Genomic DNA, 42,187 nt, shown 5'->3' on the forward strand with positions numbered 1-42,187 from the left:
CATTGTCAATATGTTTAGTTAGTTTTAGCCTGTAATCTTCCTTTTTTTCAGAATTAGAGTTACCCCCTATATACCCCTATAATTTACACATTTTTTTTATTAATTTGCTTAACTAAACGACATTGAAATAAATTCTCACATTTTATCCCAAAGATGATCCGCAATATTTCAATTGTATTTCCAACATATTTCCATCGTATATTAATCGTGTTTCTTTCTCTCATCAAAATACTTAAATTTTGAACTCTCCTCCGGAAACAAGAACTTAATCGCTTCCGAAGCCTCTATTGGTCTGTCTGTGGCTAAGATATCGACTCCATTTTCCACAAATTCCGTATAGATATGATCTCCTCTTGAGATAGCACTTCGATCCAAATTACCCAAAACTCCAAGAATGGTAAAAACGCCTCGCTCATGCAAAGTCTCGTTAAATGCTTTTGGCCTTTCTGATGTACCCGTAAAGGCAATCCAACGGTCTACAGGAATCCCTGAATTCTCAAATCTCTCTAACTCTCCCTCGTTTCGGATCGTGACCGAAAGCATCAAGTCTGCATGAAGGGCATGAACCTTCTTGGCTGCCTCCACGCTGTAAGTAATCACCGCAGCATATGGCTCAGCTTGGTGGCTCTTTATGGCATCCACAACAAGTTCAAAAGGGACCTCACGCTTGATATCAACAGTGAAAAGCACCTTCCCTTTTCCCCAAGCCAAAACTTCATCAAGCGTTGGAATTATGAAATCAGTAAGATTACCATCATTGTCCTTCAGCCTAAGGTTTCTGATTTCTTCAAAAGTCATATCAATTACCTTTCCTGATCCATTAGTCGTCCTGTCCACAGTATTATCATGCATTAAGACCATCACGGAATCTTTGGTCAATGCCACATCAAACTCAAGGATAGCGGGGGTGTGACTGATTACATTTTCAAAAGTCTCGATGGCATTCTCTGGAAAACCTGGATAAGGACCTCCCCTGTGAGCAGATACCATGGGAATCCTATCTGTTGTCCAGGAGTAAAAGAGCTTTGCTTCCTCAAAGTTCCCGATCTCAATATAAAACCTACTCGATGCTTCTGCATGATTTTCATTTGTACTAGATTTTCCTGTACAAGCACTTAGTAAAAAACCTATTACAGCCGCCTTTATCAAATTCATTCTAAACCTTTTCTTCATTTTTATCTTTCTTGAACCAAAAACTACTAGCTCGTGCTTGAAATAACGCTTCCATATCCTTCAACTCAAGATTCAATGCTTGGGTAGATATAAGGATTTCCACCAAAGAAATCCCTAAGGAAATCAAAAGTGCTAACATGCTACCAATAAACACATAATTGGCTGCGGGTTGAGCTGCTATAAAGATCAGGTACATACATATCACACATAGCAAAAAGCTCAACACCCCACAAAGCTGCATGTACTTGATCATACTCAAGCGCCTTTTGAGGTTGTGAATTTGCTCAATGATGATCTTTTCATCAGGGTTTTCGAGGTATTTTTTGTGAAGCCCCCGAATCAGACTAGCAACGGCCAAAAATCGATTTGTAAATGCCAACATCATCAACGTAATGGCTGAAAACAATAGAGCAGGTGTAGAAAGTTGAAGTTCCATCTGGATTTGATATTTGAATGTACAAGTTGGGGAATTTGAAGTAAAAAAGAAAACCGACACTTTCATGTCGGTTTTCTTTAATTTATTAATTCATGAGTTAAGCAACTGGACCTAATACTACAAGCTTCTCTAGGGTTGGGCTTTCACTCCCTCCTTTAGGCTCTATAGTGATAGCAAAGGCTCCTGCTGCTGCTACTGCTTGCATCTGTTGCAGGCTAAACTTCTGTCCTGCATTCACCAGACCTATTCCTACTGGCCCATCGTCTCCGATCGCCCACAGCTGATAGTCTGAGTTCTCATCCAATTCATTCAATGTATTGACAGAGATGAAAACACTTTCTGCATTTTGATCCCACCATACATCTACCTGCGCGTCTTTTTGCATCTCAAACCCATCGCCTTTCATAGGCACACGCTGGAAGTTTCCAGCCAATAAGGTTTCTAATTGCTCATCCGCTTGTTCATAATTCACTTTGTACTGATCCAGTTCTTCTGCTAGCACTGCTCTTTCTTCTACCAATGCCATAAGACGCTGATCTGTATCAAAATACCTGTTTGCAAAATAAATAGCTAAAACACTAGCCATTACTGCTACGATAGAAGCTGCTGCTGCATAAGTTTTCCAAGGAGTCATTTGCACCGTTTTTGGTACGATTGCTGTCTGTTCCTTTTGAATTACTTTAGTCTTTGGAAGTATGGAGTTATTGTTAACTTCCTCTTCCCAAGTTTGCATCACGCGATCTTTCATACCAGCTGATAGTGCTGGTGCTGAAATACTATCGAAGGCAAAAAGCGCATCTTCTAACTGCTCCAGCTCCTGTTTGATTTCAGGGTATGTCGCTGCCAGTTTGACCACTTCTTCCTGCTCCCGCTCACTCAACTCTCCTAGAAGGTAGAGTTCGAGCTTTCCTGACGATATGTACGCTCTAATATCCACTAAATTTTCTCTAAGTTCTTTTTTAACACATTTACAGCTGCTCGAATACGTGACTTCACCGTACCTAAAGGAATGCCATGCTCTTCTGAGATTTCAGAATGAGAATAACCTTTGAAATAAATACATTCAATCACAAACCTTTGCTCCTCGTTGAGTGCTGTCAAGAGCTCTTTGACACCAATCCCATCTACAAGTTCCAAGGTACCCGATTCGCTTTCAATACCATATACGTAGTCTTCAATGGTATTGGTCTTACTGCGGTTTGAGAATTCTTTAGACCTGGTTTTGTCAATGGCAGAGTTTCTACAAATATTTGCCATCCAAGTATAAAGCCTTCCCTTTGTTTCATCATAGCCGTCGATTTTTCTAGTGATCTTGATAAAAGCATCATGGAAAACTTCCTCTGCTATATCTCGATCAATGATTATCCTAGAAATCACGGCGAAAAGGGCTCTGGAATACTTTTCATATAAGTACTCCACGGTCTTTCGATCCTGCGCCCTCAGTCCTGCTACTAACTGTTCTTCTTCCAAAAGGTGATTTTTAAGGGGTTTGACATTCTTTAAAAAAGAAAGCACAAGGTAAACATGATGCCTTGTGCCTATAATATTAAGATTAATTATGCTGAATTACAAATGTATAACCTCACCGTAAGCGGCTGCAGCTGCTTCCATCACTGCCTCAGACATGGTCGGGTGAGGGTGTACGGTTTTGATTAGATCCATTCCCGTAGTTTCCAATTTCCTCACTGCAACGATCTCTGCAATCATTTCTGTGACATTGGCCCCTATCATATGCGCACCCAAAAGCTCACCATACTTGGCATCAAATACCAACTTCACAAAACCATCTTTTGCACCAGCTGCTGAAGCTTTTCCTGATGCCGAGAAAGGGAATTTCCCAACCTTCAGTTCATATCCTGCTTCTTTGGCTTGAGCCTCTGTATACCCTACAGAGGAAATTTCTGGGATACAATAAGTACAACCTGGAATATTATTATAATCTAGGGCTTCTGGATGATGCCCAGCGATTTTCTCTACACAGATGATCCCTTCTGCTGAAGCTACGTGTGCCAAAGCTGGCCCAGGCACGACATCACCTATGGCATAATACCCCGGCATATTGGTTTTGTAGTACTCATCTACCTTAATTTTACCTTTTTCTACTAGAATCCCTACATCTTCCAACCCTATGTTCTCGACATTGGAAACCACACCTACAGCTGAAAGTACTACATCACACTCTAGAGTAGATTCTGCACCCTTTTTGTCTTTCACGGTTACTTTACAGCCCTTCCCTTTGGTATCTACGGCCGTCACTTCAGTGCTGGTCATGATTTTCAGTCCAGCCTTTTTGTATATCTTCTCCAAAGTTTTGGATACTTCTTCATCTTCATTTGGGACGATTCTATCCATGAATTCCACGATAGTTACCTCCACTCCAATCGCACTGTACACATAAGCAAACTCAACCCCAATCGCTCCAGAACCCACTACCACCATTTTCGCTGGCTTTTTCTCTAAGGTCATCGCTTTTCTGTAACCAATGATTTTCTCATTATCAATATTCAACGCCGGCAACTCCCTTGCTCTACCTCCAGTTGCTATGATGATATGATCTGCTGCATAGACAGTTTTCTTACCGTCCTTATCTTCCACTTCCACTTTTTTACCAGGCTGTACCTTGCCCCATCCTAGCAATTGGTCAATCTTATTTTTTTTAAAAAGAAATTGGATACCTTTCGACATCCCCCCAGCTACATCTCTACTTCTTTTTACCATAGCTTCGAAATCCATCTCTGCATCAGAAACTTTGATTCCGTAATCTTTGGCATGATTGATATATTCAAAAACTTGTGCACTTTTGATCAATGCTTTGGTAGGAATACAACCCCAGTTCAAACAAATACCACCCAATTCCGCAGCTTCTACAACTGCTGTTTTCAAACCCAACTGAGACGCACGGATTGCCGCCACATACCCACCTGGGCCAGAACCCACTACTATTACATCATATTTCGTTGAAGACATATTTCTTTGATTTAATTTTCATTTAAGCTACGCAAAAATAAGGCTTTTGGGGAGAGAAAAAAATTAAGAACTCTGTAATATTATTGCACGCAAAGACACAGAGAAATTGTTCCTTATTTGTCATATCATATGTTTGATATGTTTTTGTAAGTTTAGGGTTAAAATTTTTCTATAAATCTAAATTCATGTTTTTATGAGTAAAAATGAAATTTCAAAATCAATTATCGATTCATGTTACTTAATCCACTCCAATTTAGGACCAGGCCTATTTGAGAATGTTTATGAAAACATATTGTTTTCGAACTTAAAAACAAAGGCTTAAAAGTTGAAAGACAGACTGCAATTAAGGTCAAATGGCGAGGTATGATTTTTGGAAATGGATTCAAAGCAGATTTGATTGTAGAAGACAAAACCTTAGTTTAATTAAAGTCTGTAGAATCACTTTCAAAAGTCCATTACAAGCAATTATTAACTTATCTAAAATTGACAAACATTAAACTAGGCCTCTTAATAAATTTTAAAAAAACCTAATCAGAGACGGTATTAAAAGAATGGTCAATGGTCTATAATTAGATTTCTAATGGCATTTAATCAATCATCTTTGCGGCTCTGCGTGCTAAATAAATTTTCATTATTTTTGGATCTTAATCAAAAACAAATTCAAAGAAAATAAACCATGGGATTACTAAGTGGGAAAACGGCTCTGATTACGGGAGCATCTAAAGGAATAGGAAGAGCAATCGCAATCAAATACGCACAAGAAGGTGCAAACGTAGCATTCACCTACCTTTCTAGCGTAGAGAAAGGCCAAGAATTGGAAAATGAACTGGCAGCATATGGTATCAAAGCAAAAGGATATCGTTCTGATGCATCGCAATTTGCTGCAGCAGAAGAACTGGTCAACGCTGTGGTTTCAGAATTTGGAGGACTTGATATATTAATAAACAATGCTGGAATCACCCGTGACAACTTACTCATGAGAATGACTGAAGAGGCTTGGGATGAGGTCATTAATGTGAACCTTAAATCTTGCTTCAACACTGTAAAAGCCGCCACTCGAACCATGATGAAAGCCAAGGCTGGAGCTATCATCAACATCACCTCTGTAGTAGGCATCAAAGGTAACGCTGGCCAAGCAAACTATGCAGCTTCCAAATCTGGGATAGTAGGTTTTACTAAATCAGTTGCTTTAGAACTAGGCTCTAGGAATATCAGATGCAATGCCGTAGCTCCTGGGTTTATTGAAACAGAAATGACTGCTGTATTGGATGAAAAAACTGTTCAAGGCTGGAGAGATGCAATCCCAATGAAGCGAGGTGGACAGCCTGATGAGGTAGCCAATGCTTGTGTATTCTTAGGCTCAGATATGAGTTCCTATATTTCAGGGCAGGTGCTTCAAGTAGATGGCGCCATGTTGACTTAATTGTAGTACTAAGTACAATGTGTTATAAAAAATAAACGGCCTCATCAAAATATTTTGATGAGGTTTTTTGTGAAGTGCACCTTACTCTTACCTCATAACATACTCTATCAATAAGTATTTTTTTTCTTGAAAAACAAAGCTTACTCTTTACTAAAAATATCCTGCATGGTTCTTGCACTTTTCTGATCATGAAAACCAGACCATTAACGATACTATTCACTTGTTGTGCATTACTCTTCTCGTGTAATGGCACTAAAATCGACAAATTCCTTGGTTCCTCTAGCCCCTACAAAGACTATGAATCTAGTCTTAGAAATGCTGGAATGGAAAACTATGCTATAGCTAAAGATTGGTTGGAAGCAGGGGAATCTGCGTTACGGGCACCTTCTAGTATAACCTTACCTTATCAAGAAGTTACCAGGTTTGATCAATCCAAACCTCAAGCTGTCTTCTTATCATATGAGGTGAATGAAGGTCAAGAAATTGAAATCTTTGTAGATCACATTTCTCAAGATAGCAGTAAGATTTTCATTGATGTTTTTGAAAAAAACAGTGAATCTTGGAAAAACATACATTTCGCAAAAGAAGATCATTCACTCACCTATCAGGTTTCAAAAACAAGTACACATGCAATAAGAGTACAGCCAGAACTTTTCAGGGGTGGAATAGTTCAAGTGCGTATTCGCTACAACGCTTCCTTGGACTTCCCAATAGAAGGAAAAAACCATAAATCTATTGGCAGTTTCTTTGGTGTAGATCGAGATGGTGGTGCGAGAAGGCATGAAGGTATAGACGTCTTCGCTCCCAAAGGAACTCCAGTGCTTGCTGTCACCGAAGGCCGTGTCTCCCGAGTTGGTACCAACAGGCTCGGTGGCAAAACGGTAAGCATGAGTTCAGGCTCATACTCTTATTACTATGCGCACCTTGACAGTCAGCTTGTCAATGTAGGAAAAAAAGTCAAACCAGGAGACACCTTGGGGCTTGTAGGGAATACGGGAAACGCAATCACCACGCCACCACACCTACACTTTGGCATCTACAAGTCTGGAAGAGGAGCTGTAGACCCCTTTCATTTTTTGGCTTCAGCTGTTGACTTCACACCACCAAACTTTGCTGACAGCAGCAACATTAGGAAATTTAACAAAATCATTGTCGAAAAGGCCAATCTAAGACAGGAACCAAGCACTCAATCCAACACCATAAGACAACTCCCTGTCAACACCATAATTGATATTCAAGCAGCTGTAGCGGACTGGTACAGGATAAAGCTCCCAAACGGTGAAACTGGATTCATTTATCAAAATCTTGTTTCCAACAACCTAACTCCTATTTCTAAAATTGACCTCAATGAAGATGTTTTGATACAAGCAGTTTATGAGGATTCACGACCCTTCAAGGCAAATTTATTGAATGAAGATGCAAGTATCATCGGTGAATTTGACAATCGAAAAATGATACAGACTGGTTCGGGGGACATGTTTTGGATCGTAAACTAGTGAAGTATTTCTCATTGCTTTAATGTAAAAGAATAAATAATTATTCTTGAATTCACAACCATTCATCAACATATTGAGTATATTGCAATGATATCAATTTAATATCATTACAATATGGAGAAAATAACTAAACCCCTTTCTGGCTATCTCATGATCATGGTAGCGTTTGCAATGATCACAGTAACTGTGTATGCTGTTGCAAATAAAATTGTACCGTTAGCCGTTGTATCTACTATTTTATTTATTGGAATTACGCCTGGCTTTTTCACACTTCAACCTAACAAAGCCATGGTTTTGGTTTTATTTGGAGCTTATAAAGGAACTGTAAAAGCTAATGGCTTTTTCTGGGTAAACCCTTTTATGACAAAAGAAAAAATCTCATTGCGTGTCAGAAACTTTGAAAATAAACCTCTCAAGGTAAATGATAAAATTGGTAATCCTGTAATGGTGGGTACCATTGTAGTCTGGCAAGTGGAAGATACCTTCAAAGCAACTTTTGAAGTTAATGACTATGAAAACTTTGTCCACTTACAGACTGATGCAGCTGTAAGAAAAATGGCTGGAAAATACCCATACGATGATTTTGAAGCAGAAAACGCTGAAATCACACTTCGCTCTGGGGTAGAAGAAGTCAATCATTCTTTGGAAGAAGAAATAGCAGAAAGACTGAATCATGCTGGCATCAAAGTAATCGAAGCAAGGATTTCTCACTTGGCATATGCTTCCGAGATCGCATCAGCCATGCTACAGCGTCAGCAAGCTACAGCGATAGTGGCCGCTAGAAGAAAAATCGTAGACGGTGCAGTGGGTATGGTGGAGATGGCTCTAGAAGACTTGAAAATCAAAGGTATCATAGAGTTTGAAGAAGATAGAAAAGCAGCGATGGTAAGTAATTTGATGGTGGTCTTGTGTTCAGACCGTGCTGCAAGTCCAGTATTGAATGTAGGCACACTGAACCAATAAACAATGGTTATCAAAGAAAGATAAGATTTAAATGGCTAAAAAACCCTTTGCCCTAAGACTAGATGAAAAGATGATGCAGGCTGTGGAAAAATGGGCAGAAGACGAATTCCGCAGTACCAATGGCCAAATAGAATGGATCATTCATGAGGCCTTGAAAAAGGCTAGAAGGATTCAAAGTAAAAATGGTCAAGACAGTAAGTCTTGACCTTTTCTATTAATCTTCATTCTCCGGATTGTACAATAGCCTATTGTTTTCAAAATCATAAAGTGTAAGTGCCCTCATCTCATAGTAAGCATACCAATAATCTCTTAATGACTGAATATATGCTCTTCTATTACTATCTTTTTCTTGCTGAGCGATATTCAGATCGGTGATCGTTACATTCCCATTTTGATACCTACCCAATGATATTTCGTATCTTTTCTCTGCCACTTGGTCCGACACTTTGGTGATCTCCATCCTGTCTTTAAGCATTTCAAAATTCTTGACTTTGGTGTAGATCAATTGCTCAAAATCAATTACTTCCTGATCTATTTCATATTCAATAAGCTTTTTTGCTGCTTTTGCTTGTCCCATTCTAGCTTTGTTTCTTCCCCAATCCAATACTGGAATATAAAACCCAAGATTCACCAAGGTTTGTCGATTTGGATCAGTATAAAGATCTCTCCAATCTAAGCCAGCATTATTAAGTCCATAAGAAGCATTGATAGTCATATCGAATCTCTGTCCTCTTGCTCTTGCGATTTCTGCATCTCCCTCTATTCTTCTTCTTTCGAACCCTAGCGCTGCAGCCCTATTTTGATATGCTCTTTCTAAGGCCTCATCCACTGGCACTTTGAAATCAGGAATTTCCTTAGGTATTACAAGTGCAAGATTGGTGGCCTCATTAAGACCAACAAAAGACTTTAAGCGAAGAGATCGCTCCTCCATATCAAGTCTGGCCTGTGCAAGCTGCTGCTTTGCTTGTAGTACTTGAAGCTCCACCTGAAGCAATTTATCTTCATAGGTCATCCCGATATTGTACCTACCTTGTTCTATTTTAAAAATATCTTCAGTATTTTTCAAGTTTAGTGATGAAATCTCCAAATTCACCTGAGCCTCTAAGTAATCAAAAAACAAACTGGTCACAGTCCTACTGACCCCCTCCATTGCTTCTACAAATTCTCTTTTACTTTCTTCGTACCTTAATGGTTCAATCATCTTATCCCATTTCAATCGGTTAAAATTGAAAATCGGTTGACTTAGCCTTACATTGACAGGTACACCTGTCCATTGTGTTCTAGGGACACCCTGCGGCGCTAAGAAGTTATCAAACCTATTAGTCGATGAATTGACAGAAATAATCCCCCCCGTAGCCGCTATTTCCTGCTGAACACCAAGCTCAACATCCATCAAATTCTGTCTGATCTGACGAGGAATAAAAGTACCATCTGGTTGCTCTACATTATTGAAGGCTTGTGTAAAGCCAGGTATTGTCCCCCCTAGCCTCAATTGAGGGTTATAGTTTGACCTAAAAAGCCTATACTGCCAGTACCTATTTTCTCGCTGAGTCTCTACCCTTAGTGCTGCGGGAGATTGTGCTTTTGCCCTATTCACAACTTGATCAAGTGAATATTCTACCTGCTGTTGGGCGTTACTTATGTGACCAGTAAGAGACAATCCTACTATAAAAAGGCAAAGAGATAATTTTCTATTCATATCGTAAAGAAGTTATTGGATCCTGACTAGCAGCTTTCTGAGCTGGAGCAATTCCGAAAATCAAACCCACTGTAGCCGCTACTCCAAAAGATAAAATGATAGATGACAAGGAAACAACTGTAGGGAAATCCCCAAACACTGATACCAAATAAGCTAACACTACTCCCAAAATGACACCTATCAATCCCCCAGACACACTAATCATCACTGATTCGAAAAGGAACTGATTGACAATATCGGATTTTTTTGCTCCCAACGAAAGCCTTAGGCCAATTTCTTTTATTCTTTCCATTACAGAGGCCAGCATGATATTCATAATGCCTATCCCTCCCACTAGAAGTGAGATACCCGCTATGGCTCCAAGTACAATATTGAATATATTTTGAGTACGCTGCTGCTGCTTAAGCAAAAGTTCTGGAATTGTAATTTCAAAATCTACAACACCATTGTGACTTCTTGCTAATAGCTTTGAAATCACCTCTGCTGTTGGTTTCAGTGACTCACTTTCCTTTACCTGTACAACGAGTTTGTCTATCTGGTGATAGTTAGCATTCCTTTGGTTGCCAGAACCTTCTTCTAGGTCATAGCTAGTTACCAAATCTCTATTTTTAAACCTTATCAACATGCTTTGGATTGGTACATACACATCCATGTTGAAATCCCTAATTCCGAGTTTAGAAATACTCTGCTCTGAGACCAAGCGCTCTTCCATGACACCTATGATTTCAAGCCATTGATTCCCACTTTTGATCCGTTTACCTATAGGGTTTTCTTTAGGGAAAAACCTTCTTTGCACAGCCTTCCCTATGATACATACAGGATCGCCATTTATTTGATTTGACTTACTGAAATGCTTACCGTCTTCCAATCTAAAATCTAGTACTTCAAAATAAGAAGGCTTGATCCCTACTAGCTTGGCCGACCGTCTAACTCCACCATACACCATGTGCGTTTCGAGGACAATCTCGGGACTAAGTTGCTGAATTCCATGAATTGTCTCTTCGATAGATTCTACATCAAGCAATCTTAACCCCGGCGAAAATCTCTTCCGCTCACTTTCAAGATCACTTTGCTCATCCACGCTTTCTTCCACTTGCTCAATGATTGGCTCTATCACAATATTATTCACCCCCACCAATTTAATCTGCTCCATGATCTCTTGCTGGGCACCATTCCCGATTGCCAGCATGGCTATAACTGCTGCTACACCAAAAATAATCCCTAGGGCTGTAAGAAATGATCTCAACCTATTTGCAACCACAGCTTCCAAAGCAATGGAAAAATTGGCCAACAACCTTTCATCTATCACAGGTTTTTTCACGGTCTCTCCCTCCTTCTCTCTCCTCTAGGTCTATTCGGTCTTTCATTTCCTGATTCTTCCTCTAGAACATCTGGCTCAGCAATCTGCCTGCGCTTTCCTTCCAGCTCCGGCAGCAATTTGACTGGAGAATCTTTGGCCCATGAAGGGGTAGATAGATATACCCGATCTCCTGTTTTTATTCCGGCTTCGATGACGATATCATTCATGTTTGAAGTCCCAAGAAGAACTTCTTGCTTGGTACCATTTTTCAAGAAAACATAATTTATACTGTCATTTTGGACATTTATCGCTTCCAATGGAACATAACTCACGTCTTCCAATCGATCTACTACAATATTATTACTCGTAGTCATGGCTGGCCTTAAGGTATTATCGCTCTCATTGACCTCTATCACTACTTCGAATACCTTAGCATCAGAATTTGGACGTTGCTGACCGATATTGGCTACTCTTGTGACTTTGCCTGTCAACTTTTTGTCAGGAAAAGCATCTAATCCTATCTCCACTTCCTGACCTGCTTTTATTTTTCGAATATCTACTTCATTGATGTAGGTCACACTTCTCATTCTAGAAAGATCCGGCAAAGTTGCAACTACAGGATTCCAAGCACTCACTTGAGATCCAGCCTTGACCTTACCTCCTCGCATAGCCTGATAGATTACCATACCATTTTGAGGGGCTGTCACTGTAAATTTCTCCAAGACTTCCCTCATCTGTACCAGCTCATTCTCATTTTCCCTTACTCGAGCAGCCACTTCTACCATCCTTGCTCTCTCCTGAAGTCTTTTCACCCTGTAGCGATCTTTTGCTTGCTCTAGATCTCTCTCGGCCTTTTCTAAATTATATTCATTTTGCTTGATGATCGCAGGTGGCTCATACTGTGATTGCTCAAGAACCAATTGCCGTTCTTGAACACCATATTCTAGATTTGTAATATTGTCACGCTCTTGCCTCAAGACCAAAGATGTATCTAATTGAATCTGCTCATATTGGGCTTTGCTCTGCTCAAGATCCAGTCTCTTATCCTCAATTCTCCCAAAAAGCTCTGACTTATCAAGCTCTGCAATAAAATCTCCTTGTCTTACTACTGTCCCTTCATCAACCATACTTTCTATAGTGATATTATTCACTCTGAATCTCCTCGCCTCCACAGGACCCAAGACCTCCACAGAGTTCAATGCTTCCAATTCGCCTGAACTGGTGATCTCAACTTTAAAGCTTCCATGCTTCACATCTGCCATAATATCGAACGTCTCCCCCACAGAACTTGACAAAAACCGCCATAGAAAGATCAAAACAATCAAAGCTATACCAAAACTGATATATAATTTTCTATTTTTCATTCTAAAATTTTTAGTAATTGACAATTACAAAATTAATATTTCGAAAATCCAAAGTTTACCCAATGAGCATTTTATACTACCATTAACATAAAACTTAATAAGGCATCAACATTGATTTAAACTTTTAGATATTATTGCAAAAAAGGATCAACCGAAACTGCATCAAACCTAAATCTTATTTCTTTGATGAAGCTTATACCAAAACGATTGAATATCAATACCTGAGCCACAAAAACAAAACTAAATTTCGCTTCTTAAGAATAGTATACAAACTCAATTTTGACAATAACAATCAAATCTTATCAGCCATTGACACATCTTTGAGTATCTTGCAAAAAATAAAAATGAACAATATCAAAATTGCATAAATGAAGTCAATCATCAGCTTCGTCATCCGATATATTCCTAGAAAATACCTGCAGTTGGTATCTCACTTTTTTTTGAGAGTGCTGGCCATTTTTTACCAAGGAAATAAAGTCACTTGCAACGTGTGTGGAAGTCATTTTAGAAAGTTTCTACCTTATGGAAGAAAAGCAAGAGAAAATGCCCTCTGCCCAAATTGTCTTGCCCTTGAAAGACACAGGCTGATGTGGCTTTTTTTACAAAAAGAAACCCAGTTCTTCAACAAGCCTCTCAAGGTACTTCACATAGCACCAGAGCTTTGCTTTATTGACAGCATGAATAAATTACCCAATTTGGAATACATCACTGGTGATATAGAATCTCCTCTAGCCAAAGTAAAAATGGATGTTCACCAAATCCCATTTGAGGCAAACACCTTCGATGTGGTATTTTGTAATCATGTCATGGAGCATGTAGAAGACGATATTTTAGCCTGCCAAGAAATCAATCGTGTACTAAAAAACACAGGCTGGGGAATCATCCAATCACCAGTATACGATCTACCTTCAACTATCGAAGACAAATCTATCACTGATCCAGCTATGCGTGAAAAACTTTTCGGACAGAGAGACCATGTTCGAAAATATGGCAATGATTACGCAAGCAGACTGAGTCAATCTGGTCTAAAAGTAAGTGAGAATCACTTCGTAAAATCTCTAAGCAAGGAAGTTGTTTCTAAATATGCCTTACCAAAAGATGAAGTAATCTTCTTCTGCGAAAAAGGATAAATTAACCTTTCGTTTTCTTCACAAACCATTCGCATAGCAAACCTAATCCATAGGCACTGAGCTGACCAAATGAAGTAATTACAGCCAAAAAACCGACAAATAAAGATTGATTAGCCACAGTAGCACTGATCAAAATAGCCACCAGCCAAAGTATCAAAATAATATTATTGATACTTGCTAGCCAAAACAAAGGCAATAGCACATTGAAAACTATAGTAACGATCCAAAAAACAAGAAAAAACAAAGGCAATAGGTGTACCATCTTCACCGCATCAGGGTGATATCTGCTTATATTTATTCTATTCCTACCAAAAGAAAAACTTTGCTTGAAAAATGAAGTAAGGGTACTTTTTCTGTTATGATAGACAAAAGCCTCTTCGACCAACTCAAGCTTATAGCCCAACTTTTTCAATCGAATACTCAATTCTATATCCTCTCCCTTATTTGGATCAATAAATCCACCAGATGCCATGAAAGCATTTTTTGTCAAGCCCATGTTATACCCTCTTGCTTGGTATTTTGCAGGATCCTTTAATTTGCCCCTTATCCCGCCAGTGGTCAAAAATGAAGTCATACTGTAATTCATGGCTTTTTGCAACATCGAGAACTCGCTGGATGCTGCATCAGGACCTCCAAATGCATCAAGGCTTCTACTTTCAATAGCTAGTTTTAGAGCTTTGAAATAGCCCGTTGGTATAATGCAGTCGGAGTCGAACATTACAAAAAAATCTCCTGCTGCCTTTTCCATACCAAAGTTTCTTGCAAAGCCCTGACCTCGGTTCTCTATGAAGAAATACTTTAGGTTCAACCTGTCTGAATATGCTCTCACAATTAGCTCACACCTTACAGAAGAACCATCTTCTACAATAATAACCTCAAAGGGCATTAGTTCTTGAATCACCAAGCTCTCTAATAAAGCATCAATTTCTTCAGGCCTGTTATATACTGGTATGATTACACTGAATTGCATCAATCTTCTAGGTTCACTTGATCACTGATATTGTAATCTGCTTTTCGTGAATTGTTGGAAGTCATCATCTCCGATATGAATCCAGTCAAAAACAACTGAACACCTACGATCAAAGCCACTAAGGCCAAGAAAAACAGAGGCTGATCTGTAATTTCCCTTACTTTGCTTCCTTGGTAGAGACCATATACTTTTTGAAAAATAAGCCAAATCGTAATCAAAAAACCAGACATAAACGAAACTGTACCTAGCGTCCCGAAGAAGTGCATAGGTTTTTTCTTGTATCGATTCACAAATGACACTGAGATCAAATCTAAGAATCCATTGAGAAACCTTTCGAGTCCAAACTTAGTCACCCCATATTTTCGAGCCCTGTGTTCGACTACTTTTTCACCGATCTTAGTATATCCATTCCACTTTGCTATTAGTGGAATGTAACGATGCATCTCTCCATAGATATGAATATTTTTGACCACTTTGAGTTTATAAGCTTTCAATCCACAGTTGAAGTCGTGCAATTTAATTCCGGATATCCACCTGGTTACGCCATTGAAAAACTTGGAAGGTATAGTCTTAGAGATAGGATCATAGCGCTTTTTCTTCCAGCCTGACACCACATCGTAACCCTCCTCCACAATCATGTGATATAGTTCCGGGATCTCATCTGGGCTATCTTGGAGATCTGCATCCATGGTAATCACTACTTCACCAGAAGCTTTGCTGAATGCCATATCTAGTGCTGCTGATTTACCATAATTCCGAGTGAAATTCACTCCTTTTATAGCTGGATTCAAGGAAGCTAGCCGCTGAATCTCCGACCAAGAACCATCAGTACTTCCATCATTGACAAAGATTATTTCATAAGAAAAGCCGTGGTCATTGACGACCCGGCTGATCCAATTACTCAATTCTGGTAAAGACTCCTGCTCATTGAAAACAGGGACAACAATGGAAATTTGAGTCATTTTTTTTGATTAATAATCTAAAGATTTATCTCTCTTCTTCAATATAGCACCAAGAATCAAAGCTATTATTGCATAGCCTATAAGCATAAATAGCTGACCTTTCAGCATACCCAAAGGTGTGAAGCCATCTGCAACAGACTTTCTCATCTCATCAATCTGATCACTAGTCATGGCATCTGCCACACCAAAACTTTCCATCATAGCCATACTTTTTTCTAATGTTGCATCAGCCATCACTCCTGGCAAAGCTGGATCTACCACAAAATACAAAATCATCATGCCTGCAACACTTATCAACGCACCAACTACTAAGGTAACGAATGAAAAATTGAAAGCTGCACCAAACTCCATATAACCCCCGATTGATTTTCGGTATTGAATACCGAAATAAATCACTAAACCTAGAGAAACTACAAGAGAAACAACTTGAAATAGCGTGCTTACCAGCTGCTCTGCACCCAGAAAATAAAAGACAAAAGTTAAGATTATAGATACAATACCAAGTATCAATCCTGCATTGACACCTGCTTTAAACGGTGTTTGTTTTGGTTCCATATTTATGTTAGTTTAAATTTCTTCTCAAAATAATGGAAATTATGATCGTAAAAAATAGTCCAAACACAATTTTCCAAATAAAATCGTTCAAAGTTATATTCACAACTGTAAGTTCACTGATACTTTGATAAGTTCTATCAAATACTTCTTGCCCATATTGTTCTATGGTAAAATCTTTTTTATCAGCTGTAATCAGCAGTTTATTCTCTTTGATAATCTCAAAAAGTGAAGGGGCTAGATATAACCCTACTGTGATGCCAACAAAAGAAACCAAAGCATTGGTGAAATACACTACAAAGCCGACTGTCATGCCTTCAGCAAAACTCAGGTGATTGTCATTGAACTTCCATCTGATGAAATACAGCGCCGCCCCAACAAATAAGGGCACAGTCACAAAACTAAATAACTGACTCGATAAGGTAGGATCCTGCTCAAGAAACAAACCAATACCAAAGAATGCTAAAATAGAAAACGCTGCGCCTAGTAGCCCTATTTGAATCGCGTATGAGAAGTATTTAGACATTATAGTTTGATCAGTTCACCTTGATTGATTACATACTTTACTTTTCCTTCCAGGGTAGTGTTCATCCATGGATGATTTGCTGACAAAGAAAGATTCGAATTCCCATCATACTCCCATGATGCTTTAGGATCAAAAATAGTAAACTTGGCAGACTTACTATCATGAGTTCTTAAAACAGCATTTGCACCATTTGTTACCTTCGAGATAAGCAATGGCCAAGGCATTTCTTCAGATAGCTTCACCAATGCAGGCAAAAAAGTCTGAAGACCTATCATACCTGAAGATGCCAAATCAAACTCCATGTGCTTTGCATCAAAATCTTGAGGCTGATGATTGGACACCAAGGCATCGATAGTACCATCCTTCAGACCAGCTAGCAGCGCAACCCTATCTTCATCACTTCTAAATGGCGGATCAACTTTCAGCTGCGTATCAAAACCTTGAAGATCTTCATCTGTAAATAACAATTGGTACACAGACACATCACAAGTCACATTCAATCCCTCTTGTTTAGCTTTCCTGATTTCCTCCACAGCACCAGCTGTACTGATCGTCTGGAAATGCAAGTTGCCACCAGCATACCTTAGGATATCTATATTTCTTTTGATCGCAACTTCCTCCGCGAGATTTGGGATTCCTTTCATGCCTATTCGAGTGGACACCACTCCCTCGTGCATCTGACCAAACACAGCCAATAAGGGTTCATAACTGTGATCAAAGAGTACTCCATCAAACTTTTGAAGGTATTGGAGTACTTTCATGAATCTGTCTGGATTACTCAAAGGCTTCAAGCCATCTCCAAAAATATACCCTCCATGAGCATTCAAATCCAAAATATCTGTAAAATCCTCCCCTTTGTTGTCTTTGGTAACCGAAACTTGGAATAATGCTTCCGTAAACCACTCACTAGTCCTTTGCTTCAAGGATAAAAGATCACTTTTGAATTGTAATGCTGGTTTGGTATTGGGCATCAGCACAGCTTTGGCAAAACCAGCATGTTTCAGTAACTCCCCTAGACTTTCTAGTGTCTCTTTGTACTCCTCTCCTGGTTCTCCTGCAAGACACCTCAAATCCACCCAACCCTCTGAAGCAAATAAACCTTGGCAGTCAATGGTTTCAGTAATATTCACATAAGAGCCAGCATCATACTCCCTTAAGCCATCACTATCAACAACATAATCCTTCAATTCATGAACGGTATCAGAATCAATAAACCTAAGCGATTTTAGCAGAATAGACATAGAAAATTGAGTTTGTGCAAAACTGCAATTTTATTCCCTAAATATGAAATTACAGCTAAACTAGCTTGAAAAAAATATGTACATGCACTGTTGCCAGCTCCAAAGTAAGATTGCTTTCATTGGCAAGCCTGATAGCTATTTTGGCGTGAATATGATTTCCTAAAGCTAATGTATTTGAACACCCTTCCGTGGAAGTCAATTAACTCTTAACTAAGGCTTGGTGAAAAAGTCTCATAAAACATAGTGAAACTTTAACCTTACATCCTATGGCCACCAACGCTTCTTCCTTCCATGATTTTAAAGAATAGGATATGAGCCATCTTGTGGGCATGCGCTTTAGCAAATTCAGCTACTTCACCTTCGAAATGTTCTTGCAAAGTGGTCTCCCATAGAGAAAGCCAATGCTCAAAATGGTTTTGATCAATCTCACTTCCCGTATGTCGATCTACCTCCTTGTGCACTGGCACTGGATTGAACTTTCCTGCACCTGGCCCAGAGTGCAATAAAACCATCTCCCAAAAATCTGTCAATCTTTCCAGATGCATTTCCCAATCCTCCACAATCCCATTAAATATTGGCCCTAACAACTCATCTCTTCTTACTTTTTCATAAAAAGACCTAACCAATATTGACACTTCTTTTCTACCCTCTATTTCCTTCATTATTCTTCACTTTTCAATATCTTCTTCAACACCTTCAAATCCCCATCTATGCCCTCAGGAATCGGTAAACCTAAGAGATATGCAATCAAGGGATAGACATGAATATTTTGAAAAGATTCTATGCTCAACCCCTCCTTGATGTTTTCTCCCGCTGCATAGAATATGGCATGCATCTCTTTATACGCTGGACTGTAGCCGTGCTCGCCAAATACTTCTGTTCTCAGCGTCCCTGACTTCTGCTGATACTTGACCATGTCAGGTGTGGTGGCCAAATAAAACCCAAAATCAGGCAGGATAAGCAAATCCCCAAGTCGATCTGCATAAGATGTTATATTCTTGTAGTATCGCTTGTCCTTTACTTTCACCACTTGAAAAGGTTCTGAAGAATCAGACAGCTTTAGAAAAACATCCTCTAATTCCAGTGGATTATTTAAGTAAAGATGTGCCAGAGCCCCATTGTTAACTACCCTTGCGTCTATATCTTTGGTGAGGTGATCTAGGTTGATCAAATTCTCTTTAGGCACATCGACCATCCCATGATCAGACACTACAAAAAGATTTACGTCGAGGTCGAGACTTTTCACTCCTTCAAATAATACCCCTAGTTCATGATCTAGCTTTTCAATTCTTCTTTTTAGCTGCTCATCATTATTAGGCCCATAAGCGTGTCCTACATCATCTATATCTGAAAAATACAAGGTGATTAACCTGGGCCTTTCCTCTTCAGGTAGCTCAAGCCATGTGAGGGCTTGCGTAACTCGAGTCAGATTAGAGACTGCAGCGTCATAGTTTCTATAGTAGGAAGGCCTCACTCCTTGAACATCTGCTTCAGAGCCGACAAAGAAAAAACTCGCAGCTTTGAGGCCCTGCTCTTCAGCCAATACCCAAAGTGGCTTCCCTCCATACCAATAGCCATCTTCTACAATATTTCTATTGCGAATACTATAGACTTGATCCTTTTTCGAATCATAAAATGCATTATTGATTAAGCCATGGTTTTCTGGCTTCATCCCAGTTGCAATGCTGTAGTGATTCGGGAAGGTTTTGGTCGGAAATGAGGGGATCATAGACTTGGCAGCTGTGCCTTCAGCTATCATTCCTAATAGATTCTTTGGCTGAAATCGCGCTGTATAATCATACCGATATCCATCCAAAGAAATCAAAATCACATATGAATCACCTGACTGTGCAAGACTTTGCTGTAGCATGCCAAAAATACAACTCACAACTATCAACCCCTTTATAATATTCATTTTCTCATTTTTCCATTTGATCACGGCAAAGGTAAGTCAAGCCAGCATAGTACCCAATACCACAGAAAAAATAATATCAACAGCTGATTTTTTTGACATTTTCGAACAACTTGATATTATAGCTATATTTGCACCACCAACCCAAATATGAATTGGATATGAAAAAAACAATTTTAGCATTGGCCACTACAGCGACTATACTGTATGCATGTGAGCCAAGTGAACAAAAAACAGATGCTATGAACCCTTTCTTTGAGGCTTACGATACGCCTTTCGAAGTCCCACCGTTTGACAAAATCAAGAATGAGCATTTTGCTCCTGCGATCCGAGAAGGCATCAAGCAGCATCAGGCGGAAATCGATCAAATCGTCAACAACACGGAAGAACCGACATTTGAAAACACGATAGAAGCTATGGAGTATGCAGGTGAGCTACTCAGCAAAGCCTCAAGTGTATTTTACAACTTGAACTCAGCAAACACCAATGATGAGATTCAAGCGATTGCTAAAGAACTAGCTCCAGAACTTTCGGCGCATGGCGACAACATTTCTTTGAATGCTGATCTTTTTAACAGAGTAAAAGCAGTATGGGACAGCAAAGAATCTCTTAACCTTAACCCTGAGCAAGAAAAGCTTTTGGAAAAAACTTACAAGTCTTTTGTAAGAAATGGAGCTAACCTAAGTGAGGCTGACAAAGAAAAGCTGAGAGAAATCAACACCAAACTATCATCGCTCACGCTTCAATTTGGTCAAAACTTACTTGCTGAAACCAATGCATTCAAGCTTGTGGTAGACAAAGAAGAAGACCTTGAAGGATTGCCTAAAGGACTGATAGAAAGTGCAGCAGATGATGCAAATGCTGCTGGTGAAGAAGGCGAATGGGTTTTCACACTTCAGAACCCTAGCATCATGCCATTTCTGCAATATGCAGAAAATAGAGAATTGAGAAAGAAAATCTGGGAAGCATACAAAAATAGAGCAGACCAAGGCAATGAATACGACAACAAAGCAGGCTTGATCGAGACTGCTAACCTGAGAAGACAGAAAGCGCAGCTACTTGGCTACAATACCCACGCAGATTATGTCTTGGAAGAGTCTATGGCAAAAAATGCCGACAATGTGTATACACTACTGAATCAGCTTTGGGCTCCTGCCCTAGCAAAAGCAAAAGTAGAAAGGGATGAAATGCAAGCTTTGGTGAAAGCTGAAGGTGAAGACTTTCAAATAGAACCATGGGACTGGAGATTCTATGAAGAAAAATTGCGCCAGCAAAAATTTGATCTTGACGAACAGGAGATCAAGCCTTATTTTTCATTGGCGAAAGTTCAAGACGGTGTTTTCATGGTAGTCAAAAACCTATGGGGACTTACTTTTGAAGAAATCGCAGATATTCCTACCTACCATCCAGATGCCAAAGCCTATGAAGTCAAAGAGGCTGACGGAAGCCATGTAGGAGTTTTATACATGGATTTTCACCCAAGAACATCCAAAAGAGGTGGAGCATGGATGACTTCATACAGAGCTCAAAAGACAGAAAACGGAGAAAGAAAAGCCCCTATAATCTCTATTGTGTGTAACTTCTCAAGACCTACTGCAAACGCACCAGCTTTATTGACTTTTGACGAAGTGACTACCTTCTTCCATGAGTTTGGACATGCCCTTCATGGCTTGCTTTCAAATGTACAATACAGAAGCTTGGCAGGAACTTCAGTTCCTAGGGACTTTGTAGAGCTACCATCACAAGTTATGGAAAACTGGGCTACAGAGCCAAGCGTAATGAAAGAATATGCTTTTCATTATGAAACTGGCGAAGTGATCTCTGATGAATTGATTGCTAAACTTACTAAAAGCGGTACTTTCGGACAGGGCTTTGCAACAACAGAATACCTTGCAGCTTCACTCATGGACTTGGATTACCACACCCAGTCAGAGGACATTACTATAGATGCTGAGAAATTTGAGAAAGCCTCTATGGAGAAAATTGGTTTGATAGATGAAATCATCCCAAGGTACAGAAGTCCGTACTTCCAGCATATTTTCGCAGGTGGCTACTCTTCTGGATACTATAGCTACATATGGTCCGGCGTACTTGACACAGATGCTTTCCAAGCTTTCAAAGAAACCGAGCTTTTCAACCAAGAAAAAGCACATGCCTTCAGAAAAGAAATCTTAGAAAAAGGAGGTACTGACGAGCCAATGAAAATGTATGTGAATTTCAGAGGTGCAGAACCAAAAATAGATGCACTTCTGAAAAAGAGAGGCTTGGATCAAGTTTCTGTGAACAGAAGCAAGTAAGAAATACTCACATAACTCATTCAATAAACTTCGGGGTCTTGTGGCTTTAACTGTTTAAGGTCACAATTCCTCGAAGTTTTTTTGACTAACTTTTATCCGCTTCAATATTTTAGGCTAAAACTTCAGCAGACTTTGGGGTAGAGCCATTCAATCCTCCACTTTTTTCTCAAAAATCAACAAACGCTTCACTTTATATTTCTTCAAAGAAGTGAATCAAAACAATTTCCAATTCACTCCATTGAATATACACTCTGCGACCTTTGGATAAAAACTTGGCTCACTTCGTTGTAAAATCAAACCGCATCATCAAACACATCCATTCGGATACTTGTCAATAAAGTAATCCCAAGTCCCGCAACGGCGATTAGCACAAATGAAGCTTTTAGACTCGAAACCTCTGCGATAAACCCAATCAAAGGAGGGCCTACCAAAAACCCGAAAAATGAAATGGTAGAGACCATCGCCAAAGCTACACCTGCTGAATACTGCTTTGACCGACCTGCAATACTATAAGAAACTGGAATAATCGCCGCTACACCTAATCCAACCAGCAAAAAACCAAGAACTGCTGGTACTGCGCTAGGAAAAACGACAGACAAGATCAATCCCGAAAAAATCAATACACCACTTCCTCTCAGAATCATTAATCTTCCAAATCGGTTGTTCAACCTGTCAGCAACAAACCTTCCTGAAGCCATTGCCCCCATAAAGGCCACATATCCCAAAGAGGCCAGGTTGGCATCGATAGTAACTACTTTTTTGAAATAAACACCGCTCCAATCAAACATACACCCTTCTGATAACATGCCCAAAAATGCAATACCTCCAATCCTCAAAAGTAAATTGTCAGGTTTCTTCAGTACTAAACCTCCACTTCCTTTTGCCCCTTGCTCCTTGACCAGAAACCGTGGGGAAACGATTATAATCAACAATACAATACCTGCTATAAAGAGATAGTGAATCCTAGGCAATACATCTAAGTAAATCATGATCCCACCCACTCCAGCTCCTGCAAATCCAGCGAGACTCCATAGCCCATGAAAAGACGCCAAAATACTCCTACCATACATATCCTCTATGGCCAATGCCTGGGTATTCAATGATATGTTCATCAAATTACCAATCATCCCAAAAGTCACTATCACAGGAACAAGCATCCAAAGGCTAAAGCTAAAACCAATCAAAGGTAAAAACATCATATACCCCAAGCCGCTAATCATAATCACTAGCTTACTTCCAAACTTATGAACTAGCCACCCGGCTAAGGGAAGGGCTATGAGTGAGCCTATGGGTAAACCCAAAAGTAAAGTCCCCAATTGAGATTCAGAAAGCTCAAACTTTGCCTGAATATCAGGAATTCTAGATGCCCAAGAAGCAAAGCAAATACCTGCCAAAAAAAATAAACTTCCGAGAGCCGCTCTCCTTTTTTGCAATAGTGTCATAGGAATCAATAGGTGAAATCAGACCGCAAGTTACACCTATTTCCACCTAGCCAAAAGCCAAAAATCACAATTTGAAAGCTGAAAAAATTTCAATCGATTGAACTCAAGAAATAGGCAATTATTTTTTTGACACCATAAACAATTCTTTGACTTCAGCAGTTTTGGACATATGGAATTTGTAATCGCTGGCAGTGTGGTTCTCGCTGCCATATTAATGATAAGATTTGTGATCAAAAAGGTATTTAACGAATAATGGCCATCTCTATTGAGACAGCCATTGATTTCTTAGTTTGGAAGCTTATCAGAAAACTTGCCATATACCCAGGTACCAGCTATGGCACTAAGTAATGTCACCAAGACTACTGTAAACCCACTTCCTATTTGAGCAAAGAGTGGGCCTGGACAAGCTCCAGTCACCGCCCATCCCAAGCCAAATATCAATCCGCCGATAACTTGGCCTTTTCTAAATTCCTTTTTTGGGATCTTGATTTCGTCACCCTTAAGAGATTTTATTTTGAATCGCTTGATCAACTGAATCGACAATGCCCCTACAGCTATGGCAGAACCTATCACGCCATACATGAAGAAGGATTGTAGCCTGAACATTTCCTGAATCCTAAACCAAGAGATGATTTCTGCTTTGACAAATACTGTCCCAAACAATATCCCTATAATTAAATATTTCAATAAGCCTTCTTTGCTTTCTTGCATGTTTGGCGCTTCACACGCTTCAGGCTGTAAATTTTTCACTTGTTCTTTCACTTTCATAATTTACCTTTTCTTAAAAACCAACCAATTTCATCAATGGACCTAAAAGCACATGGGTCATCAAAAATCCACCAATCATAAAAAATATCGTAGCCACTAGCGAAGGCCATTGCAAAGAAGATATTCCCATTATCGCATGCCCAGACGTACAGCCTCCTGCATACCGAGTCCCAAAACCAACCATAAATCCTCCGATCACGAAGAAAAGTAGACCTTTAGCTGTAAATAGATTTTCCCAATTGAAAATCTCTGCTGGCATTAGCTTAGAATAATCAGTGATACCTAAGGCTGCTAAATCCGCTTGAGTAGATTCAGCTACTACAATGGTGTCTGGATTGGAAAGAAAGGTTGTAGCTAAAAAGCCCCCTACCAATACCCCCAATACAAAGATTATATTCCACATCTCTTTCTTCCAATTATATGTGAAAAAGGGGATATTCGCGGGTACGCACATTGCGCACACGTGCCTCAAAGAAGATGATATCCCGAAAGACTTGTTCCCTACCAAAAGCAATACAGGTACAGTCAAACCTATCAGCGGACCGGCGACATACCATGGCCAAGGTTGAGAGATCCATGCAATTAATTGTTCCATTTTACTATAATTTATATTTGTTGTTTCATTCCAGATCTAGAGGTTCATTTATTGATTTCTGAATTTGTTTATACCTCTCTTTTAAATTAAAATCTATAATCAATAATAAAGTTCAAATTCCACATGCCCACCCTATTGATTCTCATTTCGTCTGTTAGATTGTCTCCATTTTTAGGAGCTTTATTCACAGCGAGAAGTTGTAGGTTTAAGCCCTCATAGTAGTCCTTGAACCTATATTCCAATTGCCCTACAAAATGATAGTATGAAGGGATACCATATTTATTGGTTGTGTATGCATTCATCCCCGAGTGATTGACCAGTCCTGCACCAAGCTCTACAATGAGACCATCTATCCCTGTTATCGTGTCGTATTTGAAGGTATAAGCCTGCATATCACCAGCTCCTTCAAAACGCTCTCTTGGCAGGCTTGCAAAGAATCGTTCCCTGCCCCATTCTCTTGGAAATAGAAACCTACCCTTATCATCTATTGCTAGGTAATTGAATGAGAAATTATGCTTGCCTTTGAACACGCCCACTTTTGCCCCAACACCTGAAGATCGCTCACTTGGGAGCATATAGGTCAATTGAGTATCAGGATTTCCTCCATCTCGAATAGGCAATTGATGAAAACCTTGAAGTCCCAAATGTAGTCTTGTGCTTTTGGTCAAACTGCTTATATATTCGACTTGCCCAAAGCTCATATTGAATACATTATCAGCTGTATAATTCCACAGTTGCCCTGTCAAGCCTTCATCATGGAATTGGACACCGATGATCCCAAGTCCTTTCGATTTTATGTTGTCACTGTAGTTTGATGGCTCCCCGAAAGGATTCCTTCCAAAACTGTAGACACCAAAGGAATCATCAATCTTATACCAATCCACGGTGCCTCTTATATTCACTTGGTTGACCCACATCATAGTGGTCTTGATTTTCAATCCAGAATATGTTGCTGATAAGCCCTGAAAGATATTTGGCCTCATTCTATTGTCTTGATCATTGACCAGAGGACTATTCACTTTCTGTCGACCCAGAACAAACTTTAGCCTTTCCCTTCTATACGCAATATACAACTCCTCTAGCCTATCTAGTCTATTGGTATTTTCGATATCATTCATATCATAGAGCAGAATTTCATACCTATTCCCTGCATTGGTAATAGGATCTGCTATTCGGACATTTTGCTCAAAAACCTGATACGTGAAAAAGCCATTGAACCTAAATTGAAATCCTCCCCACTCTGGACTGGTATATCCAATTCCAGTACCAGCTGCTAAAGTTGCATAGTCTATAAGAGGACCCTTATTGAGGGTAGACATGAAATACGATCTGAAATGAAAATCAAATTCTCCACGCTTGAGATCGCTTTTCAGAGAAGAACCCTTTACTACTGCCGTATCTAGACTTTGAGATGAAAACACAAAGCTGGGAATCAAGAGAAGTATCCATAGGGCTAAAATCCGAATCATTCCCAAAAGTCTAAAAAACAAAACCCGTAAAAAGTGACAAAAATCACTTAATAACCAAATGCTTGACCAAAACCTTTTAAAAATAAATTTTATAAAGAAAAAAGCGACTTGGTCAATTAATCCCCAAGTCGCTTTTTCAATTCATTTAACCTTTATTAAGTGCTTAAAGTAATGTGGAAGGGCACACATAATCACTCACTGGAAATTTCTCTGAAGCTTTGATTGCCCCAAAACCTCCTTTGATATCGATTAGGTTATCGTACCCCCTAGCTTTCAGGATAGTAACAAAAATCATAGACCTATACCCTCCAGCACAATGAACATATTGGGTCTTGTTTTTATCTACCTTGAGCATACTTTCGTTGATATAATCCAAAGGAGCATTTTCAGCACCTAGGACATGCTCACTTTGATACTCACTTTGCTTTCTGACATCTACGATTTGTCCATCTATCCCTTGGCTTAGCCTATCTGCCAATTCCTCTGGCGTAATTGAAGTCACTGAATCGACTTCTCTGCCTTCAGCTTGCCAAGCTTGGAAGCCACCTTCAAGATATCCTATAGCATAATCATACCCTACCCTAGCTAGTCGAGTAATCACTTCCTCTTCTCTTCCTGGCTCTGAAACTACAAGAATCTCCTGCTTCAAGTCAGGTATCAGCGCCCCTACCCAAACAGCGAAACTTCCATCTATTCCAATATTTATGGAATTTGGAACAAAGCCCTTTGCAAATTCCTGAGGTCCTCTGGTATCGAGGATCACTGCCCCAGTCTCATTGGCAGCAGCTTCGAATGCTTGAGGTGAAAGTGGATTTACACCACGCTGGAGTACTTCATCTATACTATCATATCCTTGGATATTCATCATTACATTCTGTGGAAAATAAGCGGGAGGAGGTGTGAGTCCAGTGGTCACCTCTTTGACAAACTCCTCCTTGGTCATCTCCTGAAGTGCATAGTTCGTTTTTTTCTGATTGCCCAATGAATCGGACGTCTCCTTACTCATGTTTTTGCCACAAGCCGAACCTGCACCGTGCGCAGGAAAGACGATCAAATCGTCAGGCAAAGGCATAATCTTATTTCTCAATGATTCATACAAATGCCCTGCAAGCTTGTCTTGTGTCAAGTCTGCAATCACTTTCTGAGCCAAATCTGGTCTTCCTACATCTCCAATGAACAACGTATCACCTGTGAAAATTGCCTCCTCTTTTCCTTCTTCATTGAAAAGCAAATAGCAAGAACTCTCCAAAGTATGCCCAGGAGTATGGATCAATTTGATTCTCAAATCTCCCACCTTAAATTCCTGATTATCTTCTGCTATAATGGCATTAAAACCAAGCTTCATACCTGTAGGTCCATATACAATCTGAGCTCCTGTCTTTGCTGCAAGGTCTTTGTGACCTGACACAAAATCCGCATGAAAATGTGTCTCAAAGACATATTTGATCTTGGCATTATTTTTCTCTGCCTTATCCAAGTATGGCTGGACTTCCCTCAATGGGTCAATGATAGCCGCCTCACCAGCTGATTCAATATAATATGCCCCTTGAGCCAGGCAACCTGTATATATTTGTTCTATTTTCATTGTAGCTTATTTACCTTTTATTCTTAGCCCTGACAAACTTAATCAATCTCGTAAAAATACTTTGTGACATTTGTCATAATCAGACCTTTGAATTGATGTTATTTTTGATAGATTGAATCAATTGATGTTGAGGCACTACACCAGATTGTCTCCAGCGGATTTCTCCTTGTTGAAACAAAATTAATGTAGGCACACCTCTTACTTGGTACTTGCTAGCTACCAATGGATTCTTGTCCACATCTACCTTGATGATCTTCACTTGATCTCCAATCTGACTTGCAACCTCTTGGAGAATAGGGCTTAGCTGCTGACATGGTCCGCACCATGTCGCATAGAAATCAACCAAAACTGGAATCTCTCCAGAGATTAATTCGTTGAAACTCTTTGCTTGTCCACTCATGTTTACCATTGTTTATTAATATGTCAAAATTAACTTCAAAGCGCATACAGATCAGTAATTTTTATCACAAAGGCTTAAAACCTGTTAAAATCCCAAAATTTACTGAATTATTCATTATTTTCGCCCGATACATCTATTTCAATAACCATGCTTGATTACAAAAAGGTCAATAACCTGACAGGTTGGCTTGTTGCAGCAGTAGCAACTTTGGTATACATACTCACTGTGGAACAAACAGCCAGCTTTTGGGATCCAGGAGAATTTATTGCTGTTTCTTACAAATTACAAGTACCCCATCCTCCAGGAGCCCCATTTTTCCTACTCGTATACAGGATGTTTGGGTTCTTGGCTTTGGGTGATGGTCTTCAAGTAGCTTATTGGATGAATGTGGGTAGTGCCATATTTTCTGGACTCACTATCTTATTTCTATTCTGGTCGATCACGTTACTTGGCAGAAAACTTTACCGTATCAAAGCTGGTCAAGAAAGTGTCGGACAGACTATTTCTTTGATGGGAGCGGGAATAGTAGGTGCTTTGGTATATACCTTTTCCGATAGCTTTTGGTTCTCTGCTGTGGAAGCAGAAGTGTATGCCATGTCTTCATTTTTCACCGCGATCGTAATTTGGGCATTTTTGAAATGGGATGTGATTGAAGATCCTGTCTTGGAAAACAAGTGGATGATCTTTATCGCCTATCTAGTAGGCCTATCCATTGGAGTCCATTTGCTTAACTTGGTTACTTTACCAGCTTTGGCGCTAATCTATTACTTCAAGAAATACCCAAATCCCAACATCAAGGGTGGCGCTATTGCATTACTTTGCGGAGGTGTTGCTTTGATAGTTATCAATAACTTGATCATCCCAGGTCTCCCAAGCATGGCGGGGTCTATTGAAATCTTCTTTGTCAATAGCCTAGGTCTACCTTTCGGATCTGGTATAGTTTTCTTTACAGCGGTTTTCTTAGGATCCTTGATATATGCTATTCTTTATAGCATCAAAAAAGAAAAGGTAATCCTGAACACGATCTTACTTTCATTGACATTTGTACTGATAGGATACAGCTCTTATGCACTGATCGTGATCCGAGCCAACCAAGATCCTATCATCAATGAAAATAATCCTAAAGATATCATCAGCTATGTATCTTATCTAAAAAGGGAGCAATATGGGTACAGACCACTACTTCATGGGCAATACTTTGATGCCAAAGTAGTCTCCCAAGAGGATGGATCTGCTGTCTATGCAAAAGGCAAGGACAAATATGAAATCGTTGACTACAATACCGTAACAAAATACGACCCTAGCAGGACTACAATTCTTCCAAGGGTCTACTCCACCCAGGAAAGGCACAAGCAGATTTACAGATCCAAATTAGGACTAAGTCAAGGGCAGGAGCCAAGCTTTGGAGACAACTTATACTTCATGTTCACCCATCAGCTTGGTCACATGTACTGGAGGTACTTTATGTGGAATTTCTCTGGAAGAGAAAGCGACTATTCAGATGCCCCTTGGCTAGGGATCACTGATGCTTTTAGTGACAAGTTCCCAGATTATATCAAAGAAAACAAAGCGCACAACAATTACCTGATGCTTCCCTTGATACTTGGATTGATTGGTATTTTCTTTCAGGCAAAAAAAGATCCCAATTCATTCTATGTGACATTAGGACTCTTCTTAATGATGGGGGTGGTACTTGTGCTTTACCTGAACTCTCCTCCTGTAGAGCCTAGAGAGCGGGATTACATTTATGTTGGTTCATTCTATGCATTTGCCATTTGGGCAGGTTTTGGAGTATTGGCACTTTCCCATTGGATTGGAAAAATCAATAAGAACCTAGCCATAGCTGGTGTGGTAGCCACTTTGATAACCTTCCCTGTACCTGTGATCATGGCTATCCAAAACTGGGACGATCATAACAGGCAAGGTAGATACTTCTCTGTGGATTCTGCAAGAAACTTCCTAGCGTCATGTGAACCAAATGCCATCTTGTTTACTGGTGGAGACAATGACACTTTCCCACTTTGGTATGTACAGGCTGTAGAAAACTTCCGTACGGACGTCAGAGTAGTTGTTTTGAGCTACTTCGATACGGATTGGTATGTAGATCAGATGACTCGTAAAGCTTATGAGTCAGAACCACTCCCTTTTACATTGGACTATGAAAACTACAAGAAGGGAACCAATGATTACCTATACCTCATGGAGCGTGAGGGTCTTGATGCGATTTCAGCCAAAGAGTATCTGAAGCTTATCAAAAACAATTCGGATCTGCTCAAGCTAAGCGCTGGATCAAGCAAAATGACCATCAACATGGTGCCAGCCAGAAACATCATCTTGGATGTCGATATAGAAAAAGTTTATAACAATGGCTTGATCCCTGAAGGTATGGAGGCATTGATGGTAGACCAAATGAACCTAAGGATAAAAGGAGAGTATGTATCTAGAGGCAACTTGATGCTGATAGACCTAATCACCAGCAACAACTGGGAAAGACCTATCTACTTCAACAACACTTCACTGGCGACGATAGGAATCGACATCGAGGATTATGTAGTCATGGAAGGTATGACTTACAGATTGCTTCCAGTAAGAAAACCTCAAAACTTCAGGGCCGAATTGGTGAATACTGAAAAATCTTACAAACACATCATGGAAGACTTTGCTTTCAGAGGAATGGATAATCCTGACAATTATTTCGATGATGAGTTTAGAAGATTCACTTCAAATCATAGAAGCGCAATCAATAGCATCGCCATAGCACTTCTAGATGAAGATGAAATGGATAAAGCTGCCGATATCTTAAAACACAGCATAGAAAAAATGCCACATGAAGCTATACCGTACGATTTGGCAAGTGGGCAATCCGTCCCTCTCCTTTTCGAAGTAGGAGAAGATGATATGGCGCTAGATATTGTCGACAAAATGTCTGTCAAATCCATACAATTACTTGACTTCTATGCTCAAAACAATAGAGAATATGATCGGGAGGCTATGATTTCTCTAGAAATGCTGAGGTATTTTGTACCATTGCTAGAAGAAAGAGGGTATGAAGAGCTAGCCGCAGAACTTAAGAAGAACCTGGAAAGATACATCGGTAATACTGGTGTCGGAAGAAGTCTGGACAGGAGGTAGAATATTTTACCATTTCGAACTAACACAAACTAAAAGCACCTTACAGCTAGGGTGCTTTTAGTTTTTTTAGGTCACCTAATTATTTTCTCAATTAAAGAGTTATATTCAAGGAGTTTCTAAACATTTTAAACTCTTTTAATTATGAAAATATTTTTTGACAATAGTGAAACTATCTGGAATGGCTTGACCCGAACAAGTAGACTTGAAGAACAGACATATTATCAACAAATATGGATTCCATGTGTAAGAAGTCATGGAAGACTTCTTGAACTTAAACATAGCTATAGTCCAAACGACAGGGACGGTGCGTGTGGCGAATGGGGATTTATACAGAGAACTAGAAATGTAATGGTGAATTACCCCTCCGATGGTTTTATCCCTTCATACAGTCAAGATCTTTCTTTTATCCCAAGCTCAAATCGGTACTATATCAATGGCGCAAATCATATAGAATTGCTAAACATGTCCAACAGCAGACTCAATGGATCTCCTAATGATGCCACCAAAGCTGAGTTTGAAAGAGCTTTTGGACTAAGAGATGATTTATTCTTTATACCAAGAAGATAAAAAAAAGTGAAAATTTATTTTATCTTCATCCTAATAATCCTCTTTGGAGCTTCATGCTCCAAAGAGGATACTCCCACGCTTAAGCGTAATGATAAAGGGGAGCTGATATCCATTCCTTACTTATGGAAAAAACGTCTGCACAAATCCAATCCTCAAGTCAATGGAAGAATGGATACTCCGATTTATTTGGAGAAAAACATAGTGATTCCTATGACAGATGGCCCTTTGGGAAGATTGCTATCTATGATAAATACTGAAAGTGGTAATACAATTTGGGAATGGGATGAAAGGTTTGTTCCTGAAACAGAAGAGATAGTTATATACATGTTTCATTTGTATCAAAACATCCTTTTTTACAATATAGGAAGCCGGCTATATGCAGTTAATATTAAAACTGGAGAAACCCATTGGAGAAAGCGAGAAGATAGATCTTTTTGGTCTCATACTTATGGTAAAGGTGCTGAATTTTACATTTTTGGTCGATCCGATGCCTTTCCTGACTCTATTGATCAGTCCATAGTATTTAAAGGCGATATGTATACTGGGAAGATTGAAGAATATTTAACTCCAAATTTTACTGGCAATCATCTTTATGGAGGAAATCGTATAGGCTCGGTACCCGCCGCAGTCCCTATTGATTTTGATGGGAAAGAACACTTGATTGTGGTTTGGCAGGAGGGTATCTCAGGATATAACTTACAGTCATATCTTGGACTATGGGACAAAACAAACGGCGAATGGATTTACGAGAAGTCGGTCATAGTCGAGCCTAGTCTAAATGGAACACTACTAAACCCTCCTGTAATATACAATGACCGGGTCTATTTGGCTGTAGGCTTTGAACTTGCCTGCCATGACATCCGATCTGGAAAACAGCTCTGGAAGCGAAGGTTTGATGGGGAAACATTCTTTTCCAATTTCCTGATCGAAGAAGGAAAGCTGGTGGTCAATAATGAAGATCAATTTGTCTATTGTCTTGACCCAATATCAGGAACTCAGCTTTGGAAAACAAGAGGGTCTGGCACCAGTAGCTACATGAGTTACCTCAATGGAGTAGTTTACTTTGTAGGAGGTGCTACAGGTAATCTTCATGCCGTAGACATTGGAAGTGGAAAAACAGTGTGGAAAATTGACATCAACAATTTAGGAGAAAGTGGGGATAGGTTCAGGACTTCCGCAGTCTATGTTACCCCAGGAGAAAACAACAAAAAGGGAAAAGTTATTGCTTTAGGAGGACTTAATGCATATTGCTTTGAAGCTTATAGATAATTTAAATGTTTAATCTTATAAATTTTATGAAAAAAGGACTTTTGGTATTCGTTTTATTATGCTGTGGATTTACAGTCAAAGCCCAAACAGAAAAGGGAAGGTTTTTATTGGGGGCAGGAACTACCGTTGGACTTGGTGAAGTCAGCGGTCCAATGACGATAGGGTTTAGCTCTTCCAAATTTGAACTTGCTGACGGAAGCACTGGCGAAATAAAGAGTTCAAACATTTATCTATCTCCAAAAGTCGGGTATTTTGTTCTAGACAATCTAGCTCTTGGATTAGATTTGGCACTCTCTTTTGGTAATGGTAAGACTACCCAAGCTGCCATTGAAACAGAAAGCAAATCTAACTTATTTGCCGCAGGTCCCTTCGCCAGATACTATTTTCCTGGTGAAAAAATCAGACCTTATGCAGAAGCAAATTCTCTTCTTGGAGTAAGAAATCAAGAAAACAAAATTGGCTCTGTGAATACCGAAAACAAATACTCCCTATCAAACATCGGAGGAGGGCTGGGTATAGCCATACTGTTAGGGGCAAAAAGTTCTATTGATCTAATGGCCAGCTACAATTCTATGAAACTAAGTGAAAATGAAAGTTCATTTTCAAACAAGCTAAATACCATTGGGTTTAAATTCGGATTTACAGTTTTCATTTGATAAGCGAATGGTTACCCTGCGTTTTTGAAAAGCACAAAAGCAGGAATAAAGTCAACCAAGGCGTTTGGAAAAAGTACTTGCTTAAGCATTTCATAGACAAAAAAGCACCCATAGTTTCGGGTGTTTTTTTATGTAATGCTAACAAGTGCAACCCACTTCCAGATTGATCTGTAATTCATTTCAGCTTTTTTTCCCCAACACATAAAACAAATCCAAGCCCTGATCAGGATTATCAACCAATAGATAATCATCATGCTTGATGTCCGTGACTGCGCTACCTTGCTTTTTGTGAAGTTTATTTCTATTCATGCGATTAAGAATCTCATATGGCAACCTTAAGACCGCAGCAGGAAGCCTGTGTTGCAGGTCAAAGATATCAAAGCGCATGATTTTATTTACCGATTTTCGGTTTTCTTCATGATAGCTCCATACTTTATCATTTCCACCAATCCCCATTGCTTCTACCTTGTCAAAAATCTTGTTACAAAGCCCTTCTAGCTCCTTAGCGGTATATTCTCTGATATGCCAAGGGTTTCTAGAAAGTGTGTGCCTAATGTTTGGGGTGGAAATAATTGCTTTTCCTCCAGGCTTCAATACCCGATAGATCTCTTCCAAAAAAAGTCGATCATCTTGAATGTGTTCGATCACCTGAAAACTGACTACAGTATCAAAACTATTGGACACTAAACCTTCAAATGGTGGTATAACAGCTTGCTGAAAATCAACTTCCGGGAACCTCCTTTTCAAATCAACAATGACGGACTCAATCTTATCAATACCAAGATAACTATCTACTTGATCAAGTAATTCCTCAACCCCCCTTCCTTCACCGCAGCCAACTTCAAGCAGATTTCCAGAGACCAGAGGCTTGGCCGCAATATAGGCTTTGAGTAATCGTTGATGAATTGGGTTGTCACTGACCAACTTATCTGATGCAATTTCCGTTGTATAGGTAGCCATTTAAAATTTTATTAATTTGAGCAAAATTAAGGTTAATTTTTGAACCAAATGATAAGAAACAAGATCTCTTCGAAATTCACTGCAATAATCCTGGCTTTATTACTAGGATTAACTTCTACCACGGCATCTTTCGGCCAACAAAGTCTGGAAAACACCAACCAATCCCTAAGGTACTCACGGTACTCAAGGCTTTCACCCAAAATCATCCCTATCCAATCAAGTGAAAGAAATTTCATCTTGCAAATCCCCATAGAGAAACTTGAGGATGATGCCAGATTTGAAGATTATGAATTTTATTACACCATTTTGAATTCCTATCAACAGACTTTCACACAGGAAAATCTCACTAGGTTTCAAGAGAGTGATTTGAAAAAAGATACACCAAGCCATTTTTATTTTGAAGAGCGAATCGTAATCCCAGAAGAACAATCAGAGGCTATTGCTTTGGTCAAAATTGTCGATTCACGTCAGGGGGATGAATACTACTACCACATGGATTTGGTTGGTCCGTTTATTCTAGGACACCCGAATTTTGGTGCTTATTTCGGTAATAGTATTCCATTTGATCAGACTTTCTTGACCAAAGAGCAAGCACTTCTGTTTCAAGGATCAGCTATGAATTTACACAGGTTTCATTACCCCGCAGCATTTGGCGCTCCATTCCCTCCCATGGAAACAAAACCTGCCCCAGTGCCTAGAGAAGTAAAAGTGGAGTACCAAGGAGATTATTTAATCAATACGCCCAAGAGTTTTGATGATGATGGCTATTATTTTATACAATCCGACACCAACTCTACGGCTGGATTGATGATCAAAACAGCTCCTGAAGCATTTCCAAGAGTAAACACCTGGGAAGACATGATTGACATGGTAGTGTACATCTCAACCAGAAAAGAACATGAGCAGTTATTGGAAGCTACCGATAAAAAGAAGGCTCTAGATCAGTATTGGATTGGAATCACCAAAGATGAAGAAGCAGCCAAAACATTGATCAGAGAATATTTCAGACAAATCGAATTTGCTAACATTCTTTTTACAGACTTCAAAGAAGGCTGGAAAACAGATCGAGGCATGGTCTACACGGTGATGGGGCCACCGAATGGTGTGGTGTTCCGCCAGAATGCAGAGATATGGACTTATGGAGATCTTAACTCAAATTCAAAAATAAACTTTACCTTTGCACGCGTCAAAAATATTTTGACTCCAAATTATTACACACTCAATCGCTCCCGAGCACTACAGCCGGAGTGGTTTCAAAGCATTACACTATGGAGAAGCGGAAGGATGGATTTCTAATCAACAAAGGAGAGCAAGATAAAGATTTCTTATTCGGTACCAGAGCAGTCATGGAAGCTATCCATGCTGAAAAAGATATTGATAAAATCCTGATCAATAAAGAGCTGAACAATGACTTGATCAAGGAATTGCTCAAGTTAGCCAAAGAAGAAAGAATACCTGTCGTAAGAGTGCCTGATGCCAAGCTGAACAGAATCACTCGAAAAAATCACCAAGGTGTAATTGCACATATTTCATCCATTCAGTATGCATCATTGGACAATGTGATAGATGAATGCTTCTCTAAAGGTATTGCACCAATGGTGCTTGTGCTTGACAGAATCACCGACGTCAGGAACTTCGGAGCTATCGCAAGGACAGCTGATTGTGCTGGTGTACATGCTATCGTGATCCCAGAAAAAGGGAGTGCACAGATCAATTCAGATGCTGTAAAGACATCTGCAGGTGCACTAAACTTCATCCCCGTGTGTAGGGTGAAAAACCTCTACTACACTGTAAAAGATCTGAAGAAAATGGGACTTAATGTAGTCAGTGTGACAGAGAAAACTGAAAGAGCCATGTACGACGCAGATTTCAAAGCTCCCACAGCCTTGATCATGGGATCAGAAGAAGATGGGATTTCTCAAGAACTCATGGGTATCAGCGATGAGTTTGTCAAAATCCCATTGTCAGGCAATATCGAAAGCTTAAACGTATCAGTGGCAGCAGGCGTAGTGATATACGAAGCTATCAGGCAGCGAAATTAATCAGGGCACGCTAAAAAAACGTCAACTGGATAATAAAGTCTTAAAGTCTTGATAATTCCCCATTAAATAAGTAATATCTTTTTAAACAGGTACAAGCTTATTCAATGATCAAGCTTGATTTGAGAGCTTCTAAAAATTTCAAAACTCGAAATTTTTAGGCTAGTCTCAGGCATACCATGTTCTTCATTGAGCTCATTCGAAGTATAAGCATACATCTTCATTCGCCCGCTTTGAACCTGGCATACCTGAGACTTTTTCAGCAAGCTCTAATCAAGTTTCATTTCCTTTAATATCCGAATCATCTTTAGGCTCCGATTCCTCTCTCACTTCCGGAATTGACTTGATGGACTCTCCTTTCAGCCAAGGGAAGTTTTTGATATTCAAATCTCGTTGTGGGAAAGGTATCTCGACACCGTTGGAATTAAAGTCACTGAATATACCTCTCATGACTTCATCTCTCAAGATAACCCATATATCAAAGTTTTCTACCCAAAACAGCACCCTGAATTCTATAGCGCTATCTGCAAAGTTTTGCAAATAGACTCTAGGTTCAGGAGCTTTCATAATATCATCCCTTTCCAGTCTCTTTTTGATCAAGCTTGTCACCAAATCTACATCTGACCTATAGCTGACCCCAATAAGAAGCTCTACCCTTCTACGCTTATCAGAAAGTGTCCAATTGATCAGGTGTTGAGATAGCAAATCACCATTGGGGATGATGATTTCTGAACCGTCATAGGATTGTATTTTACTTGACCTGATCCCAACATCTTTTACCGTACCAGACCTTCCCCCCACTTCTATGGCATCTCCTATTTGAATAGGTTTTTCAAATGCGAGAATTACACCCGACACCAAGTTGTTCACTATGGTCTGCAAACCAAAGCTTATCCCCAGTGTCAAGGCTCCCAACACAATAGCGATTTTGTCAAAGCCTATACCAGAAGCTCCGATGGCTAGTATAAATCCAGCAGCCAAAACTCCCAGCCTTATCAATAATATAGAAGACCCTAGCCGCTTCTCTCGAAGGCTACCTTGTTGCTGATCCTTGATAGTCGCAAAGTAGGCTATGTTATTGGCCAAAATACTTGCCACATATACGATCACAAAGAAAACCAATATGTTGCCATAGGTAAACTTGGTATTGAAAAGATTCCTTTCTGTAGCTAAAAAACTAAAACTCTCATCCATAAATAAGTCCAGCAAGGACAAATTATCCAAAAAGTAGTAAATCCAAATTAAGCTTACAAAGCCATAAAGGGTTCGCTTCACTCTCGTCTGAATCCCGTGAAAATCTATGTATGAGGTAAAATCATTCTCATTGGTTTTCCGAACTTCTATTTGCAAATAGATGATTTCCATCACAATTTGTACAAACAAGTATAAGCCAATTGCTTGTGAAAAACTAAGCGCCGCTGCCACCCCCAAAAGCTTGGACAAATTAAACCTCCCAAAAACATTTGCCAAAATTGAAAATGATTGAAGACCTATAAAAAGCTTTACCAAGATGGTGATGAGATATGGAAGCATCTCTGGGTTATTCCTTTTGAACTTCAATATTCTAAGTGCTAAAAATATCCCCACCACACTGAGTACAAGAAGATACCACCTTTCAGCGTAATTTACATCCCTGTATAGGTTACTTACGGTATATATAAAGAATATGAAAACAAATCCCAGCCAGGTTTGAAAAAGACCTTTGGGGAATCCAGACCATAACAAAAACGTGACCACCACTACATCTATCCATAACAGTAGCGTTGTAAAAGAAATTGTAGGATTTGTAAAAAGGAATGGTACGAATGGAAGCAACATCACAATGACACTGAGCACAGGAAATTTAGGTATATAATGAGCTCTATCGATAATGATTTTGGCGAACTCTTTTTCTTTCCTAATTTTTACAACCATGTTTCTTACCCATGTAGCTGCTAATCCAAATATTATTAGCAATAAAATCATGACCCCTAAATGACTCTTTAAATAACGAGTCAATATAACCTCATTGAGACGTAAAGAATCCATAAATACTTCTGATAAATTCGAAGTAGACTCATAACTTTTCTTTTGCCACAAAAAGTTAATGTCCTTTGACAAAAGTGCTCGCTCTGCTCTTCTTCTTTCATTATCTAATGCAGAAGAAAGTTCCGTAACTCTGATCATCATATTAGATACTCGAGTTTGAAATTCTGCAGTCAATACCCTTTGTGCATTCAAGGCACTATCTGCCTTACCAATTCTGGTTCTCAACAAAGTCAAGGCGGTTTGATATTCTGGAAGTATATCAGGGTCTTTAAGATCAAGTCTCATTAAGCCGTCTTGCTTCATAGAATCTAGCTCTTCCCTTACACCTATTAGTTCCTCTGTACGTGCGGTTATTCGACGTTCTGCTACAGCTACCTGAGCCCTAATGTTATTGAGCAAGTTATCCAGTTCACTTAAATACCGAATATTAATCGCCTGTTCCCTATCTTCCAAACGCCTCTGAACCACCTCAGTCAGCCTCTCTGCAATTGGCAGATCCTCCAAAATTGTTGCAGTATCTATCTCGTTGCCTAACTTGACGCTCAACTTACCCAGTAGGATGGTATAGTCTTGAGCTCTTTTAATACTCCCCTCAAGTGTCGGCCTCTCTAACTTTTCTCCTTCGACACTTTTACTATTCAATAGCGTATCAATGGCTTCTAAGTTGGTTTGAAAACCATAACTTTCTTGAGAAAAAAAGGCGAACGCACAAATCAATAAGAAATACCTCATCATGTGAAATAGATAAATTAAAGAATAAAGATAATTCATAAAATCGAACTATGCCTATCAAAACTCAACTTCAATTTATTAAACTACCAATCTGAACCATAGACAGTAAAATCTGTTATATTAGTTATAAGTTAAGTCACTCATATAACTTTATTCGATCATTCTAAAAAAAGTTTAAATGGAGTTTGAATCATGTTAAACCATGTTAAAAGCAGCTAGTTTTGACATAAAAATGCTTGATTTGAAATAACACAACACATTAAATTTCGTGTATCTTACATAAAAGAACAAAACCAAAATAAAACATGAATAAAAAGCAATTTTTCTTGAGCATTGTATTAGCTTCTCTTATAGGAGGGATAGTTGCTTTGGCTGGTGCCAGCTACTTATCAAAGCAAAATACAGCCAGCAATTTCGCTGACAAACAAGACACAAGTTTTGTCAACTGGCTCTCAGATGACAAGTTTACTGTACCAGATGGGATCAACTTTGTGGCATCTGCACAACAAGTTACACCTGCCGTTGTCCATGTAAAAAGTACTCTCTCTGTATCACAGCGTCAAAGAGGCGGTGACCCATTTGAAGAATTCTTTGGTTTTAGGTCTCCAAATAGGGAACAAATGCCACAAGAAGCAAGAAGTTCAGGCTCTGGAGTGATTATCTCTGAAGATGGGTATATAGTAACCAATAATCACGTAATAGAAAATGCTACAAAAGTAGATATCTCTTTAGAAAACAATACACGCTATACCGCGAGAGTTATCGGTACAGATCCCACTACAGATTTAGCTTTGCTAAAGATAGAGGAAAAAGGACTGCCTTACGTAAAATTTGGAGACTCTGACTTGACAAAAATAGGTGAATGGGTCCTAGCAGTAGGCAATCCATTTGATCTTACTTCTACAGTTACCGCTGGTATCATTAGTGCAAAGGCAAGAAACATTGGTATTTTAAGAACTGCAGAAAATAATTTATCCATCGAATCCTTTCTACAAACCGACGCAGTTGTCAACCCTGGAAACTCAGGAGGAGCACTTGTGAACTTAGCAGGAGAGCTCATCGGTATCAATACAGCTATCGCTTCTCGGACAGGCACATTCAACGGTTATGCCTTTGCTGTTCCAAGCTCAATCGTTAAGAAAGTAATGGATGATTTGCTTGAATTCGGAACAGTTCAACGAGGGCTTCTTGGTGTTACAATTAGAGACGTCACACCTGACTTGGAAGAGGAACTAGACAAAAAGCTAGGTGTATCACAGGGTGTGTACGTATTCGGCGTCAATGATGGAAGTGGTGGAAAAGAAGCTGGCTTACAAGAAGGGGACATTATCATCGGAATAGATGGTTCAAGAACAAACACAGTGGCTAAGCTACAAGAAATGGTTGCTAGAAAGAGACCAGGTGATAAAGTCGATATCAAATACCTCAGGAACGGCAAAGAAATCACAGCCTCAGCTACCTTAAAGAATATATCCGGTGATACCAAAGTTGTAAGAAAAGAGGTTCCTGTAGTCGCTTCATTCAGCGGAATCAAATTTGAAGACATCAAGCCGAATATCAAAGATAGGCTCAAGATAAGAGGTGGTGCATCGATTATAAGTATCGAAAATGATACTTGGAAAAAATCTGGAGCCAAGGTTGGATTCATTATAACTTCCGTGATAGGAGCAGAAGGAAGGTACAGGATTTCAGGAGCAAATGACCTTATTGCACTTTTGGAAGATAGTAAAGGTGAGGAAGTAGTGATACTAGGAGTATACCCTAACGGCCAAGAGTATTATTTTGAAGTTCAAGTAGAATAAAAATAAATTAGTGTTTGAGTTGTTTGAACTATGAAAAAGCCGGTCAATAGACCGGCCTTTTCTTTTCCCTAAAATGTAACTATTGAATACATTTATTCTATTTTTCAATACAAACATAACGAATTGTACAACAGAAAATTGACCTTGCAAATATTTTTAAAGTTTACAACATCAATTAGGCTCATCATGTTGCGATTCAATAATAGTATCCGTCCGATAAACCCCATCTTTTCTAATTACTGTTTGGGTTGTAATCTTGCATCATGAAAAAGATTAGCAACGACGAATATTACAAGCTGTTCACCAAGTGGCAGGGATCAGGACTAAGCAAA

General features: G+C 39.4%; 36 protein-coding genes and 1 pseudogene. 14 read left to right on the top strand and 23 right to left on the bottom strand.

Going from position 1 to position 42,187, the window contains the following annotated elements:
• Nucleotides 1–201: 201 nt before the first annotated feature.
• From MM239_RS15420 to lpdA, 5 genes are all read right to left on the bottom strand, one after another.
• The gene (locus MM239_RS15420; protein WP_241349152.1) at nucleotides 202–1,173 is read right to left on the bottom strand and encodes a glycerophosphodiester phosphodiesterase family protein; all 972 of its coding nucleotides are present in this window, start codon (nucleotides 1,171–1,173) and stop codon (nucleotides 202–204) included.
• Nucleotides 1,157–1,609, bottom strand: coding sequence for a DUF2721 domain-containing protein (locus MM239_RS15425; protein WP_241349153.1), 453 nt, complete (start codon nucleotides 1,607–1,609; stop codon nucleotides 1,157–1,159). Before MM239_RS15425 ends, MM239_RS15420 begins: the two co-directional genes overlap by 17 nt.
• Before the next feature lie 97 nt (nucleotides 1,610–1,706).
• Nucleotides 1,707–2,546: an anti-sigma factor gene (locus MM239_RS15430; RefSeq protein WP_241349154.1), complete on the bottom strand. Its 840-nt coding sequence runs from the start codon at nucleotides 2,544–2,546 to the stop codon at nucleotides 1,707–1,709.
• Nucleotides 2,546–3,079, bottom strand: coding sequence for an RNA polymerase sigma factor (locus tag MM239_RS15435; protein WP_241349155.1), 534 nt, complete (start codon nucleotides 3,077–3,079; stop codon nucleotides 2,546–2,548). The genes MM239_RS15430 and MM239_RS15435 overlap by 1 nt, the downstream gene beginning before the upstream one ends.
• A 96-nt stretch (nucleotides 3,080–3,175) precedes the next feature.
• The gene (lpdA, locus tag MM239_RS15440) at nucleotides 3,176–4,576 is read right to left on the bottom strand and encodes a dihydrolipoyl dehydrogenase (protein WP_241349156.1); all 1,401 of its coding nucleotides are present in this window, start codon (nucleotides 4,574–4,576) and stop codon (nucleotides 3,176–3,178) included.
• A gap of 193 nt (nucleotides 4,577–4,769) precedes the next feature.
• On the opposite strand from lpdA, the pseudogene MM239_RS15445 reads away from it, so the two are divergent.
• From MM239_RS15445 to MM239_RS15465, 5 genes and pseudogenes are all read left to right on the top strand, one after another.
• Nucleotides 4,770–5,107 (top strand): annotated as a pseudogene (locus tag MM239_RS15445) (GxxExxY protein).
• Nucleotides 5,108–5,252: 145 nt separating this feature from the next.
• A complete protein-coding gene (fabG, locus tag MM239_RS15450) occupies nucleotides 5,253–5,999 on the top strand; it encodes a 3-oxoacyl-[acyl-carrier-protein] reductase (RefSeq protein ID WP_241349157.1) in 747 nt (248 codons plus the stop codon).
• A gap of 188 nt (nucleotides 6,000–6,187) precedes the next feature.
• The gene (locus MM239_RS15455) at nucleotides 6,188–7,495 is read left to right on the top strand and encodes a M23 family metallopeptidase (protein ID WP_241349158.1); all 1,308 of its coding nucleotides are present in this window, start codon (nucleotides 6,188–6,190) and stop codon (nucleotides 7,493–7,495) included.
• A 114-nt stretch (nucleotides 7,496–7,609) separates the two neighbouring features.
• Nucleotides 7,610–8,458 carry an SPFH domain-containing protein gene (locus MM239_RS15460; protein WP_241349159.1) on the top strand — a complete coding sequence of 283 codons (849 nt, stop codon included), beginning with the start codon at nucleotides 7,610–7,612 and terminating at the stop codon, nucleotides 8,456–8,458.
• A 31-nt stretch (nucleotides 8,459–8,489) separates the two neighbouring features.
• Entirely contained in the window at nucleotides 8,490–8,663 is a 174-nt protein-coding gene (locus MM239_RS15465) for an Arc family DNA-binding protein (protein WP_241349160.1), read from the top strand.
• A gap of 9 nt (nucleotides 8,664–8,672) precedes the next feature.
• Here the strand turns inward: MM239_RS15465 and MM239_RS15470 are convergent, their stop codons facing one another.
• From MM239_RS15470 to MM239_RS15480, 3 genes are read right to left on the bottom strand one after another with little or no spacing between them, the layout of a single operon-like run.
• Nucleotides 8,673–10,157 carry a TolC family protein gene (locus MM239_RS15470; RefSeq protein ID WP_241349161.1) on the bottom strand — a complete coding sequence of 495 codons (1,485 nt, stop codon included), beginning with the start codon at nucleotides 10,155–10,157 and terminating at the stop codon, nucleotides 8,673–8,675.
• Nucleotides 10,150–11,478 (bottom strand): ABC transporter permease, encoded by a 1,329-nt coding sequence (locus MM239_RS15475; RefSeq protein WP_241349162.1) that lies wholly within the window; start codon nucleotides 11,476–11,478, stop codon nucleotides 10,150–10,152. Before MM239_RS15475 ends, MM239_RS15470 begins: the two co-directional genes overlap by 8 nt.
• Nucleotides 11,475–12,821, bottom strand: a complete 1,347-nt coding sequence (locus MM239_RS15480; protein WP_241349163.1) for an efflux RND transporter periplasmic adaptor subunit — start codon at nucleotides 12,819–12,821, stop codon at nucleotides 11,475–11,477. Before MM239_RS15480 ends, MM239_RS15475 begins: the two co-directional genes overlap by 4 nt.
• Nucleotides 12,822–13,189: 368 nt before the next feature.
• Here MM239_RS15480 and MM239_RS15485 point away from each other — a divergent pair, with 368 nt between their 5' ends.
• A complete protein-coding gene (locus tag MM239_RS15485) occupies nucleotides 13,190–13,951 on the top strand; it encodes a class I SAM-dependent methyltransferase (RefSeq protein WP_241349164.1) in 762 nt (253 codons plus the stop codon).
• A 1-nt stretch (nucleotide 13,952) separates the two neighbouring features.
• Here the strand turns inward: MM239_RS15485 and MM239_RS15490 are convergent, their stop codons facing one another.
• The 7 genes from MM239_RS15490 to MM239_RS15520 all read right to left on the bottom strand — a co-directional run bounded on the left by MM239_RS15490 (nucleotide 13,953) and on the right by MM239_RS15520 (nucleotide 20,117).
• Nucleotides 13,953–14,921 (bottom strand): glycosyltransferase, encoded by a 969-nt coding sequence (locus tag MM239_RS15490; RefSeq protein WP_241349165.1) that lies wholly within the window; start codon nucleotides 14,919–14,921, stop codon nucleotides 13,953–13,955.
• Nucleotides 14,921–15,883 (bottom strand): glycosyltransferase family 2 protein, encoded by a 963-nt coding sequence (locus tag MM239_RS15495; RefSeq protein WP_241349166.1) that lies wholly within the window; start codon nucleotides 15,881–15,883, stop codon nucleotides 14,921–14,923. The genes MM239_RS15490 and MM239_RS15495 overlap by 1 nt, the downstream gene beginning before the upstream one ends.
• 9 nt (nucleotides 15,884–15,892) lie before the next feature.
• Nucleotides 15,893–16,438 (bottom strand): DUF4199 domain-containing protein, encoded by a 546-nt coding sequence (locus tag MM239_RS15500; protein WP_241349167.1) that lies wholly within the window; start codon nucleotides 16,436–16,438, stop codon nucleotides 15,893–15,895.
• Between the two features lie 7 nt (nucleotides 16,439–16,445).
• Nucleotides 16,446–16,961 carry a DUF4199 domain-containing protein gene (locus MM239_RS15505; protein ID WP_241349168.1) on the bottom strand — a complete coding sequence of 172 codons (516 nt, stop codon included), beginning with the start codon at nucleotides 16,959–16,961 and terminating at the stop codon, nucleotides 16,446–16,448.
• On the bottom strand, nucleotides 16,961–18,202 hold the full coding sequence (locus MM239_RS15510; protein ID WP_241349169.1) for a dihydroorotase: 1,242 nt from the start codon (nucleotides 18,200–18,202) through the stop codon (nucleotides 16,961–16,963). Before MM239_RS15510 ends, MM239_RS15505 begins: the two co-directional genes overlap by 1 nt.
• A gap of 257 nt (nucleotides 18,203–18,459) precedes the next feature.
• The gene (locus tag MM239_RS15515; RefSeq protein WP_241349170.1) at nucleotides 18,460–18,864 is read right to left on the bottom strand and encodes a group III truncated hemoglobin; all 405 of its coding nucleotides are present in this window, start codon (nucleotides 18,862–18,864) and stop codon (nucleotides 18,460–18,462) included.
• Entirely contained in the window at nucleotides 18,864–20,117 is a 1,254-nt protein-coding gene (locus tag MM239_RS15520; protein ID WP_241349171.1) for an alkaline phosphatase family protein, read from the bottom strand. Before MM239_RS15520 ends, MM239_RS15515 begins: the two co-directional genes overlap by 1 nt.
• A 158-nt stretch (nucleotides 20,118–20,275) precedes the next feature.
• Here MM239_RS15520 and MM239_RS15525 point away from each other — a divergent pair, with 158 nt between their 5' ends.
• Entirely contained in the window at nucleotides 20,276–22,411 is a 2,136-nt protein-coding gene (locus tag MM239_RS15525; protein WP_241349172.1) for a M3 family metallopeptidase, read from the top strand.
• A 293-nt stretch (nucleotides 22,412–22,704) separates the two neighbouring features.
• Here the strand turns inward: MM239_RS15525 and MM239_RS15530 are convergent, their stop codons facing one another.
• The 6 genes from MM239_RS15530 to trxA all read right to left on the bottom strand — a co-directional run bounded on the left by MM239_RS15530 (nucleotide 22,705) and on the right by trxA (nucleotide 28,670).
• Nucleotides 22,705–23,853 (bottom strand): MFS transporter, encoded by a 1,149-nt coding sequence (locus MM239_RS15530; RefSeq protein WP_241349173.1) that lies wholly within the window; start codon nucleotides 23,851–23,853, stop codon nucleotides 22,705–22,707.
• A 285-nt stretch (nucleotides 23,854–24,138) separates the two neighbouring features.
• Nucleotides 24,139–24,621 (bottom strand): DUF6691 family protein, encoded by a 483-nt coding sequence (locus tag MM239_RS15535; protein WP_241295495.1) that lies wholly within the window; start codon nucleotides 24,619–24,621, stop codon nucleotides 24,139–24,141.
• A 13-nt stretch (nucleotides 24,622–24,634) separates the two neighbouring features.
• Nucleotides 24,635–25,216 (bottom strand): YeeE/YedE family protein, encoded by a 582-nt coding sequence (locus tag MM239_RS15540; protein WP_241295493.1) that lies wholly within the window; start codon nucleotides 25,214–25,216, stop codon nucleotides 24,635–24,637.
• Nucleotides 25,217–25,302: 86 nt separating this feature from the next.
• Nucleotides 25,303–26,685 carry an OprD family outer membrane porin gene (locus MM239_RS15545; protein WP_241349174.1) on the bottom strand — a complete coding sequence of 461 codons (1,383 nt, stop codon included), beginning with the start codon at nucleotides 26,683–26,685 and terminating at the stop codon, nucleotides 25,303–25,305.
• Between the two features lie 163 nt (nucleotides 26,686–26,848).
• On the bottom strand, nucleotides 26,849–28,270 hold the full coding sequence (locus MM239_RS15550; protein WP_241349175.1) for an MBL fold metallo-hydrolase: 1,422 nt from the start codon (nucleotides 28,268–28,270) through the stop codon (nucleotides 26,849–26,851).
• 79 nt (nucleotides 28,271–28,349) lie between these two features.
• Nucleotides 28,350–28,670 (bottom strand): thioredoxin, encoded by a 321-nt coding sequence (gene trxA / locus MM239_RS15555; protein WP_241349176.1) that lies wholly within the window; start codon nucleotides 28,668–28,670, stop codon nucleotides 28,350–28,352.
• A 147-nt stretch (nucleotides 28,671–28,817) separates the two neighbouring features.
• On the opposite strand from trxA, the gene MM239_RS15560 reads away from it, so the two are divergent.
• The 4 genes from MM239_RS15560 (at nucleotide 28,818) to MM239_RS15575 (ending at nucleotide 34,294) form a co-directional block, all read left to right on the top strand.
• Nucleotides 28,818–31,802, top strand: a complete 2,985-nt coding sequence (locus tag MM239_RS15560; RefSeq protein ID WP_241349177.1) for a glycosyltransferase family 117 protein — start codon at nucleotides 28,818–28,820, stop codon at nucleotides 31,800–31,802.
• Nucleotides 31,803–31,943: 141 nt separating this feature from the next.
• The gene (locus MM239_RS15565; protein WP_241349178.1) at nucleotides 31,944–32,369 is read left to right on the top strand and encodes a hypothetical protein; all 426 of its coding nucleotides are present in this window, start codon (nucleotides 31,944–31,946) and stop codon (nucleotides 32,367–32,369) included.
• Nucleotides 32,370–32,375: 6 nt separating this feature from the next.
• Complete coding sequence (locus MM239_RS21100) at nucleotides 32,376–33,638, top strand: outer membrane protein assembly factor BamB family protein (protein WP_241349179.1); 1,263 nt, start codon at nucleotides 32,376–32,378, stop codon at nucleotides 33,636–33,638.
• Nucleotides 33,639–33,664: 26 nt separating this feature from the next.
• Nucleotides 33,665–34,294 carry an outer membrane beta-barrel protein gene (locus MM239_RS15575; protein ID WP_241349180.1) on the top strand — a complete coding sequence of 210 codons (630 nt, stop codon included), beginning with the start codon at nucleotides 33,665–33,667 and terminating at the stop codon, nucleotides 34,292–34,294.
• A gap of 180 nt (nucleotides 34,295–34,474) precedes the next feature.
• Here MM239_RS15575 and MM239_RS15580 read toward each other — a convergent pair whose 3' ends face one another.
• A complete protein-coding gene (locus MM239_RS15580) occupies nucleotides 34,475–35,254 on the bottom strand; it encodes a class I SAM-dependent methyltransferase (RefSeq protein WP_241349181.1) in 780 nt (259 codons plus the stop codon).
• 48 nt (nucleotides 35,255–35,302) lie between these two features.
• Here MM239_RS15580 and MM239_RS15585 point away from each other — a divergent pair, with 48 nt between their 5' ends.
• Complete coding sequence (locus tag MM239_RS15585) at nucleotides 35,303–36,550, top strand: GWxTD domain-containing protein (RefSeq protein ID WP_241349182.1); 1,248 nt, start codon at nucleotides 35,303–35,305, stop codon at nucleotides 36,548–36,550.
• The gene (gene rlmB, locus MM239_RS15590) at nucleotides 36,523–37,296 is read left to right on the top strand and encodes a 23S rRNA (guanosine(2251)-2'-O)-methyltransferase RlmB (RefSeq protein ID WP_241295477.1); all 774 of its coding nucleotides are present in this window, start codon (nucleotides 36,523–36,525) and stop codon (nucleotides 37,294–37,296) included. The genes MM239_RS15585 and rlmB overlap by 28 nt, the downstream gene beginning before the upstream one ends.
• A gap of 270 nt (nucleotides 37,297–37,566) precedes the next feature.
• Here rlmB and MM239_RS15595 read toward each other — a convergent pair whose 3' ends face one another.
• The gene (locus MM239_RS15595) at nucleotides 37,567–40,056 is read right to left on the bottom strand and encodes a mechanosensitive ion channel domain-containing protein (protein ID WP_241349183.1); all 2,490 of its coding nucleotides are present in this window, start codon (nucleotides 40,054–40,056) and stop codon (nucleotides 37,567–37,569) included.
• A 302-nt stretch (nucleotides 40,057–40,358) separates the two neighbouring features.
• Here MM239_RS15595 and MM239_RS15600 point away from each other — a divergent pair, with 302 nt between their 5' ends.
• Nucleotides 40,359–41,855, top strand: a complete 1,497-nt coding sequence (locus MM239_RS15600) for a trypsin-like peptidase domain-containing protein (RefSeq protein WP_241349184.1) — start codon at nucleotides 40,359–40,361, stop codon at nucleotides 41,853–41,855.
• The last annotated feature ends 332 nt before the right edge of the window (nucleotides 41,856–42,187 follow it).

This window comes from Belliella filtrata (assembly GCF_022549775.1).
Classification (GTDB): domain Bacteria; phylum Bacteroidota; class Bacteroidia; order Cytophagales; family Cyclobacteriaceae; genus Belliella; species Belliella filtrata.

Excerpts from the sequence above, each read along its gene's own strand:
- MM239_RS15495 (WP_241349166.1), bottom strand. The coding sequence starts at position 15,883 with ATGACTCAAATTTCCATTGTTGTCCCTGTTTTCAATGAGCAGGAGTCT.
- MM239_RS15560 (WP_241349177.1), top strand. The coding sequence starts at position 28,818 with ATGCTTGATTACAAAAAGGTCAATAACCTGACAGGTTGGCTTGTTGCA.
- MM239_RS15480 (WP_241349163.1), bottom strand. The coding sequence starts at position 12,821 with ATGAAAAATAGAAAATTATATATCAGTTTTGGTATAGCTTTGATTGTT.
- MM239_RS15455 (WP_241349158.1), top strand. The coding sequence starts at position 6,188 with ATGAAAACCAGACCATTAACGATACTATTCACTTGTTGTGCATTACTC.
- MM239_RS15525 (WP_241349172.1), top strand. The coding sequence starts at position 20,276 with ATGAAAAAAACAATTTTAGCATTGGCCACTACAGCGACTATACTGTAT.
- MM239_RS15500 (WP_241349167.1), bottom strand. The coding sequence starts at position 16,438 with ATGGAACCAAAACAAACACCGTTTAAAGCAGGTGTCAATGCAGGATTG.
- MM239_RS15505 (WP_241349168.1), bottom strand. The coding sequence starts at position 16,961 with ATGTCTAAATACTTCTCATACGCGATTCAAATAGGGCTACTAGGCGCA.
- MM239_RS15535 (WP_241295495.1), bottom strand. The coding sequence starts at position 24,621 with ATGAAAGTGAAAGAACAAGTGAAAAATTTACAGCCTGAAGCGTGTGAA.
- MM239_RS15420 (WP_241349152.1), bottom strand. The coding sequence starts at position 1,173 with ATGAAGAAAAGGTTTAGAATGAATTTGATAAAGGCGGCTGTAATAGGT.
- MM239_RS15550 (WP_241349175.1), bottom strand. The coding sequence starts at position 28,270 with ATGAAAATAGAACAAATATATACAGGTTGCCTGGCTCAAGGGGCATAT.
- MM239_RS15575 (WP_241349180.1), top strand. The coding sequence starts at position 33,665 with ATGAAAAAAGGACTTTTGGTATTCGTTTTATTATGCTGTGGATTTACA.
- trxA (WP_241349176.1), bottom strand. The coding sequence starts at position 28,670 with ATGAGTGGACAAGCAAAGAGTTTCAACGAATTAATCTCTGGAGAGATT.
- MM239_RS15585 (WP_241349182.1), top strand. The coding sequence starts at position 35,303 with ATGATAAGAAACAAGATCTCTTCGAAATTCACTGCAATAATCCTGGCT.
- rlmB (WP_241295477.1), top strand. The coding sequence starts at position 36,523 with ATGGAGAAGCGGAAGGATGGATTTCTAATCAACAAAGGAGAGCAAGAT.
- MM239_RS15470 (WP_241349161.1), bottom strand. The coding sequence starts at position 10,157 with ATGAATAGAAAATTATCTCTTTGCCTTTTTATAGTAGGATTGTCTCTT.
- MM239_RS15520 (WP_241349171.1), bottom strand. The coding sequence starts at position 20,117 with ATGAATATTATAAAGGGGTTGATAGTTGTGAGTTGTATTTTTGGCATG.
- MM239_RS15465 (WP_241349160.1), top strand. The coding sequence starts at position 8,490 with ATGGCTAAAAAACCCTTTGCCCTAAGACTAGATGAAAAGATGATGCAG.
- MM239_RS15510 (WP_241349169.1), bottom strand. The coding sequence starts at position 18,202 with ATGTCTATTCTGCTAAAATCGCTTAGGTTTATTGATTCTGATACCGTT.
- MM239_RS15595 (WP_241349183.1), bottom strand. The coding sequence starts at position 40,056 with ATGATGAGGTATTTCTTATTGATTTGTGCGTTCGCCTTTTTTTCTCAA.
- MM239_RS15530 (WP_241349173.1), bottom strand. The coding sequence starts at position 23,853 with ATGACACTATTGCAAAAAAGGAGAGCGGCTCTCGGAAGTTTATTTTTT.
- MM239_RS15490 (WP_241349165.1), bottom strand. The coding sequence starts at position 14,921 with ATGCAATTCAGTGTAATCATACCAGTATATAACAGGCCTGAAGAAATT.
- MM239_RS15545 (WP_241349174.1), bottom strand. The coding sequence starts at position 26,685 with ATGATTCGGATTTTAGCCCTATGGATACTTCTCTTGATTCCCAGCTTT.
- fabG (WP_241349157.1), top strand. The coding sequence starts at position 5,253 with ATGGGATTACTAAGTGGGAAAACGGCTCTGATTACGGGAGCATCTAAA.
- MM239_RS15580 (WP_241349181.1), bottom strand. The coding sequence starts at position 35,254 with ATGGCTACCTATACAACGGAAATTGCATCAGATAAGTTGGTCAGTGAC.
- lpdA (WP_241349156.1), bottom strand. The coding sequence starts at position 4,576 with ATGTCTTCAACGAAATATGATGTAATAGTAGTGGGTTCTGGCCCAGGT.
- MM239_RS15540 (WP_241295493.1), bottom strand. The coding sequence starts at position 25,216 with ATGGAACAATTAATTGCATGGATCTCTCAACCTTGGCCATGGTATGTC.
- MM239_RS15600 (WP_241349184.1), top strand. The coding sequence starts at position 40,359 with ATGAATAAAAAGCAATTTTTCTTGAGCATTGTATTAGCTTCTCTTATA.
- MM239_RS15425 (WP_241349153.1), bottom strand. The coding sequence starts at position 1,609 with ATGGAACTTCAACTTTCTACACCTGCTCTATTGTTTTCAGCCATTACG.
- MM239_RS15565 (WP_241349178.1), top strand. The coding sequence starts at position 31,944 with ATGAAAATATTTTTTGACAATAGTGAAACTATCTGGAATGGCTTGACC.
- MM239_RS15460 (WP_241349159.1), top strand. The coding sequence starts at position 7,610 with ATGGAGAAAATAACTAAACCCCTTTCTGGCTATCTCATGATCATGGTA.
- MM239_RS15485 (WP_241349164.1), top strand. The coding sequence starts at position 13,190 with ATGAAGTCAATCATCAGCTTCGTCATCCGATATATTCCTAGAAAATAC.
- MM239_RS15515 (WP_241349170.1), bottom strand. The coding sequence starts at position 18,864 with ATGAAGGAAATAGAGGGTAGAAAAGAAGTGTCAATATTGGTTAGGTCT.